The organism is Paenibacillus sp. S-12 (genome assembly GCF_030363895.1).
Classification (GTDB): Bacteria; Bacillota; Bacilli; order Paenibacillales; family Paenibacillaceae; genus Paenibacillus_B; species Paenibacillus_B alvei.
Genome location: NZ_JASIUF010000026.1, coordinates 1 through 57671, shown reverse-complemented (window position 1 = coordinate 57671; position 57671 = coordinate 1). Strand labels below are relative to the sequence as shown.

General features: G+C 44.1%; 49 protein-coding genes, 1 tRNA gene, 1 other RNA gene and 1 pseudogene. 13 read left to right on the top strand and 39 right to left on the bottom strand.

The window, feature by feature from the left end; all coding sequences use genetic code 11:
* The first annotated feature begins 157 nt into the window (after positions 1-157).
* A complete protein-coding gene (locus NO352_RS23020; RefSeq protein WP_289356855.1) occupies positions 158-1207 on the top strand; it encodes a hypothetical protein in 1050 nt (349 codons plus the stop codon).
* 172 nt (positions 1208-1379) lie between these two features.
* On the opposite strand, the gene NO352_RS23015 is transcribed toward NO352_RS23020, so the two are convergent.
* Complete coding sequence (locus NO352_RS23015; protein ID WP_005543718.1) at positions 1380-2099, bottom strand: YebC/PmpR family DNA-binding transcriptional regulator; 720 nt, start codon at positions 2097-2099, stop codon at positions 1380-1382.
* 265 nt (positions 2100-2364) lie between these two features.
* On the opposite strand from NO352_RS23015, the gene udk reads away from it, so the two are divergent.
* Positions 2365-2991 (top strand): uridine kinase, encoded by a 627-nt coding sequence (gene udk, locus NO352_RS23010; RefSeq protein ID WP_005543720.1) that lies wholly within the window; start codon positions 2365-2367, stop codon positions 2989-2991.
* A 60-nt stretch (positions 2992-3051) separates the two neighbouring features.
* Here udk and NO352_RS23005 read toward each other — a convergent pair whose 3' ends face one another.
* From NO352_RS23005 to NO352_RS22970, 8 genes are all read right to left on the bottom strand, one after another.
* Entirely contained in the window at positions 3052-5724 is a 2673-nt protein-coding gene (locus NO352_RS23005) for a DUF4855 domain-containing protein (RefSeq protein WP_289356853.1), read from the bottom strand.
* A 411-nt stretch (positions 5725-6135) separates the two neighbouring features.
* Positions 6136-6396 (bottom strand): GNAT family N-acetyltransferase, encoded by a 261-nt coding sequence (locus NO352_RS23000; RefSeq protein ID WP_289356852.1) that lies wholly within the window; start codon positions 6394-6396, stop codon positions 6136-6138.
* 492 nt (positions 6397-6888) lie between these two features.
* Positions 6889-7647 carry a class I SAM-dependent methyltransferase gene (locus NO352_RS22995; protein WP_005543725.1) on the bottom strand — a complete coding sequence of 253 codons (759 nt, stop codon included), beginning with the start codon at positions 7645-7647 and terminating at the stop codon, positions 6889-6891.
* Between the two features lie 29 nt (positions 7648-7676).
* Positions 7677-8516 (bottom strand): LicD family protein, encoded by an 840-nt coding sequence (locus tag NO352_RS22990; protein ID WP_268599383.1) that lies wholly within the window; start codon positions 8514-8516, stop codon positions 7677-7679.
* Positions 8513-9247, bottom strand: a complete 735-nt coding sequence (locus NO352_RS22985; protein ID WP_262866402.1) for a phosphocholine cytidylyltransferase family protein — start codon at positions 9245-9247, stop codon at positions 8513-8515. The genes NO352_RS22990 and NO352_RS22985 overlap by 4 nt, the downstream gene beginning before the upstream one ends.
* Positions 9248-9262: 15 nt before the next feature.
* Positions 9263-10318, bottom strand: a complete 1056-nt coding sequence (locus tag NO352_RS22980) for a pyridoxal phosphate-dependent aminotransferase (RefSeq protein ID WP_262866403.1) — start codon at positions 10316-10318, stop codon at positions 9263-9265.
* A 19-nt stretch (positions 10319-10337) separates the two neighbouring features.
* Positions 10338-11801, bottom strand: a complete 1464-nt coding sequence (locus NO352_RS22975) for a CDP-glycerol glycerophosphotransferase family protein (RefSeq protein ID WP_289356849.1) — start codon at positions 11799-11801, stop codon at positions 10338-10340.
* Between the two features lie 370 nt (positions 11802-12171).
* Positions 12172-12819 carry a 2OG-Fe(II) oxygenase gene (locus NO352_RS22970; protein ID WP_005543741.1) on the bottom strand — a complete coding sequence of 216 codons (648 nt, stop codon included), beginning with the start codon at positions 12817-12819 and terminating at the stop codon, positions 12172-12174.
* A 310-nt stretch (positions 12820-13129) separates the two neighbouring features.
* On the opposite strand from NO352_RS22970, the gene NO352_RS22965 reads away from it, so the two are divergent.
* The 3 genes and pseudogenes from NO352_RS22965 (at position 13130) to NO352_RS22960 (ending at position 14081) form a co-directional block, all read left to right on the top strand.
* On the top strand, positions 13130-13348 hold the full coding sequence (locus NO352_RS22965; protein ID WP_005543743.1) for a hypothetical protein: 219 nt from the start codon (positions 13130-13132) through the stop codon (positions 13346-13348).
* A 121-nt stretch (positions 13349-13469) separates the two neighbouring features.
* Positions 13470-13553: pseudogene (locus NO352_RS25350) on the top strand (GNAT family N-acetyltransferase); the annotation flags it as partial.
* Between the two features lie 222 nt (positions 13554-13775).
* Positions 13776-14081, top strand: a complete 306-nt coding sequence (locus tag NO352_RS22960; RefSeq protein ID WP_005543745.1) for a hypothetical protein — start codon at positions 13776-13778, stop codon at positions 14079-14081.
* A 717-nt stretch (positions 14082-14798) separates the two neighbouring features.
* On the opposite strand, the gene ribD is transcribed toward NO352_RS22960, so the two are convergent.
* From ribD to NO352_RS22940, 4 genes are read right to left on the bottom strand one after another with little or no spacing between them, the layout of a single operon-like run.
* A complete protein-coding gene (gene ribD / locus NO352_RS22955; protein WP_268599391.1) occupies positions 14799-15896 on the bottom strand; it encodes a bifunctional diaminohydroxyphosphoribosylaminopyrimidine deaminase/5-amino-6-(5-phosphoribosylamino)uracil reductase RibD in 1098 nt (365 codons plus the stop codon).
* Positions 15889-16653: a GTP cyclohydrolase II gene (locus NO352_RS22950; protein WP_289356847.1), complete on the bottom strand. Its 765-nt coding sequence runs from the start codon at positions 16651-16653 to the stop codon at positions 15889-15891. The genes ribD and NO352_RS22950 overlap by 8 nt, the downstream gene beginning before the upstream one ends.
* Before the next feature lie 56 nt (positions 16654-16709).
* The gene (locus tag NO352_RS22945; RefSeq protein ID WP_289356845.1) at positions 16710-17369 is read right to left on the bottom strand and encodes an alpha/beta hydrolase; all 660 of its coding nucleotides are present in this window, start codon (positions 17367-17369) and stop codon (positions 16710-16712) included.
* The gene (locus tag NO352_RS22940; RefSeq protein WP_005543751.1) at positions 17366-17788 is read right to left on the bottom strand and encodes a DoxX family protein; all 423 of its coding nucleotides are present in this window, start codon (positions 17786-17788) and stop codon (positions 17366-17368) included. Before NO352_RS22940 ends, NO352_RS22945 begins: the two co-directional genes overlap by 4 nt.
* 144 nt (positions 17789-17932) lie before the next feature.
* Between NO352_RS22940 and NO352_RS22935 the strand changes: the two genes are divergently transcribed.
* Complete coding sequence (locus NO352_RS22935) at positions 17933-18484, top strand: helix-turn-helix domain-containing protein (RefSeq protein ID WP_289356844.1); 552 nt, start codon at positions 17933-17935, stop codon at positions 18482-18484.
* Positions 18485-18652: 168 nt separating this feature from the next.
* On the opposite strand, the gene NO352_RS22930 is transcribed toward NO352_RS22935, so the two are convergent.
* Complete coding sequence (locus NO352_RS22930) at positions 18653-20422, bottom strand: oleate hydratase (RefSeq protein ID WP_289356843.1); 1770 nt, start codon at positions 20420-20422, stop codon at positions 18653-18655.
* A 221-nt stretch (positions 20423-20643) separates the two neighbouring features.
* Between NO352_RS22930 and NO352_RS22925 the strand changes: the two genes are divergently transcribed.
* Positions 20644-21153 carry a TetR/AcrR family transcriptional regulator gene (locus NO352_RS22925; RefSeq protein ID WP_206703589.1) on the top strand — a complete coding sequence of 170 codons (510 nt, stop codon included), beginning with the start codon at positions 20644-20646 and terminating at the stop codon, positions 21151-21153.
* 116 nt (positions 21154-21269) lie between these two features.
* Here NO352_RS22925 and NO352_RS22920 read toward each other — a convergent pair whose 3' ends face one another.
* Complete coding sequence (locus NO352_RS22920) at positions 21270-22628, bottom strand: PTS transporter subunit EIIC (RefSeq protein WP_289356842.1); 1359 nt, start codon at positions 22626-22628, stop codon at positions 21270-21272.
* 461 nt (positions 22629-23089) lie between these two features.
* Between NO352_RS22920 and NO352_RS22915 the strand changes: the two genes are divergently transcribed.
* Positions 23090-23887 carry a MurR/RpiR family transcriptional regulator gene (locus NO352_RS22915; RefSeq protein WP_171417833.1) on the top strand — a complete coding sequence of 266 codons (798 nt, stop codon included), beginning with the start codon at positions 23090-23092 and terminating at the stop codon, positions 23885-23887.
* Positions 23888-24027: 140 nt separating this feature from the next.
* Entirely contained in the window at positions 24028-25464 is a 1437-nt protein-coding gene (locus NO352_RS22910; protein ID WP_289356841.1) for a glycoside hydrolase family 1 protein, read from the top strand.
* A 421-nt stretch (positions 25465-25885) separates the two neighbouring features.
* On the opposite strand, the gene ssrA is transcribed toward NO352_RS22910, so the two are convergent.
* From ssrA to NO352_RS22835, 15 genes are all read right to left on the bottom strand, one after another.
* Positions 25886-26249, bottom strand: a transfer-messenger RNA (tmRNA) gene (gene ssrA, locus NO352_RS22905).
* A 410-nt stretch (positions 26250-26659) separates the two neighbouring features.
* The gene (smpB, locus tag NO352_RS22900; protein ID WP_005545824.1) at positions 26660-27133 is read right to left on the bottom strand and encodes an SsrA-binding protein SmpB; all 474 of its coding nucleotides are present in this window, start codon (positions 27131-27133) and stop codon (positions 26660-26662) included.
* A 262-nt stretch (positions 27134-27395) separates the two neighbouring features.
* Positions 27396-28349 carry an MgtC/SapB family protein gene (locus tag NO352_RS22895; protein WP_289356840.1) on the bottom strand — a complete coding sequence of 318 codons (954 nt, stop codon included), beginning with the start codon at positions 28347-28349 and terminating at the stop codon, positions 27396-27398.
* A 217-nt stretch (positions 28350-28566) separates the two neighbouring features.
* Positions 28567-31776 (bottom strand): ribonuclease R, encoded by a 3210-nt coding sequence (gene rnr / locus NO352_RS22890; RefSeq protein WP_289356839.1) that lies wholly within the window; start codon positions 31774-31776, stop codon positions 28567-28569.
* Positions 31777-31980: 204 nt separating this feature from the next.
* Positions 31981-32217, bottom strand: coding sequence for a preprotein translocase subunit SecG (gene secG / locus NO352_RS22885; RefSeq protein WP_005545818.1), 237 nt, complete (start codon positions 32215-32217; stop codon positions 31981-31983).
* A 179-nt stretch (positions 32218-32396) separates the two neighbouring features.
* On the bottom strand, positions 32397-33218 hold the full coding sequence (gene pdxK / locus NO352_RS22880; RefSeq protein WP_289356838.1) for a pyridoxine/pyridoxal/pyridoxamine kinase: 822 nt from the start codon (positions 33216-33218) through the stop codon (positions 32397-32399).
* A gap of 90 nt (positions 33219-33308) precedes the next feature.
* Entirely contained in the window at positions 33309-34175 is an 867-nt protein-coding gene (locus NO352_RS22875) for a DUF4097 family beta strand repeat-containing protein (protein ID WP_289356837.1), read from the bottom strand.
* A complete protein-coding gene (locus NO352_RS22870) occupies positions 34172-34900 on the bottom strand; it encodes a DUF1700 domain-containing protein (RefSeq protein WP_289356836.1) in 729 nt (242 codons plus the stop codon). Before NO352_RS22870 ends, NO352_RS22875 begins: the two co-directional genes overlap by 4 nt.
* A 13-nt stretch (positions 34901-34913) precedes the next feature.
* Complete coding sequence (locus NO352_RS22865; protein WP_005545807.1) at positions 34914-35255, bottom strand: PadR family transcriptional regulator; 342 nt, start codon at positions 35253-35255, stop codon at positions 34914-34916.
* A 338-nt stretch (positions 35256-35593) separates the two neighbouring features.
* Positions 35594-36880 (bottom strand): phosphopyruvate hydratase, encoded by a 1287-nt coding sequence (gene eno, locus NO352_RS22860; RefSeq protein WP_005545805.1) that lies wholly within the window; start codon positions 36878-36880, stop codon positions 35594-35596.
* A gap of 66 nt (positions 36881-36946) precedes the next feature.
* A complete protein-coding gene (gene gpmI, locus NO352_RS22855; protein WP_289356835.1) occupies positions 36947-38485 on the bottom strand; it encodes a 2,3-bisphosphoglycerate-independent phosphoglycerate mutase in 1539 nt (512 codons plus the stop codon).
* A gap of 1 nt (position 38486) precedes the next feature.
* Positions 38487-39239 carry a triose-phosphate isomerase gene (gene tpiA, locus NO352_RS22850; protein ID WP_005545801.1) on the bottom strand — a complete coding sequence of 251 codons (753 nt, stop codon included), beginning with the start codon at positions 39237-39239 and terminating at the stop codon, positions 38487-38489.
* Positions 39240-39299: 60 nt separating this feature from the next.
* A complete protein-coding gene (locus tag NO352_RS22845; protein ID WP_005545800.1) occupies positions 39300-40481 on the bottom strand; it encodes a phosphoglycerate kinase in 1182 nt (393 codons plus the stop codon).
* Between the two features lie 282 nt (positions 40482-40763).
* A complete protein-coding gene (gene gap / locus NO352_RS22840; protein WP_005545799.1) occupies positions 40764-41768 on the bottom strand; it encodes a type I glyceraldehyde-3-phosphate dehydrogenase in 1005 nt (334 codons plus the stop codon).
* A 43-nt stretch (positions 41769-41811) separates the two neighbouring features.
* Positions 41812-42861: a sugar-binding transcriptional regulator gene (locus NO352_RS22835; RefSeq protein ID WP_289356834.1), complete on the bottom strand. Its 1050-nt coding sequence runs from the start codon at positions 42859-42861 to the stop codon at positions 41812-41814.
* Positions 42862-43432: 571 nt separating this feature from the next.
* Here NO352_RS22835 and NO352_RS22830 point away from each other — a divergent pair.
* The 3 genes from NO352_RS22830 (at position 43433) to NO352_RS22820 (ending at position 47253) form a co-directional block, all read left to right on the top strand.
* Positions 43433-43507, top strand: a tRNA-Arg gene (locus NO352_RS22830).
* Between the two features lie 204 nt (positions 43508-43711).
* On the top strand, positions 43712-44293 hold the full coding sequence (gene clpP / locus NO352_RS22825) for an ATP-dependent Clp endopeptidase proteolytic subunit ClpP (protein WP_005545797.1): 582 nt from the start codon (positions 43712-43714) through the stop codon (positions 44291-44293).
* A 647-nt stretch (positions 44294-44940) separates the two neighbouring features.
* The gene (locus NO352_RS22820) at positions 44941-47253 is read left to right on the top strand and encodes a helix-turn-helix domain-containing protein (protein ID WP_289356833.1); all 2313 of its coding nucleotides are present in this window, start codon (positions 44941-44943) and stop codon (positions 47251-47253) included.
* Positions 47254-47358: 105 nt separating this feature from the next.
* On the opposite strand, the gene NO352_RS22815 is transcribed toward NO352_RS22820, so the two are convergent.
* The 3 genes from NO352_RS22815 to NO352_RS22805 all read right to left on the bottom strand — a co-directional run bounded on the left by NO352_RS22815 (position 47359) and on the right by NO352_RS22805 (position 51014).
* The gene (locus tag NO352_RS22815; RefSeq protein WP_005545795.1) at positions 47359-48957 is read right to left on the bottom strand and encodes an extracellular solute-binding protein; all 1599 of its coding nucleotides are present in this window, start codon (positions 48955-48957) and stop codon (positions 47359-47361) included.
* Positions 48958-49124: 167 nt separating this feature from the next.
* On the bottom strand, positions 49125-50039 hold the full coding sequence (locus NO352_RS22810) for a carbohydrate ABC transporter permease (protein WP_005545794.1): 915 nt from the start codon (positions 50037-50039) through the stop codon (positions 49125-49127).
* A gap of 18 nt (positions 50040-50057) precedes the next feature.
* Positions 50058-51014: an ABC transporter permease gene (locus NO352_RS22805; protein ID WP_005545793.1), complete on the bottom strand. Its 957-nt coding sequence runs from the start codon at positions 51012-51014 to the stop codon at positions 50058-50060.
* Between the two features lie 450 nt (positions 51015-51464).
* On the opposite strand from NO352_RS22805, the gene NO352_RS22800 reads away from it, so the two are divergent.
* Complete coding sequence (locus NO352_RS22800) at positions 51465-52145, top strand: alpha/beta fold hydrolase (protein WP_289356830.1); 681 nt, start codon at positions 51465-51467, stop codon at positions 52143-52145.
* A 65-nt stretch (positions 52146-52210) separates the two neighbouring features.
* Here NO352_RS22800 and NO352_RS22795 read toward each other — a convergent pair whose 3' ends face one another.
* From NO352_RS22795 to NO352_RS22770, 6 genes are all read right to left on the bottom strand, one after another.
* Positions 52211-53257 (bottom strand): ABC transporter substrate-binding protein, encoded by a 1047-nt coding sequence (locus NO352_RS22795; RefSeq protein WP_005545790.1) that lies wholly within the window; start codon positions 53255-53257, stop codon positions 52211-52213.
* Between the two features lie 90 nt (positions 53258-53347).
* Positions 53348-54166 (bottom strand): ABC transporter permease, encoded by an 819-nt coding sequence (locus tag NO352_RS22790; RefSeq protein ID WP_005545789.1) that lies wholly within the window; start codon positions 54164-54166, stop codon positions 53348-53350.
* Positions 54163-55014, bottom strand: coding sequence for an ABC transporter permease (locus NO352_RS22785; RefSeq protein ID WP_005545788.1), 852 nt, complete (start codon positions 55012-55014; stop codon positions 54163-54165). Before NO352_RS22785 ends, NO352_RS22790 begins: the two co-directional genes overlap by 4 nt.
* Positions 55011-55982, bottom strand: a complete 972-nt coding sequence (locus tag NO352_RS22780; protein ID WP_005545786.1) for an ABC transporter ATP-binding protein — start codon at positions 55980-55982, stop codon at positions 55011-55013. The genes NO352_RS22785 and NO352_RS22780 overlap by 4 nt, the downstream gene beginning before the upstream one ends.
* Positions 55983-55989: 7 nt before the next feature.
* Positions 55990-56130 carry a hypothetical protein gene (locus NO352_RS22775; protein ID WP_157266721.1) on the bottom strand — a complete coding sequence of 47 codons (141 nt, stop codon included), beginning with the start codon at positions 56128-56130 and terminating at the stop codon, positions 55990-55992.
* A 434-nt stretch (positions 56131-56564) separates the two neighbouring features.
* Positions 56565-57332, bottom strand: coding sequence for an SIMPL domain-containing protein (locus NO352_RS22770; RefSeq protein ID WP_005545784.1), 768 nt, complete (start codon positions 57330-57332; stop codon positions 56565-56567).
* Positions 57333-57671 lie beyond the last annotated feature (339 nt).

Here is a 57671-nt window from a genome sequence, read left to right as displayed (position 1 = left end):
ACTGTCTCATTCCGGTATAAGAGCGTGTAAGATACCGCCGTTTAGCATACACCACACCGTTACCCACTTCATATGAAAGGAGGGGTCGCTGCTTTCTGCATATACAGAATGTGTGATTACGAAACGAATATGTACCATCATTGGAGGAGGAATATTGATGAATTTTGGAATGCAGTATGGAAGTAGATTCTATTTGCATGTCAAATGGTTCGCAGGCGATCTTGAGTGGACTCCGCAACCAATAGGCAAGGTAATTACCCCCGCCTTCTTATTCTGGTTCAGCTTCACGCTTGTCGTATTGTTGCTTGTTTCCCGGTATAACGCAGCCTTGGATCATATTTCGGCGGTTCGGAAGGTACATTCTTTTCTCAATAAGTTAAAACGTTTTCATCTTTTGATCATGCGTGTCGGTCTCGTAATTGCACTGCTGCTTCAACTTATTACCGGGGCTTATTTGGCTCCTACCTTTCAAATTGAGACATGGTGGATCTATGCGCTGCTTATTATCGCGATACTTGGCCTGCTTCATCGCGCAACCCTCGCAGTAAGCGGCCTAGCGATTGGTATCCTATATGTGATAGCACTGACGGATTACGGAATGTTCCATGTGCTAGACTACATGTTCTATCTCGGTGTCATCTATTTTTTGCTTGTGGCGAACACGAGATGGAAGCGTACTGGTATACCCATTCTCTATGTATGGACCGGATTGTCCCTTGCTTGGCTCGCAATGGAGAAGCTAACACTTGCGAAGCTGGCCTGCTCGCTCATGCATGAGTACGGCATTCCGTCACTGGGCTTTACTGTGGAGGATTTCGTACTCATTAGTGCCTTTATCGAGCTTGGATTAGCCTGGGCCTTCATTGTCGGCATTATGAATCGCTTTACGGCGCTGCTGCTGACTGGATTATTTCTGCTTACTACAACGGTGTTCGGCTTCACTGAAATCGTCGGCCATATGGTCATGCATACGATTCTGCTAATCTTCCTCATCGTCGGACGAAACGACATATTTTCTATCCTGCATACTCGACGTCCTCCCAAGCTGCGCAGCTTCTTTGTGGTACTTCATTTCTCCATTATGATATTCAGCATGATGACCTTATACATATGGATGGGTCAGCCTCGCAGCGGTTTTTCCGTTCCTCTCCCAATGCCACAAGCAGTGCAAGCGAGTAAAATACCGGCATTCTGCCCAATCAAATGACATAGCAAAGAGCATTCCATAAACCTCGTATATAATGTCGACCTAAAGTAAAAGCGTTATAACTTATTGACCGCTGGTGCCTACACGTTAATAAATGTATTCTTGCTAAAGAAATAAAAAAGACACCATTCAGGTGTCTTTTTTCATGATGCTGCATCGTATTGTGTCTTGATTATCCTTCCAAATCCACGTTATGGTACACTTGCTGAACATCATCAAGGTCTTCAAGCGCGTCAATCAGTTTCTCGAATTGTACCTTTTGATCCTCTTCCAGCGTGACTTCAGTCTGAGGCAGCATTGTAATTTCAGCTACACTGAATTCGCTGATGCCTTCATTCTTCAGCGCCTGCTGTACAACATGGAATTGATCAGGCTCAGCATAGATAATTACGGCTTCGTCCTCTTCCAAAATATCGCGCGCATCCACATCTGCGTTCATCAGGATCTCCAGTACATCGTCCGCGCTCTTGCCTTCCAGACCGATTACGGCTGTAGGACTGAACATGTATGTTACGGAGCCGCTTACTCCAAGGCTGCCGCCATTTTTGTTAAATGCAGCACGAACCTCGGAAGCGGTACGATTCACGTTATTTGTCAATGCATCCACGATGATCATGGAGCCGCTTGGACCAAAGCCCTCATAGCGAAGCTCGTCATAGTTCTCATCGGAGCCGCCTTTTGCTTTCTCAATTGCGCGATCAATGATCGCCTTTGGTACATTGTATGTTTTGGCACGTTCCACAACAAATCGTAATGTTTGGTTCAGCTCAGGATCAGGCTCGCCTGACTTCGCTGCAACGTAGATCTCTCTGCCGAAACGCGCATATATACGACTCGTATTCGTGTCCTTAGATGCTTTTTTCTCCTTAATATTGTTCCATTTACGCCCCATACTGTATCTCGCTCTCTTTCCGCATAAAGTATGCATACTCCTAATAATTATATCTTTTCAGGGGAACTTGGGCAAATATGAAAACTTTTGATTTTCAATTCTTAGCTAGTTATACGGGCTTATTTTACGTCAAAATTCGAACATTTCGAGGACCTAGAGGCCCCTTTCACTATGCCCAATCGTACAAAGGTGTAAAAAACAGAAAGCTGTGATAAAATACTGTAATTGCACCCGCTATTTTGTTAGGGAGGTTTAGTGAATCACCATGCTCATTATCGGTATCACCGGAGGCACCGGATCCGGCAAAACAACGGTTGCCAAGTCCGTCATTGACCGTCTTGGTTCAGAAAAGGTTACATTCATTTCCCAAGACAACTACTACAAAGATCATTCTCACCTCAGCATGGCTGAACGCGAAGTGATCAACTTCGACCACCCCCTCGTGTTCGACAACGAGTTGCTGATTGAGCATGTAAATTTGCTCAAGGAAGGCAAGACTGCATATGCACCGGTATACGACTTTACGATTCATGCCCGTTCCAAGGATGAAACGGTAGAGCTGAAGCCGAACAATATCATCATCATCGAAGGGCTCCATGTGCTGTTCGATGAAAATTTGCGTCATTTGCTCGATATTAAGGTATTCGTAGATACTGATCCTGACGTGCGTATCCTGCGCCGTGTACTTCGCGATATTGAAGAGCGCGGTCGGACGATTCATTCGGTATACAATCAATATTTGACCTCGGTCAAGCCTATGCACGAAGCATTTATCGAACCTTCTAAAAAGTACGCTGACTTGATTATCCCTGAAGGCGGCCAGAACGAAGTAGGCATTCACATGCTGTCTGTGCTGACAGAAAAGTATTTGACGAGCGAGTGGAATTCATGAGAAAAAGCCGATCAAGTGACAGACCTGTGTCTGCCATTCGATCGGCTTATTTTCTGCGCTCTACTTCGTAGATTCAACATTTTCAAGCGTCTTCATGCCATCGGCTCCAAAAATGTTGTATATACCGAATTCATAGAAAGAATAGCCATAATCCGTATTTCTTTGGATGCCTTCAAATTTCACATATCTTGCTTCTGTTGGCGTGAAATGAATTGTATCTCTTCCATCCTGTGCCGTAATGACGCCGTCATTCTTCGACGTTACATTTACCCACTCTTTCTTATCTTGAGAGACAAGAATTTTATACGTTTTGGCACGAGCATACTCCCAATCGATGCGGATCGTATCGAATTCTTTTACATCGCCAAGATCAACCATGAACCAAGAAAGATCTACATAGTTGCTTGCCCATCTCGTCGCAGGGAGGCCATCTACTGCTTTTTGCGGCATGTAATTTGGATTATTTCCTTCTACGGAAGATGCCTCTACTGTTTTATTTTCCGCCATATTGCCAAGAAGGTAGTAGGCATGATCCTTCAGCGTGTTATAGGCGCCATCTGCAATTTGACCTTTGATCTTCTGGAACTCCAGCATCGCATTGAAGATCTTAATGTGCTTTTTGAACTCTTCTGCACTACCTTCCGCTTGTTTTGCATTGTACAAATGTGTCTGCAAAGCTCCAGCCGCCGCATCATTATTGAACTGATTCTCTTTCTCGAATTGGTCTACAAACGTTTTGATCAGATCCACATTTGTGCTAGCCTCTATCACATAAGTTGTCTTTTTCGACTTGCCCGAGGTCACCGTAACAGTCAGCTCATGCTTGCCAAGCTTGCCTGCCAGGTTAATCGGTGTACCCGATGTGTAGGGCTTGCCATCAAACGTAGCTGTAACCTTTGCAGCCCCGCTTCCATCGTCATCCTTCAACTTCCATGTAAATTGAACCGTTTCCGTTGCTGGTACCGTTGTATGGCTTTCAATCGGCTGCCCGTTCATTTGTACTTCAGCATCAGAAGGAATACCGCTATTCACGCTATATGTGCCCTTTACGAATTGGTACAGCCAATCATACAGAATTCGGTTGGATGGATCCTTGCTTACTGCTGAATGATATACAGCGTCACTGCCTTGATAGTAGGCATTGTAGCCATTTTGCATAAACCCATTCTCTGCGCCATTATTCAAGTACTCGATATACTTTTCACGGAAATGATTGTCTGTCAGCATCCGATCATCGAACTCCAGCTCATTGCCCATGCCGTGCCGCTTCGATAAATACGCTGCATCCTGCAAGCGCTCAGGGTCGATATCTTCCTCGAAGAAGTAGTTCGGCTGGTAAGCTACGTTGTCGATGCCAACATCCTTCCACATGAATGTCTTGTATCCTGAGAAGAACGGAATCCAGAACAACTTCATGCCCATGTCATGCACTTTCGCGCTTGTCTCACGAAGCATGTCTGGCCCTTTACGATGCGTGCTGATCTGCTCATCCAGCCAGTACATGCCGACAAGCTCCAAATTAGAGTAGTTGGCAGCGTCCCACATCTGCTTCACTTGATCCAGCCACCAGTGAACGGCTTTCACTCGGTTAGCGAAAGCTTGTTCCACGCCAATCGAGTCGCTGAAGCTTAAGTTGCCGTCGCCAATATCGCCGAAGTCTGTCGTACCTTCAACTGGAAACGGGATCATATACACAACTTTCGTTTTGTGGTTAGGATCATTCAGCTTCGCCCCAACTTCTTTGGTCGCTTCATTTAATTGATACATATCGCCTTGCGCTGCAAATGTCTTTTCCAAGTACCATTTCCAGTCATCCAGCTTACCATTCAGCCCCAAATTGCGACCTGATGGCGTATCCAGACCGAGATAAAGAATTCCATCGAACAACCAATCCTTCGGATTGCCCGTCTCATCTACATAACTAATATTCGGGATAATGCGTTCCTTCGTCCAATCTCCCTTGTTATTCGCATAATGTCCATTGTACAGCAGCCCAAGGTCGCTAATTCCGGCTGTTGCCTCTCCCGGAGTTTGGTAAGCTGGGGTCTGCGTAGGAACGGTGTCTGCTCCTTGCACCTTCCCGTCTTCGCCCATAATTTCGATTTCATCGACTAACGTCATGGCCCTAGGATGCATCATGAAGCTAACCTTCACATACCGTGCATAAGCGATGCCTCCGTAAGCCAATCCTTCTTTGTTCGGATCTTTGATTCCATCTTTGTTGCCCTTCCATTCGAACGTCTCTTCATGCTGTCCGTCTATCCATAACGTTTGGAGCGCATTATGGGATAATAGGCCCCAATTATCCTTGTCGTCGGATACGTAAATGGATACTGTCAACGGCAGAAGGACATTATTGTTCGGCCAATCCTGCATGAAATGAGCCTTAACGGATGAGATTGATTTATTCTCACCGAGATCAAATACCACTTCACGCGTTCTTTTCTTCAAATGACCGACCCAAGCTGGATCGGATTTGTCCATTTTTCCATATTTGCCATCTGTCAGCTTATAGCCGTCGTCAGCATAACCTGCCTCTGGTGCTTGTGACCATTCATAAGGAAGACCCAGTGCTAGATTGCGTACCCCTTGCTGAGGTTCAGCTGCCTGCTGGGGTGAGTTCTGCTCTCCCGCCTGCAACAATGATTTCGCCTCCTCCGCCTGTACGATTGGAACCATCATCGATAGAGCTAGTACTGTAGACATTACGATAGATAGCCACTTCTTCTTCATCATCCTAACTCCCTTTCTATCTATAAGAATATAATGATCATCAAATACCAACGAATTTGTGATTTGATTGAAGTTATTCCGTTGTTATTTCCTCCTCTCTTTTCCCATGAACCTTAGAATTAATTGTTGATAACGCTTACTTCTAACCTTAAGAGACATATCGCTAGAATCAAATAGATTAATCATTACTTTTGTATACTTTTGTTTACCTGTTCGTCAGAGCGAATGAAGTTTCCCTTATCAGTTATTATCTATTCCTCTATCAGTAAAAATATTGTTTTTTTAAGCAATGTACTTCTCTAAGATGTTTCACCCATTTACAGGCCAAAAAAATAGTATGGCCGCAACTATATAAAAAGGGGCTTCCTCCGTAAGGAGCAGCCCCTAATAACAATCTTACTCAATTTTTTATTACATATATTGAGATGAGCTAGTTGCATACAGCTTTACTTCCTCGTTGCCACCAGGAAGCTGGACTACCCCTTCTAGCTTCATTCCGATTTTCTTAAGCAGATGGCCGGATTGTTCGTTATCTAACGAGGTAATTGCTACAATACGTTCTAAACCGAGCTTTGTCAGGCCATATTCCAACGTGGCGGCAGCCGCTTCATAGGCGTACCCTTGACCGCGGAACTCAGGGAGAAAGGCGAAACCAATGTCTACATCCTGCAAGGAATCCCTCTTAATTAGGCCGCAAATGCCGATGGGAACCTTTTCTTCCTTTCAATACCGTCAAAAACAAGCCAAAACCACGCCGCTGATAACTTTCCATTGGACCATTCACAATATAATCACGCGCACCCTCAACAGTTCATATTCCTCTATCGCCGATATACCGGTGCCAAGCTTCATCATTCAAACCTTTAACATATTAGTAAAAATAGAGGATTCAGTCACTGATGAAACAAAAAGGTTGAGTTTAGGAGGTAATGTAATCCCTAGCTCAACCTTTATAAAGTAAAAACCATCCCATTTATGATAAAAAATGACATCATCACCAATTTGCCCAAGTTCCAAATAACATGGATTGTCTAATCCTTCGTTGATATTTGTTCTTTTTAATCTGAACGCATGGAACTCCCCAGTCCCGTAAATAATTAAAAAACTGCTTAAAAGTGCACACAGGATAGGGTACTGTGTTTCATAGATGAAATTAATAATCAACTACTTATTCCTATGTAAAATAAACATCCATTGTTTCGTTTCTTTCTGGGCTTTAATGTCATCGTAAAAAAACTCTTCACTAACTTTTGATGAAAAGCCTGCTCTATAGAATATATCAAAAATTTCCTGGTACTCTTCTTCGGTTCTATAGATTGCACTATATTCATTTGCTAAATCTTCAGAATAATAATTGTTTAATGTCAATCTTTCTTCCAATGCAATCGGCTCAGATATATAGATAATACATTCTTCATCGAATCTTTCGATAAGTTCGCCAAGAACCTCTTTTACTTCATCATCATTAATGTACATGAATACTCCGCCCGATATAATAAAACGGTTAAATTTCTTTTTAACCGGAAACTGGACAGTACCATTCGTTAACTCTTGAATCGACGAATGAATAAAATAGGTAGATTCCTTTTTCTTAATATCTTCACGTAGCTGTATAATATCGATAAATTCCTTTACATAGTCTACACCGACATAAGTATTGACCACAGAAGTAATGTATTTGGATATACGACCTGTGCCGCATCCAACTTCAAGCACAACACTATCGCTATCTATATTCAAAAGTGGAAATCTGTGCTCCAGTTCAAAGGCAGTCCAAGCCCCAATCTTGCTTTTGTCCCTGTCTCCACATAGGACTACTGGTGCATCTATATCAATGGATATTTTCTCTCTTGCTCTTTTCTGGTAAAAGTCTTTTAAACTTTCAGGATCAATATGAACTTGTTCATTGTATACTCTGCTCAATTAGTTTTCTCCTCCAGAGGACGAATTATTTACAATTTTAATTCTGATCCATCCAAAAATTTAATATATGAGGCATATATATGCCCTTTTTGCTTTTCTTTTGGTGGCAACTCCATATATTCCCCATACATGGAGGATAATATATCATCATAACCCTTAGGTATTTGAAATAAACGGCCTTCAAACTCAGCCATTATCGCCTCGTCATACCATTCACGTTTAAAAACATGGCCTGCCACATTATTACACACTAAAAATGGGGTATCTTTTTTGTTGTCTATTCCAGAAAAATAATTAAAAACAGAGATGGTTAGTGCACGAGGGATCCATGATAATACTTTAAATAATAACCTACTGTAAGCATTCCCTGCACATTTTTTCCCTACCTGCGCCCATAATATTTTTCTACACATCTTACATATGGAAACAGAAATCTTTTGCTTATACTGTCTGGACGACAAATTATCAATTGGACAGATATCAATAAATATACCATCCTTTTGTTTAATGTGTTCTTGCCCTGCACGGACAAATGATGTGTTTTTCAATCTCAACTTCCCATAAACCCAATTATAGTGTTTGTCTGAGCGCTGATTTTGTAAAAAGAATTTCTCACCATCTAATTCTTTTTTGCATACTTCGCAAAATCGTTCGTAGTCTTTTCTAAACATATGGATATCTATGTCGTCATCCCATGGAATAAATCCTTTATGTCTAATTGCTCCTAGTAACGTTCCTCCTGCGAGAAAATACGGTATGTTATTTTTTTGGCATATCTTATCCAATTCTATAAGGAGTTGCAACATCTCCTCATGTAACTTTTTCAAATCCTCATCATCTAGTTTTATATAATCTATTCCCTCTATCATTTTATATCACCGCTTAGTACGTTTTCTCTCTCATTGTCCTTACACGTATAAGCCAAAATTCTTTGATAATCATCAAAATAATCTATTTCAGACCAAAACATTCCTTTTATATCAATCGTATCAATGTTCTTTTCTTCTACTAACGAATACAAAATATTTTCCCACCACAATTGGTGCTGCTGATTCCCTATCAAATGATCAAGCTTTTCTAGAAACTCAGACAAGAACTTATCCTTTATTTTGCCAATGCCTACATATTCGCAAGTCCGATCAATTAAAGGCAAATCTTTCCCGTACTTTCTTATAAAGCCGTTCTCTAGCTTCAAAAAATAATCTCCCTCAGCCGTTCTTCCGGTATCAACCATTAAAGCACAGTCTTTCTTCGTTTCTATTATGAGATTCAAAATTCCATCATCAATATAAACGTCGCCATTCATAATAATAGAATCTTCGGTTAATTCCCCTCGAGCAAACCATAATGACGCAATACTATTTGTTACATTATAGAAAGGGTTATAGTAATAGGTGACATTCAGCCCGTCTAATGCTTCATAAATTTTTTCTTTACAGTAACCCACGCATACAATTGGCTGAATATTTTTTTCTAATAGCATCATGACGCTTCTTCTGATTAATGGTACTCCATCAACCGGCAGCACGCATTTTGGGATTTCTTTTATCATTCTTGATATTCTAGTTCCTCTACCTGCTGCCAATAATATAGCTTTCATATTTCACCTCTCCCCTCAACATTCATCGATTTTTTCAAAATGCTCCCAAAATAAACGCATTACTTGAATACTTCCCGTCGTTACTCGAATCCAGTTGGACAAGATAGGGGCAGAGTATGTTTTAATTAGTATATTTTTTTCTTTTAGCGCTGAAAATACTAGCTGAGGCTTCTTGTTGCTTTTAATCAGCACATAATTGCCATGATTAAAATGATATTCATAATTGTGTTTTTTGAGCTGATCCAATAGGTACTCTCTACCCAGCCGTTCTCTCTCTGTTAAATCATCTATGATTTGAGGGTTATCTAGTATCTTTTCAGCAAATTGAAGTGCAAAACAATTGATAGGATACGTCGAGCAAGCCTTTTTGATTTCCGTAATTATTTCATGATTCGCGATAATATAACCTATCCGGCATCCGGCAATAGAAAGCATTTTTGAAAAGGTCCGAAATATCATGACATTATCGTATTCGTTTATGAAATGCATGAATGTGGTAGGCGAAAAATAATAGTAGGCCTCATCGATAACGACCAGCGCATTATTTTCTCTCGCTTTTTCAATGATTGCTCTTACTTCATGTTCTAGCCAGGATGTACCGATAGGGCTATTCGGATTCAACAAGACTACAATTCCTGTATCGCTGTCAATTTGATTTAACGTATTTTCCACGCTTACGTTGAAATTTTCATCATAGGTTACCGGCGAATGGATCATCCCGTACATATTCATGTACACCGCGTACATTTCAAAGCTGGGACTTACCGAGACTACTTTCTTGCCTGGCTCCCCGAATACTTCAAACAATAATCGGATAGCGTCATCAGAACCGTTGGTCAAAGAAATGTTCTCCGGTTGACAATGCAGGTATTCCGCCAATTTTCCAACGACTGTGGTCATTTCCGGATACATTGCTACATAATCCGGCGTTATGCTTTTCATTACTTGTTCAAAAAAAGAGGCAGGCAACCCCTCCGGATTTTCATTCATATCTAAACGAACGTAATTTTTTCTGCTTTCGCTATATGACGTTCTATATAAATTCTTTATGTTAGGATTTACGTAATACATGTATTATCACCTTTCTGCATCAAATATTCAGGACTTGCTGCATAAGTTCGTTTTTGATGCTCTGATGAATCTTTTGCCCGCACGTGCCATCCGCATTACTTACGCTCTTTTTAAATCTAGAAACGCGTTCCTCTCTCTTGTAATCTTCCCCGCGTTCTACCATTTCAACAAACTGAGGCACAGTAACATCTTGATTTACAAAATAACATCCTGAATAGTCCGCATGATAATACCGATCCGTTGCTATCATTTCACTGTCCAATAACCCCAAAATAGGTTTTTCAGTTACAATGCATTGCAGCATAACGGAACTATAATCACTAATGATACCGTCAGAAGCAGCCACAGCCGGATAAATATCGCTGCTGTTATCAACAATAACGTTAGCAGCTTGTTTCAGCTTGTTTTCCAGTATTTCAAAAGATTCTAATAGCTGCGGGCGCATTGTTTTAATTGTAATCTCTGTAAGTGGATGCGGGCGCCAAATAACGGCAAACTGCTCATGATCCATAAAATAATTTAGGACTTGCTCAACTTGCTCAAACCAAGAATCAATGGATAACAGATCGGCTATTCCCGTGTTTAACAAAAAGGCCTTTTTATCGCCAATTATTTTTTTCCAATAAAACGGTATTTCTTTAGATTCCTTTATCGCCTCAAACATGGCATCGAGTTTTGGGGATCCTAAATCTAATAACTTGTGAGCATCAATTCCATTAGCTATAAAAGAATGAAGTGAGTTTTTAGATTGAACAATAATTTTTGCTGCATTCATATAAGATGGGAATACGCTAATTTCAGGAGTAGCCGTACTTCCGGCCAGGTAATAAGGGACATATACTAACATCTCCGTATATTGCGCAAGATTACCAGAAAAGAATCGACTGTTGACCATTGTAAGTATATTATAGTTATCGAAAGGGTTATGAATGTAAATAATATCCGGTCTTCTATTCTCAAAATCATACAGTTCGAACGGTATGGTAGTTACATCTTTCGGGAAGTCATTTCCCTCATAACAAAACTTTATGATTTCTCCCTGTGCATTTTTTTCATAATACGGAATTGGAACGACGTAACATGTGCAGTTCGGATCTTGATTGGCCTCTCTATATATACTTTCTAGTGCATCCCACATCGAAGCTTTGTACGGCATGAACGCGATTTCTATGTCTGTCTTTACGTTATTTATAATTAAGGTTTTCACATCAACCATTAAGTGCTTCAATTTATTAATATGTAACGAATATTTGTGTTCTTCTTTCATTCCTGCCATTAAGGATTGGACTGCTTGAATAGCTTGATGAAGAAGCCCGATAACTTCTTCCTCCCCATTCATTAACTTCAGCAAAAATTGTAATCCATCGTTGCTATCTTGCAATATAACGCTCGTTCTATCGTCATTAGTATGACTTGCGTAATCAATGCCTTCTTCGATCGTAGCAATAAAATCCATAATCTGGCGCTTTTGATTTAATCTCATGACTTCTCTCCAATGCTCAGTGCAGTTTGTATTTCGATTCCGTTCAAGTTTTTTTGTCTCAAAACCTTTTGGACACGATAGCCATTTCTCCATTGTAATTAATTAGTATATTTGTGAATTGGGATCACAATAAGATCAATGATTTTCAAGGATATCGACATTTTTGGACAATATATTCTGTATATATTCTATCGTCATAATAAAAGAAAAGATTAATAGTTAAAACACTTGAGCCGCTTACAGGAATCACCTTTAATTTCCACTTTCGCAAAAGCAAAAAACCGACCTCATGCAGTCGGTTTTTCATGCGTTTTTCTGAACTTGTGTTGGTATAAAAAAGCTCTGACTTCGTTACGTAAACAGTCAACAACTATGAGACGCGAAAGGTTTGTCTTCTCATCCACATCGTTGCAACCCACTTTTCTCCTTTTCTCACCGGTGCGCCTGCATGCAGGGTTCGTTCGTTTAATTCATGATTACTGTAAAAATATTCGAAGTAGACGGCCATGCCCTTGCTAGGGAACACGGATAAATTAAGCATGGGGAATGTCGTTTCTCCGCCTTCCTCCACATCATTCAAATACATAACGAGCGTACTAATTCGATTGTTCGCACTTGCTCGACTCGTGTCAGCGAAGAAATCAAAATGAGGCTTATACTCCTGGCCAGGGGCATACAACAGCACCTGCAAGCCATCACCGTGCTCGATCGGAATATTCATGATTTGAGAGATCCGTTTCTCGATCTTTGCAACCGTCTCATTTTCCTCACAGAATACCCCACTGCTCGTTCTAATTTGATTGACTGAACGCTCTTCTCCAATTTTAGAACGCTGCAATCGCTCCTTAGAGTGCTCAATCAGTTCGTCGCATTCCTCATTACTGAGGACATTTCCTAATATGACAATCAAAGGCTCCTCATACTTGGCAAGGATACGAATTTCTCGATCTTCTGTCTTAATCGTGCTTCCGACATGATCAAAAATGGTACGTTCTTTCTCCGTCGCGTTCCCAATCATCCTTATGTATCCTCCATGAAATGACATCCACCACAAAAATAAGATACCATAAAATGGTCATTTCCCTCTACTGATTTTTAGGCAGTATGTGAAGGAAAGGCACGAGCATTCAGTCAAACCGTTATCATTGTTATTGTTTCTTCTGGTGGTTTACGTTGTCTTTATGATAAAGAGTGGAACGGGTCATATCATTATAATCTATACAGCTCTTGGGGACTCCATTTCACTCCCCCGTTTTTTTACTTAAAGAATAAGTTTTAGTATAATAGCGAAGAATGTAATTAGTACAACTCTAAAGGAGGGATTGCACATGGATATCAAAGCAAAAATTGAAGAAGTCGTTGCTAAAGTCAAGAACGATCCAGACTTCTCATCTAAATTTATGAGTGATCCTGTTTCGGCGATTGAATCTGTTATTGGAATTGACCTCCCGAATGATCAGATCAATGCATTAATCGAGGGTGTAAAAGCGAAATTGACCGTAGATAAAGCCAGCGGCATTTTTGATTCGATCAAGAAGCTGTTCTAATTTGATACATAACAAGTTGAGCGGTTCTTCGTGCAAAGGGGATATACATGATTAGAAATGACATGTATATCCCCTTTTGGCATTCAAAAACGTTTTACAGCGATTTAGATTTAAAAAAGACAGAAGGAAGGGCTTAGCAGCAACTGTTACCCCTACACTGATTTTAGATTGCCTGGATAGAGGAAAATACCCGGGTTGGGATGCGCTAATGCTGAATCCGTCCTAAAAAGCTGGGATACACGTTCAAGGAATCTTATCCCCCTCCCTATAATCAAGCCTCTCACTTGCGCCTGCTATTTCTCTATGTTCATTTCATCATTTTTATACAATCTTCTTATGCTGGTGTAGTCATAGTTAAATGTCACTCCTATATAGGCTTCTGCATACGATGGAGAAAATGATTGAATCTAAAATGGAGGCCACGACCATGAGCTTGCAGCAACAGGGGCAACAAGAACAAACACTGTATCGAATGGATCCAACTACTATGCATAACTTAAGATCCATTCAAGATCACATAGGGAATATATGTAACAACCATATGAACAAACTTGTTCTAGTGGAGACAGTGGATGGCGATGTTTTTGAAGGGTTACTTATCCACTGTGAAAGGGGAATTTTATACTTAAGACTTCTAAACCATGGAACTAATCGCGGCTTTGTTCCTGGTTTCCACAATGATTTCGTTTTACCCCTAGTACTGTTCAATTTACTCGCCATTTCATTATTATAGGCCTGATCAAGCCTAATCCTCTAATTAAGGAGTGAAATCTTATGGCATTTACACCGCCTCAAGGGCCACAAGGAACACAGCAGGCACCCTCCTCCCCTCCTCCACAATTCACACCACCGCAACCCGCTGCTACGGCGTTTGCCATCGACCCTGGAGCTATTTCCGGTTGTTTATTCCGCAACACATTTGTGTGGCTAAGAAATGGGAACTCATTCTGGTTCTTCCCAACTTTTGTAGGACGCAAATCCGTTGCAGGTTTTAGATGGACCGGTCGAAGATGGGTGTATACTGGAGTCGATCTAAGAAGCATTGTAACATTTACATGTTTTTAGAGGGGAAAATAGCGGCCCAGTACCAGTACCTTATCGGTGCTGGTTTTTGCTGCCTGTGTAGCCACTTATATTGAGCGTAAACCACGGCACTACTTAGCTTTGAAAATGCCCGATCCGTTCCGAAGATTGCCTCTGGTATAATTGCAAACCAGTATCCTCAAGCCGCCTCTCGAATCGCTATCGTAGATCGCGGGAAGGAGTTGCTTGTTATGCAACCTTCTGGACAGTATCGGGCCAGCTACGTTCCAACAGTACTTTGATATCATGAAGCCAAATGGCCGTATCATGAAGTTTGGAGCTTACCCAGAATATCCCTCAACTTGTGCCATGATATAATCCGGAAAATGTGAAGCAGGTGTCATCAATATCGAAACCAAACTTCATATTATTCCCCCCTATATACCGGGTAACCTACAAATTTAAAATCTTTGCCTAATGGCTGCACACTGACATTGTGAAGCTCTACAGCGCCACTCATCTTTTCGACCCCTGCCCCACCGAGAAAGGACGATGCATTCCGACCACCTATCAGCTTCGGAGCCATGTAAATAATGAATTTGTCGATGAGTTTATTCTCAAAAAAGGCTGCATTGATTTCACCCCCGCCTTCTATCAAAACGGAAGAAATCATCTCCCTACCCAAAAGCTGAATAACTTCGATTGGATTGACCCTGCCCGTCTGTTCCGTAACAAAAACTTTAACGCCTGCCTTTTCTAATGCCGCCCTCTTCTCGATATCGTGAGAAGTTGTTGTGAACACCCAAGTGGGAGCTTCTCCATCTATAACCACCTTAGCATTCAAAGGTAACCGTAAAGAGGAATCCAAAACCACGCGTATCGGATTCCTACCGTTAGGCAACCTTGTTGTAAGCTCGGGGTCATCTGTAAGCACCGTATTAACACCAACTAGGATCGCGGCATTCTGATTGCGAAGAACGTGGACATCTTCCCGAGCCGCTTCTGAAGTAATCCATTTGCTATCGGAAGAGTAGCTATTGATTTTCCCATCCATCGTGATAGCTGTTTTTAAAGTTACAAACGGAATATGCTGGACAATGAATTTATTGAAAACCTCATTCATTTGGAACGATTCTTCTTCACATACTCCCGTGATGACTTCGATTCCTGCTTCCCGGAGTATATCCACCCCCCTGCCCGAAACGAGCGGGTTAGGGTCAAGTGCTGCGATCACCACTTTTTTAATGCCTGCTTCAACAATGGCAACTGCGCATGGCCCTGTTCTGCCATAATGGGAACAAGGCTCAAGCGTCACATAGATGGTCGCTCCCCGCGTAAGCTCTCCAGCCATGCGGATCGCATGGATTTCGGCATGGGGTTCGCCTGCCTTCATATGAACCCCGATGCCCACGATGCGGTTTTCGTTGACAATCACAGACCCTACAAGCGGGTTTGGATCAGTCTGCCCCTTCATGGCCTTTGCATTCTGAATGGCCAGCCGCATATAGAATTCATGGTTATTCATCATTGTTGCAGGAGCCATTCCCTTCGTTTATATGTCCCGACCGCTCGATTTTGGTTTTTAAGTATTTTTCATTATATTCCGATATATCTCCCCAAAGCTGTACGCGATCTTCTACTGCCATGCCTGCGTTTCGAAGCGCATCAATCTTTTTAGGGTTATTGGTTATCAGTGTAACCGGTTTGGTCCGAAGGACATTTAATACTTGTATCGCATCACTATAGTCACGGGCATCGTCAACAAATCCAAGTTTAAGATTGGCATCTACGGTATCGTAACCATTTTGCTGAAGGATATAAGCCAGTGCTTTACTGAAAAGCCCAATCCCTCTGCCTTCGTGGTTGGCAAGGTAAAACAGCGCGCCAGTTCCATGCTCGGCAATATGCACCAATGACTGTTCAAGCTGATATCCGCAATCACAGCGTTTGCTGCCGAAAATATCCCCGGTGTGGCAAATAGAATGGAACCGGATTAAGGCATGTTCTGCATTCTCGAAGTCTCCGTGCACCAGCACGCTCGATTGTTGAAATTCAGCTAAATTCACATTCGATAATTTGGCAATAATACGCTCAAAATCTTCTGTTACCTCGCCGCAATTCAACCAGCAATACCATTTAAACTGAACGGTCTTCCCCCGCAAATTAATCGGAAGATTTATTGGTCCGACAAGATAAATGGCGCCTTTTTCCGTGTTGATCATTTTAATTTTCTCTTGTAGAAGAGAAATGACTTTGGGATCAAACTCCTTAACAGGAGGCATTACAACAACTCCTCTTTTAACCAATGTTTATGTCTTATTGTGAACGAAACAACTTTTCATTCCCTGTTAATGGTTAAACCAGCATCCTGCCTAAGCCAATCCAGAACATCACGTTGATTTTCTTCCGAAACGCCATGGTCTGTCGGGTATATCTTTAATGTGACTCTTTGCGTGTGTTCCTTTAAATATGTTGCCGTTTCATGCACGATCCTGACCGGGAATACGGAATCATACTCACCGTGCGAGACAAATACCGATACATTACTCAGACTTTGGAGCGAATATTCCGTCTTTACAAAGTCAGGAATGTATCCATTCAACGCAACGATTCCCCTTAGCTGATCGCCCATTGTGAGTGCAAGCGTCATGGATAAAATGGCGCCTTGACTGAAGCCGAGCAAGTAACATTTGCTCGGATCGATCGGATACTTTTCCATCGCATATTGAATGAAAGCTTCGAGCTGTTTTACCGCCTCATCAAACATCTCTCGAATGGGATTACCCAGACTTTTCAGTTCGTAATACTGATATCCTGTACCAAGCGGAAGATTACCGCGAATCCCAATGACAATGAAATCATCACTTATAGGTTCAACCAAGCCAAACATATTTCTTTCATTAGAACCTTTACCGTGCAGCGTAAAAATAACCGGGTATTTCTTATTCGGTACTACATTGGCAGGCAGGTGAACGTCATATTGGTAAAACGGAATCATTTGAACCACCCTTTTTGAGACGCTTTTCCTGCCATAATCATGCGGTCAAGCGAGAATGGCGACCGGTCGGCCACTGCAAGGTACAAAGAAATCATCATAAATCCAAGATCCAACTCATAGCCAGCCATTTGAGCATTGCCAAGAAGTCCGGCGGAGAGTTTTGCAGTCAGTATTGCACCCATAAGCATTACTACGAACAACGCCGATACATAACGGGTAAACAATCCCGCTATCAGCATAATACCGCCCACAAGCTCAAGCAGCGCCACGATATAAGCCGCAAATCCAGGAATACCAATGGAACTGAACCACGCCTCAACATTAGTCATGCCCATTTGGAATTTCGCGATACCATGGAACATAAATATGATTCCCATCACTACACGCATAATAATTGTTACTGCAGCTGTCTTCGTCACACTAATCACCCTCAAAATAATATTAGTTATAGAGAAATAAATTTTATATTAGTAATACTAGTCAAAAGCAAGTAGCGTGTCAACAAAAAAATTGCTAATATATAATTATATTTGTTATCACTAATATTAATGAGGTGCAGTCCTATGGATATTGGCTCCACAATACGTGCTATCCGAAAACGAAAAAATATAACTATTGCTCAAATCTGCGAAGAAACCGGTCTGTCTCAAGGATTCTTGAGTCAAGTGGAAACAAATAAAACTTCTCCTTCCATATCAACTCTAGAAAACATCGCAATAGCACTAAAAGTACCTTTAGCTTACTTGCTATTAAAGAAAGAAGATCGGATGAATATTGTTCGTAAAGATGAGCGAAGCATTACGACAAGCGGTTCTGATAAGTTAACAGTGCAGCATTTAAGCTCTACGAAGAACGTAAGGATGATGGTCGTAGAGTTCCCTCCAGGGGCTTCGACGGGAACTGCTCCACATGCGCATGAAGGTGAGGAGGTTCATGTTGTCATTGAGGGAAGAATCTACGCGGAGCAGGGAGAAGACGCGGCCGAATTTGAAAAAGGCGATTCCTTCAGTTGGAACGCATGTACACCCCATTTGGTGAGAAACATCGGTGATGACACTGCCATCGTTCTAATATCCATCTATACGGAGAACGACAATAATCGGGAGCTCATCTAACTATAAGCTATGTTCGTAGGATATAAAAAACGAGGAGTCTTGTCAGTGGCAGAACTCCTCTTCAAGAACAAAGGCTAACTGTTAATCAAAAAATGAGGCTGAAGCACGGCGATTTGATTCTCTCACCATTGTGCAACAACCTCATAGCTATACATCTAATCATTTCGTTTAGATCAACTTATACTCTTTAAGCAGTTGCATGATTCTGGTGTGAGAGACTTTTTGCACACCCGTGACTGCTGCTAATTGGATTGCCGGAGGCAGTTCCATATCGGTTAGTTTCTTACCGTCCATCATTTTCGCTGTGGAATCCAACAACACACGGACATCATAAGCGGATCCAAATACTTCTGGCACGCCGCGGTCAATGTCAAGAAGCGTGTACACAGCTTCCATGGCGGTACGTACCGAATACTCTGTGGTAAATACCGTATCTCGCGGTGTCTCAGCAAAGTTACCGATAAAGGCAGCGTTGACACAACCATCAGGAACGACATTCGGACGATCTCCCGCAGCTCTTGGCATGAAGTAAGATGTAACATAAGGCATCATGCAAGGGACACAGTTTGCGGAGTTTACGGCAAGATCGTGAATCTCTGCTTCAGGTACGCCCATGTGGTAGAGCCATTCTTCTGTGATCTCGATACCTGTGCAGTCCTTCATCGGCTTCTTGATGTAGTCACCTGGCACGTCGCAATACAAGCTGTATACCCAAACGACGAGCTGATCTTTTGGCTGCGATTTGAAGTGAGGCTGACGGTTCAACGTAAAGCTCATCAACCATTTTGAATCTTTTACCGTCACGATACCGCCGGTAACGACCTTTCCGCTGAATGGATCGCGCTTACAAATTTTTTCGATATAAGGCGGAATCCGGCCATCTAGCGTTGTAATGGTAGCAGACTCCCAGTTGCTTTCTGCAATGTTGCCACAGAATTTGTCTGGACGGCCAAAGGCAGGATCTTGCTCCGCGATCTTCTTCCAAAGCTCCCAGCTTCCCCCGAGGGAGGTGTTCATGATGGCAGGAGTGTTGTTGTCACCTAAAGTGGAGCTTTCGGTATTGCTGCCATTGGTGATGAACACCAGATCATTTTTAGTCAGGTCAATGTGTTTTTCTTGTCCGTTTTGAACATAGACCAGCTTGTTAGCAACTTTCTTGTTCTCCGTAATATCAAATTCTACATTCGTTACGGTCGTTGCATATTGGAAGGTAACACCATGGCCTTTCAAATACTTCATAAGCGGCAGTGCAAGAGACTCGTATTGATTGTATTTTGTAAATTTCAACGCTGAGAAATCTGGCAATCCCCCGATATGATGAATGAATCTAGCGATATATCTGCGCATTTCCATGGCGCTGTGCCAAGGCTCAAACGCAAACATCGTCTGCCAGTAAAGCCAGAAATTCGAGTTGAAGAAATCTTCCGAGAAGACATCTGTAATTTTCATATCTTCAAGCGCTTCTTCTGGAGTAAAGAACAACTTGATAATTTCCATCGAAGCGGTTTGAGTAAGTGTGAATTTGCCATCGGTATGTGCATCCTCGCCACGATTGAGGATAGCACGCTGCAAGGAGAAGTTCGGATCCTCCTTATTGAGCCAGTAAAATTCATCTAATACCGATGCACCCTCCGTTTCAAGTGAAGGAATAGAGCGGAATAGATCCCAAAGGCATTCGAAGTGGTTCTCCATTTCCCGGCCACCGCGGATAATGAACCCCCGACCATCATCATAGATGCCGTCTAATCCACCTCCGGCAATATCGAGTTCTTCAAGAATATGAATGTTTTCCCCCTTCATCTGACCATCCCGTATGAGAAATGCGGCTGCGGACAGTGATGCAAGACCAGAGCCGATCAGATAGGCGGATTTTTGATCAACACCGAGTGGTTTCTTTGGACGGGCAAAAGCTTCATAGTTACCATTGCTATAATACATCCTTACAACCTCCTTTAGTGGTCCTGACACCTCCACTTTATAGGAGTATGAATGGAATAAAAATAGACAGGTAAAGCCCTGTGTCTAAAATTTAAACTTCAAGTGCTATATGTCTAAAAAATCTATAGATTATGGTAAAATAGTAAGAAACATTGCACCCTAAGGAGAGGTTTCCTATACATCCATACACCAAGCATGCATTGGCTGATGCATTGAAGGATATGTTGGGCACCAAGACTTTAGATAAAATAACGGTTAAAGACTTAGTGGAAGCCTGCAAGTTGAATCGCCAAACCTTTTACTATCATTTTCAGGATATTTACGACCTGCTGGGATGGATATATATAACGGAGGCACTTGGCGCTATTCAGAATAACAAATCCTATGCGACTTGGCAGCAGGGGCTATTAATCATTTTAGAATATGTGGAAAGCAACAAGGCGCTTTGTATGAACACATGTCGTTCTCTTGGAAAAGAGCATTTGGAGATGTTTTTAAATCAGGTTTTATTTGAACTTCTAAGCAATGTCATCAATGAAGTTTCGGATTCCCGTGCGATTTCGGAAAAGGACAAGACGTTCATCGTTCAATTTTACAGTCATGCCTTTGCAGGAACGCTTCTGGATTGGATTGAGGATGGGATGAAAACACCTTGTGAGGCGATCGTAAACCACATCATTCGATTGATGGATGGGCGTTTTATGGATGCAGTGGAGCGTTTTAAAAATTAGCAACCTATTTATCATGGAATGTCAGGTGTTTCGCTTGTTGTTCCCTTTAAACCGACGATAAAAAAACAAACCCCGACTTTCATGTCGGGGTTGTGGCTGAAATACCTTGATTGTGTTTATGAAGTCTTTACTTTTTTCTTTCCTTCATATCCAAATACGATTATGAAAAAGGCTGCAGTCACTAGTGTAATAATTGCAGAAACCAAGTACACTAACATTGGACTATATGCCGGTATTCCTAAGAAACTTGCAAATGCATAAGATACCATTTTGACTTGGAAAAACCCATTAATTCCACCACCTATTGCTCCTGCAATCATAATGTAAATGAAAGTTTTGCGATATGGAACAATTAAACCATAGATAATAGGTTCTGTTACACCGCTTAGTACGGCTGGTATCAAAGAAGAACCTGCTAGAGTTTGCAGCTTTTTATTTTTTGAACGTAGTAAGAAACCTAACGCAATTCCCATTTGGGCAAATGCACACATTCCTCCCATTGCATATAATGGATCACCGCCAGCGCCTAAGTTAGCTAATACAATCGGTACGAGTCCCCAGTGAAGCCCCATAACAATTAAGAAGGTATAAAAACCACCTAGGATAGCACCCGTCAACATTCCACTGACACCACTCAACATTACAACAAAATTAGCAATGGCTTCACCAACCAAAGTACCAAAAGGACCGAAAATCAGCATAGTTAACGGTACAATGACAACAAGAGATATCATTGGAACCATGAACATCTGTAACATTTTTGGTATAAATTTGATTAATAATTTCTCGAATTTTGCATAAAAAGCAATGGCTATGAAAACTGGAAATACACTAGAAGCGTAATCAATCGCTATTAACTTAATTCCTAAGAAGTCTACATTTCCATTTCCAATTAACCCCATAAATCCTGGCTCTAACAAAGATGCTCCAATTACTGCACCAATGTATACGTTTACACCTAAGCGTTTAGATAATGAGAAACCTAGTAGAATCGGTAAGAAGTAGAAAACAGCATTCGAAATGGAAGATAATACTATATACGTACTATTATTTGTGTTGATCAGATTGAATTCTAGTAATAAATTCAAAATTGCCTTTAGCATTCCAGAACCAGCTAACACCCCCAATAAGGGCAAAAAACTTCCTGAAATAATGTCAAATATCCCTTGAACACCTTTTTTAGTTCCCGTCTCATTTTGTACATTGTTCGCTATTTCTTCCGAGGTGTTTTTATCTTTTAGTTTCATAATTTCTTTGTATACATCAGCTACTTTACTGCCGATTATTACTTGATATTGCCCTCCTGCAACAACCGTTCCTAGAACTAAGTCAGTTCCTTTTATTTTCTCATCATTTACTTTATTTTGATCTACTAATTGAAACCGTAATCTAGTTGCACATTGGGATAAATTGCTAATATTCTCCATTCCTCCAACTTGATCAATCAAGTTTTTAGCAATTTTCTCGTAACTCATTTCTATATCAACTCCTTCTACTGCTTTGATAATTTGAGTCTAGCAGCAAATTAAACGCTATACAATTTGATTCATTTTCTAAAATCGGAAAATAGAATCCGCGTAACATCGCGTTTTTTCGCATTTAGGTCTTGCACGTTCCCTATTCCACATTATAATTATCCCCAATCCACATCATAATTATAACTTGGATTGGGATGCTGCTTATATATTAGAAATACAAACAAAATGCCACTATATATGGGTTCCATTCGTTAAAAAGCCCAAGAATAGTATGGTATGTTTATGGTGTTTCCTGTTTATAATAAAATCAAAAGATTTTCACTTTTTTCGTTTGATCCGTTTCCATAAATGGAATTCTGGTGCTTCTATTCGGTGAGCAGTCGAACTTGCCTTTTACTATCATAAGCTACCGGATTCTGTACTTTTGAAATTCATTTTTTATAAAGGAGTTCATTCAATTGCAAGATCACTCAATTCCTTCTAGTCCAGTGTATATAAGATTAACTGAGTTCTTTTTTAAGTGCACTAAACCCAGTGTGTATTATACAATTGTTAAAGTATTAATTAAAAAAATTCATGAATTTCCAGATATTTATATTGAAGAAATTGCCTATGTAGCAAATACAACACCTGCAAGCGTAACTAAATTTTGCAAAAAAATAGGTTATTCTTCTTTTAAGGAAATGAGGACTGATTTAGCTCCCTACTCTTACAAAAATCCGTTTAGTACGATCGATTGGAGTAACTCCCCACAAAATATGATAGAAGCGATGAAAATAGAAGAACAAAATCTAAACGAGAAAATTTATGAATTAATAGACCTAGAACAGTGCAAGAGAATTGCTCAAAAGTTGGCTTCTACAACTGAAATTGCTGTTTTATGTAATACATTTAACTTTGCTTCTGCTAATATTTTACGAGAATTACTTAGTCTTAAGGGTATTACAGTTTTTGAAATTAATCGCAAGGCGGATATTTCTGTTATAAAACAAATGCTGCGCGAAGTAGATCGTTGTTTCATCTTTTCTCTTACCGGTAAATGGTTGACAGAAAATCCCGATGTTCTTATGGAAATAAAACAATCCGAAACGCCCACTTTTCTCCTGACATCTCAACCTGAACCATTCCATGCTCACATTTTTGAAGAGATTATTTCTTTGGAAGCATTTAATTTTCTTTTTTATTCTAATTATTACTCCCAAAAAGTTATTCATACTATTTTGAAAGTTATTGCCAATTACCTAACGTTGGTTTAGGTTTTCTATTTTTAGAAAACGATAAAGATAGTCAATCACTTGGTTTCCATTTATGATAAAGCTAAAGCTTAAGCTAAATCATGGTGGTAAAAATTATATTTTGCTACAGATTAATTTATCATTTGAAAGGAAGTAAGCAGATGAAAAAGAATCCAAAGACATTTCCTAAAAATTTCTTTTGGGGAGGAGCTGTAGCAGCTAACCAGTTAGAAGGGGCATATTTAGAAGGTGGAAAGGGACTGAGTGTCGCTGATCTCAATCGTTTTCGTGATGATATTAACATTAAGAAAAAAGGAAATAAAGAAGTCAGTACAACAGATATTGAAGAAGCACTAAATGATAAAGTTGGTATTTATCCAAAACGGACAGGAATTGATTTTTATCATACGTTTGAACAAGATCTAGCTTTATTAGCTGAAACAGGAATGAACTCTTTCCGAACCTCTATTAGTTGGGCGCGTATTTTCCCAAAAGGGGATGAAATAGAGCCAAATGAAGAAGGATTAGCATTTTATGATCGATTAATCGACGCAATTATTAAAAATGGTATGGAACCTCTTATTACTATTTCTCACTATGAAATGCCAATTCATCTAGCAATGGAGTATAATGGTTGGTACAATCGCAAAATGATTGATTTCTTTACTACATTTGCTGAGACATTGTTTAAACGATATCGTAATAAGGTAAAGTATTGGATATTAGTTAATCAAATGAATTTGATTACTCATGAGTCTTTTAATCACTTAGGTATTCCTTCAGATCGAGTAGATAATCTTACGGAGGCGAAGTATCAAGGGGTACACAATGAATTAGTGGCATGTGCAAGGGCGATTAAAATCGCTAAGGAAATTAATCCAGAATTTCAGCTTGGTATGATGTCTTATTATGGAAATGTCTATCCTGCAACATGTGATCCAAAAGATGTCTTAGCCAGTTTAAAATATAACCAAATGGAGTTTTTCTATTCAGATATTTTGGTTCGTGGCAAGTATCCAAATTACGCTTACCGCTTTTTTGAAGAGAAAGGTCTTCATATTGAGTTTGGTGAACAAGATGAAGAAGATTTCAAAAATACAGTTGATTTTGTTTCTTTTTCTTATTACTACACTCAAATTACAGATTCTCAACGTATTCATACGGACAGCCCAACAGCACTGAATCCTTATTTGAAACAAAATGATTGGGGCTGGTCAATTGATCCTATAGGGTTACGTACTGCATTAAACGAATGGTATGACCGCTATCAATTACCAATTATGATTACAGAAAACGGTATGGGCTTTTATGAAGAATTGAATGAAGAAGGAACAATTTACGATGACTATCGAATAAATTTCTTCAAAGAACACATCACACAGGTAAAAGAAGCAATCAGAGATGGAGTTGAAGTGATAGGCTTCTACCCTTGGGGACCCATTGATTTAGTAAGTTGCTCTTCTTCTGAAATGAGTAAACGTTATGGTTTTATTTACGTGGATTTGGATGATTATGGAAGAGGTAGCGGTAAGCGATATAAAAAATCTAGTTTTGATTGGTATAAAAAAGTAATTGAATCAAACGGTGAAAATTTATAATGTTGTAGTTAATCAAACCCGAATAAGATTTGTGTAATAGTACATTGCACAAATCTTATTCTTTTTTAATGGTCGGGGGAGCCTTTCCTTCGAAGCCATTCCTTCGCTACCTGCGCGCGGAGCGAACCCCAGGGGTTCTCATCCCTCTGATTCGCCTACTCCACCATCATTAAACCGACCTCACGAGGTCGGTTTAATGATGGTGGAGGCGAGGGGGTAATCAATTTCTTTATTGAACTTGCTTCGATGCTTATCCTTCGATGACTACCTTAATGGTTGAAATCGATGCCGTGCTCGTTCGCTGTTGTCTTTCTTCGAAGCTGCTTCTTCGCTTCCTGTGCGCGGAGCGAACCCCAGGGGTTCTCATCCCGAAACTTTGCCTCCAATGCAAAAAGCCGACCTCACGCGGTCGGCTTAATGATGGTGGAGGCGAGGGGATTCGAACCCCTGTCCGAAGATAACGCAACACAGGTTTCTACGGGTGTAGTCACAGTTTTGATGTCACCCGAGCATCGCCCCGTAACCGGCTATGCTTTGGGTCAGCCTGATTGTCTTCTTCAGCACACCCCAGGCGGAGATGTGACAGCGTATCCCACTAAAGTTGAGCCCCTATCCCGGCACATGGGCGATGCAGAGTAGGAGCACGCTCACAGGTTATTAAGCTGCGAAAGCGTAGTTTGTTTGTTGTTTGCCGTTTAATTGGCTTTAGCGTTGATAAAGCGGACGCGTCCCCACTACCCGCTACCCGAGCCCGAACTATCCCCGTCGAATCCAAGAACGCCCCCATGAATGATAAGCAACATCTTGCCCATCAGGGGAATAGAGTCTTGAATTAAATGAGAATCTAGTTAAGACACAGATAGTGTATCCTTCCACACTATTCAGTTGTCAATGAGTTGATTATTCAGTCAGCGGCTATATTATGCTGTGAAGCACTGTTCGTTACTGACATGTTTATTATAACACACCTAAGCGAAAGTTGTTAGTCAACTTGTTGCCAGCGCTTCATGCCATTTCCTTGGTACAAACGATCCAACGATGAACTAGCCATAACTAGGATCACAGGATATGCAGTTGCAGCAATTACGGATTATCCCAGTCAAAGCGTTGACTACCGCGTTGACTAATTTAACTACATCCTACAACCAAACCTTCGCCAAAAGAAGCATCGCTTTATTTCTAAAATGATCTAACCTCAATATTTCTGCTTCTCACGCAGAGCGCGTTGAATTTGACGATCCGCATCCCTTTTGGCAGCTGTTTCACGCTTATCATAGTTCTTTTTGCCTCGACCCAGCCCAATAAGAAGCTTCGCATAACCATTGCGCACATACACCTTCAGCGGAACAAGTGTATACCCTTCCTGCTTCGTATGCCCGATTAGCTTGTTAATCTGCTCCTTATGCAGCAGCAGCTTGCGCGCACGTGTCGGATCGGAAGGATTGTGACGGTTGCCCTGCTCAAACGGACTGATATGCATATTGTGAATGAACGCCTCGCCGCCGCGAATCGTTGCAAATGAATCGCTAATGTTCGCCTTGCCCAAACGGAGCGATTTAATTTCCGTCCCTGTGAGAACCATGCCCGCTTCATAAGTGTCCTCGATAAAATAATCATGGGACGCCTTTTTATTTTGGGCTAAAACTTTATTATCATTCTTTTTACCCATGATTGCCCTCCAACATTACGACAATGACATAGCAAGTGAATGAGGTCATTTTGCACAAAACCATTTCACTATAGCTTATTTCTTAGAAGTATATTGTACCAAAAAGAATGCCCCCGACTCAAGCTAGAAACCTGTTCATCTATACCTTCTATTCCACTATTAAATGAAAATTGAATTCTGTAGCCTCATAATAGAATAAAAAACCGTCATTTTTAAATTGGAACTTGTATATACGATACGCAGAATCCTTACTTTGCTCAAATTAAGAAATCATATGAACGTCCATAACACCTTCGAGCCGCAGCACTACTTCACAGCAGTCTGTTACCGATTTGACCTCTTCCGCCAGCACTTTCAGCTCAATGTGCAAGTACCTTGTACTTGTCGAGATCTGTCCATTGTCGTCCATGGTTGTATCAGACTGAACCTCATTCTCTATATGTAAAAACAGACCTTCCCCAATTCGATTTACAGCCTTATCAGTCACCGTACTGTTTGCTGGCGCTTCCTTATGTCCAGTGCCCTCAAGAGATTGCTTCTCAGTGCTGTAAACCTCTATATCTCGCTCAGGTAAATGCTCGCTTCTTTTGTTCTGTTCAAAAACTTGCCCATGCCCAGCTCCTAGAAATTTCGCCCACGTTTTCCCCGCACGTTCCGGCCGCATACGAATACTTCGAACTGTAAGCCCCTGCTCCTCTGCTACCTTCGTTAGCGCTGTCAGCCATCCTTCACGCTCCTCCACAACGACCTCCAGCTCGTGAATCCGATGAGCGACACGATTTTTAATATCGTACTTATTCAGCACCCACAAGGCAACAAGAGACAGGCCACAGCCGAATAGTGCCGCAGAAATAAAACCCGAGCCACAAGCAAGCCCAATCGCTGCCGACACCCATAAGGAAGCTGCCGTTGTAAGTCCCTTCACACTGGTTCCGTTGCGAATAATGGTTCCAGCTCCTAGGAAGCCAACACCACTGACTACCTGTGCTGCGATACGCGCAACATCAACCACAGCCTTATTATCCCCACTTAAATCCGGAAAACCATATACGGATATCAACATGACAAGCGCCGAGCCGAGACTCACAAGCATATGCGTCCGCAATCCCGCAGCTTGGCTTCGCTTCTCTCGCTCAAGCCCAATACATCCGCCCAGCACTAACGCAAGCACCATACGCAACATGACATGATACATCGATATATCTGAAGGACTCATCTGACTCACCTCCCTACCAAAGTAAAAAGCAGCATCTCCTAAAATATGTACATTATATCATATGTATTCCGGTAGATGATCAGCTTCCCCAGCTTGACCTAAAAATACAAACTTCATTTCCCAAGCGTGTCATTTCTTTTTTAAGAAAATAAAAAACGGCTCCAGCTCCGCCTAGGCGGAACTAAAAGCCGTTATACCCTTATACATACCATGCTGTTTAACGCTTTTTACGAACAAATTTCGCAGTCTTGTTGTTCGTTTTTCCCTTTTTCTTCGCCGCTCTTTGAGCGGATTCTCCTTGACTCCGGGCATTAGCTGCCTCTTCGCCGATGAAGATGCCGCTCTCAGAAGTCGAACGACGACCCTTCTTCCCTCCACCGGTCGAGCTATGGTTTCTACGGAAGCCTCCGTCACGTCCTTGCTTGCTGCCGCCTTGGTCGCTTCCATTTGCACGTCCATAGCCTCCACGGCCAGAGCCAAAATCGAAGAACCTCGGACGATCGACTTCTTCTTCCGCATCCGCGATCAGTCGATCTACCCAGTTGGAATCATCATACTCCTTCTTCGCTGGAGTTGAACGCTCCGCGTTTCCTGGGCCCGCTCCAAAGTTAATGCCGCCCTTGCCTCGCGGCTGAGAAGAACCGGATGACTTGTCGTATGGGTTAAACCCACGTCCCTGCTCTTCGCGGCGTCCTTTTCGACCATGACGTCCTCTCTGCTGTTCACGGAACTCGCCTTGATTATACCAATCGCCAGCGAACGCATCGGCCTCATGCTCCACAGCATCACCATGTGTCTGACGCTCATAACGATCATCCCGCTCTAAGCGTTCCTCATGCTGGTGCTGATCTCTTCCATAGCCACCTCGCACATGCTGACCGGAAGAAGCACCAAACTGTTCATAAGCTTGCTGTTCCGCAGGATCAACGCCAGTGACGTTGCGTCTATCAGCACGACCATCTCCATGCACAACTTGACCAGCGTGCCGATCTACACGACCGTCTGCACGTGAACCTTGACCGGCATGCCGATCAGCGCGATGTCCACGATCTGCCGGTCGATTCTCTTTACCGCCGAATCGATCCGAACGACCGCCCCTTGCTCCTCTATCCGCGCCGCGGACATTTTGCGATTGACCGCCACGATCGCGTTCTCCTGGTCGGCCGCCTTTCCCATCCTTACGACCCTTCCAGTCACCACGTCCTGCCCCACCGCGTCCTTCGGCACTATATCCGCCGCGACCACGTTTCTTCCGAATTTCGAAGCCGAAGTCACGACCATTGTGACGCGATTTGCTCTCAATCAACTCAAAATCGATCGTATGCTCATCCATATTGACACGAGCTACTCGAATGCGCACCTCATCGCCAATGCGGAATACATTTGCCGTCCGCTCCCCGATCAGCACCATATGCTGCTCATGGAAGTGGTAATAATCATCATTCAATTCACTTAGTCGAATAAGCCCTTCAACCGTATTGTCCAGTTCAACAAACATGCCGAAGCTTGTCACACTGCTAATAATGCCGTCAAATTCCTCGCCGACCTTATCGAGCATGAATTCGGCCTTCTTCAGCGCTGTTGTGTCCCGCTCTGCATCAACGGCTACCCGCTCACGCTCTGATGATTGCTGGGCAATGTCCGGCATGCGGGCATGGAGCTGCTCTAAGCGCTTCTCAGGCAGGGATCCTCCATTATCCATCACTTCACGCATGACTCGGTGAATGACCAAATCCGGATAACGGCGGATAGGCGATGTAAAGTGCGAATAGAATTCAGCAGCTAGACCGAAGTGGCCGGTCATCTCCGCATCATACTTCGCCTGCTTCATCGAGCGAAGCATCATCGTGCTGATCACAGTCTGCTCACGCGTTCCCTCAATTTCCTCAAGAAGCATTTGCAAAGAACGAGGATGTACCGAGTTGCCCTTGCCTCGAACAACATATCCAAAGTTCGCCGCGAAGGACATGAAGTTGAATAACTTCTCACTATCCGGCTCCTCATGAATCCGGTATAGGAACGGAACTCGGAGCCAATGGAAATGCTCCGCAACCGTCTCGTTAGCTGCCAGCATGAACTCTTCAATAATCTGCTCCGCAATCGTACGTTCCCGCTTGATGATATCAGTCGGTACGCCCTTCTCATCCACCAACACTTTCGATTCCACAAAATCAAAATCGATTGCTCCCCGGTTCATCCGCTTCCGGCGAAGCTTCAGCGCCAATTCCTTCATCAGCTTGAAGCTGTCAACCAAGTAAGCATAGCGTGCCGATACTTCCGGATCCTCGTCTTCAACAATTTTCCGTACGTTCGTGTACGTCATACGCTCAACAGTACGAATGACACTCGGGAATACATCATGCTTCACTAGCTTAGCCTTCTCGTCGAACTCCATTTCACAGGACAGCGTCAAACGATCCACACGCGGATGGAGGGAGCATATCCCGTTAGACAACCGATGCGGCAGCATCGGGATGACTCGATCGACTAAATACACACTGCAGCCGCGAGCGTAGGCTTCACGATCGAGCGCAGAACCTTCCTTCACATAATAACCAACGTCCGCTATATGAACGCCAAGCTTGTAGTGACCATTCGGAAGCTGCTCCACGTATACCGCATCATCCAAGTCCTTCGCATCTTCTCCGTCGATTGTGACGATATTCATGCCGCGTAAATCGCGGCGGCGTTGGCTAATGATTTCTTCCTCCGTAATGGAATCCGGCACAGCTTCTGCTTCTGCCATGACTTCATCCGGGAACGCTTCTGGGAGCTGATGCTTACGGATGACGGACAAAATATCAACACCCGGATCATCCTTATGACCAAGGATTTCGGCCACCATGCCTTGTGCAGCTGCCCTTCCTTCCGGATAGCTCACAATATGGACAACGACCTTCTGTCCGGTAACCGCGCCATGCATATCTTCCTTCGGAATGAAGATATCACGGTTGATCCGTTTATCATCCGGAATGACAAACCCATATGATTCGTAATTTTGAAAAAGACCGACGACGCGCTCCACTGCACGCTTCACTATGCGCACAACTTCGCCTTCCATTCGCGCACCATCAAAGCCTTTATTCGTCACGCGTACAAGCACGGTATCTCCATGCATCGCTGTTTTTAAATCATTCGCGTGAATGTATACATCGGGATGACCCGTTTCTTCTGGAATCAAGAACGCAAAGCCCTTGGCATGAGCCTGCAGACGCCCACGCAGCAAGTTCATACGCTCCGGCACGCCGTAGCGGTCGGTACGAGTGCGCAGTATCTTTCCCTCTTCTTCCATTTGATTCAGCATTTTCAGAAATGCTTTGAATTCTGAAGCGCCTTCAATATCGAAATGCTGCTCCAGCTCTTGATAGGTCATCGGCTTATAAGCGGTTTCACGCATAAAGTCCAACAACTGTTGTTCCGTTACCATTCCTTCACCTCACCTTGCCATGACCTGCATGATACAGTATACCAATATATAACCTAGTATACACGAAATAAAATCGTTACATCCCGGCGCTTTCCCTACATTTTTGCCGTTCGATCCACATCATAACAAGTTTTTTGTTTTTTCCGGAAAAAAGGGTACAAAAAAAGCGAGGAGCATGTCCTCGCTTTGCTTTACAAATGGAAATTAACTTTTAAGGAAATAAGCTACGATGAGTGACAAGATGAAGAATCCTCCTGCCAATACAACCGTTGCACGTTGCAGGAACAAGTCCAGACCGCGTGCCTTCTGCTTTCCGAATAGATGTTCCGCACCGCCGGAGATGGCACCTGACAAGCCGGCACTTTTCCCTTTCTGCAGAAGCACAATGCTAATCAAACCGATAGAAAAAATGACAAGCAAAATTTTCAAGAAAATTTCCACAGTTACACCTCCTAATGCGTGATACACGTTCGAAAAGCTAAAAACAGTACTTTCATTGTATCACACGTAACGGCAGTAGGCAAGGCCTATCCCTCTTCTTTCCTTTTCCACTTCAAGGATTTCCTATAGGTTCTGAAAAGCTGCACAATCATCGTATAACGTTTCGAAGCCCTTAAGGCTTATTCTTCTCCATGCTGCAGCAAACGCAGCGCATTGTGACGCACTGGGCCCACATACTGATTCAGTGGGAAGGAATGGCGGATCGCTTCCGTAATGAAGCTCTTCGCCCTATGAACGCTCTCCCTGACATCATTCCCCTTCGCCAGTTCCGCAGCAACTGCCGCGGAGTATGTGCAGCCAGCGCCATGCGTATATGTTGTATCGATGAGATCTGCCTCCAACATTTCGAAGGATTTGCCGTCGTACAATACATCGACGGAAGTAGGCAACCCAATCTTGGAACCACCCTTCACCAATACATACTTAGCACCCTTCTCTTGAATGCGGGCTGCTGCTTCCTTCATATCTTCGAGGGTACGAATTGGTGCTGTCCCCGCCAATTGAGAAGCCTCGAACAAGTTCGGTGTTACCACGACAGCCTTCGGTACGAGAATATCGCGCAGGGCTTCATTTGTCTCAGGATGCAGGGCTTCGTCAGCACCCTTGCATACCATCACTGGGTCAACGACAACATTCGGAATGTTATGCTTCTCTATCGTACGAGCAGCAAGCTCAATAATATCAATGGAGCCAAGCATACCCGTCTTCATACCTGAAATGCCAACACTCATGATCGTCTTTAATTGTTCTTCTATTGTAGAAAGCGCGATTGGGAACACACGATGCGCCCATCCTTCTTCAGGATCCATGGTCACGATCGTTGTTAATGCGGTCATTCCATACACACCGCGCTCTTGAAATGTTTTCAAGTCAGCTTGAATACCAGCTCCGCCGCTCGTATCCGAGCCAGCCAATGTCAGCACTTTATGAATCGGTTTCATGTATCCTTACCCCTTTACTGTATCAAGTACCTTTAATTTTAGATAAGTACATTATAACCGATTCGGGGAATACTTCCGATAAGACCCGTATTATTTTTCGACAATCTTTATGCTGCCTGCTTCTGTCCGTGCCTTAATGAGCATATCGCTTCGATTTTTCGACTCCGGCGCCTCTGTGCTTCCAAACTCCGTACGCAAATCATAACGACCATCAAACTCAGGAGATATTCTAACATCGATACTGCCGAATTCGCTTTTCGCATCAATGGCGTGAGGCTCCAGTTGATCGATTTCGATGCTGCCCGATTCTGCATGGACTTGAAGCGGCTTCCTTGTGTTCAGCAGCTCGATCGATCCGAACGAAGAGTGTGCCTGGATTTCTGCATCCACGCTGTTTGCTTTCACTTCACCTGCGTCCGAAGTCAATTTCGCAAAATCGCCCTTCAGTTTGCTCACGCTTACGCCTCCGAAGCTACTTGCTGCTTCTAATCGTTTTACTTGTCCGCCAGACATGTGGAATGCTCCTGCGGACTGCTTCGATGCAAGTCGATCTAGCACCATGTCCTCTGTCGCATGTATGATAACTTCGTGATTGCGGCTTTGGGATTGAAATCCGAAATTGATTTGAAACCAACCTTTATCTTGCGGGTTCACATAATTTAAGACAAGCTTTCCGTTTCTAACCTCGAATTCGCCGATTTTTTTTATGACTTCGTCCGGCGCGCGGCCCTTTAATTCAATCATTTGCTTATTATCGATTACCCAGTTGATTTCGACGTCCCCGAAATCTTCCTTAATCTCCAGTTCTCTCAGATCTTTCCCCATATCGATACTGTATTCATATTTGGATAACTCAGAGCCTAAAATCTGATTGGATCCGAACAAAATCAGTCCTACGATACCTGCTGCTATACAAGCGATCGCAACAAAATTAATCGCTACCCGCTTTACGTTCATCTTATCCCCCCCTTTCCTTCATATACGATCCAACGAAAATAGCTTGCATTCCATTTTGCATATTTACCGCCCAAAAAGAGAACGGCTTGAATCAATAGAATGCCTAGACCAAAGGCAATCGCTACGAGTGACAATTCCGATCCATATATGGACGACCCAAGCACTAGCTTTACGACATATAGAATAGGAGATAGGAGAAGGGCAACAGCCGCTGCTCCAAGCCCAATGCAGACTCCCCACCCTCCAATTAAGAGTGGTACTATGAATAAGCTGATAAATAAAGTTCCTATGAGACCTGGAATAGAACGTGAACGTCTTTCCTCATATGGCGCAATCGGAGGATGCACATTCCTATTCATCATATCCCGCAAATGCGCATCATGTTGTTCATAGTGATGAAAGTGTAATGGCTGCTCTTGTTGATGCAGATACGTAGGATCCTCCCAGATCGGCGGCACCTGTTGTCCTTGGTTTGGGAGTCTATCGAACAGGTCTCCCGCATCTCCTTCAATACTCTGAGCCTTGTCTCCGCGCCCGCCTAACAGCAGCTCCGCTGCCAGCTCTTCCGGATCGCCCAGCTCTCTTGCAATTTCCTCTTCTGTTCGTCCCTGCTGCTTGCTAAATTCGAAGTGCGCATCGTACTCTGCTAATATCTCATTGCGCTCCGCTTCTGGAAGCGACAACAGCCCCATTTTCAATTGCAGCATAAATAACTGCTTATGCACGCTGATTCACCTCTCACATCTCCTTGGTTTCTTCTTCTTCCGCTTCGATGAGCAAATTTGCTACCCCCGACACAAATTTATCCCACTCGGTCACGAGCTCATTCATATATGCCTTGCCGACTGGGGTAAGCTTGTAATACTTCCGTGGCGGACCCTCAGTGGATTCCTGCAAATATGTGGTGCAGTGGCCGTCAGCGACCATTCGCCGTAGAACCGGATACAAGGCGCCTTCGGCTACCTCCACATGCTTGGATATTTGCTGTGCCAACTCGAAGCCGTAGCGATCCCGCTGATTAATGAGAACCATGACACACAGACCGAGCACACCTTTTTTAAATTGAACGATTTCCTTCAACCCGGTCACCTCCTACCTCATGCGTGAATGATTTATTGTTTATGGTTCAGTATTGTATATTAATTAGTAGTACACGATGATTATATCTTCTGGAATAGTGTTCCACAATAGGCTTTTTCCAAAACTAGCCTCTGGTCTAGGTTAAACCCATCTATGGTCTGAATGAACCGACGGAGCATCATCACCAAGAAGAACAAGGTAAACAGGGGGTGACAAGAAAGAACAAAAGGAGAGCGCAGTATGCCTACTTTACATATGGAATCATAAAAAAGAAGCCAGACCCCTTCAAGGGAGTCTGGCTTCTATCGAATCAGCGAGCCGCTTGTGCGGCAAGCCAATTATTTTTTCAAGTTGTAGAAGGATTTCAAGCCATCGTAACGAGCTGTGCTTCCCAAGTTGTCTTCGATGCGAAGCAATTGGTTGTACTTCGCAACGCGGTCCGTACGGGAAGGAGCACCTGTCTTGATTTGGCCAGCGTTTGTTGCAACCGCGATGTCAGCGATTGTGCTGTCTTCGGACTCACCGGAACGGTGGGAGATAACAGCTGTGTAGCCAGCGCGTTTTGCCATTTCGATCGCTTCGAAAGTTTCTGTAAGCGTACCGATTTGGTTAACTTTAACCAAGATGGAGTTACCGATTCCTTTTTCGATACCTTGAGCAAGACGCTCAGTGTTTGTAACGAACAAGTCGTCACCAACGAGTTGAACTTTGCCGCCCAATTTTTCAGTGAGCAACTTCCAGCCATCCCAGTCGTCTTCGGACATACCGTCTTCGATTGTGATGATTGGGTACTTTTCAACCCAAGAAGCAAGAAGGTCGACATACTCAGCAGATGTGTAGGACTTGCCTTCGCCTGCCAATGTGTATTTACCGTCTTTGTAGAACTCAGTGGACGCAACGTCCATACCCAAGAATACTTCTTCGCCTGGCTTGTAGCCAGCTTTTTCGATTGCTTCAATAATCACTTGAAGCGCTTCTTCGTTGGAACCAAGGTTAGGAGCGAATCCGCCTTCGTCACCTACAGCTGTATTCAAGCCTTTGCTCTTCAATACGGACTTCAGGTTGTGGAAGATTTCAGCACCCATACGAAGTGCTTCTTTGAAGCTTGGTGCGCCAACTGGCAATACCATGAACTCTTGAACGTCGATGTTGTTGTCAGCATGCTCACCACCGTTGATGATGTTCATCATTGGTACTGGCAATTGCTTCGCGTTGAATCCGCCAAGGTACGTGTACAAAGGCATATCCAATGCATGTGCAGCAGCGCGAGCTACAGCCATGGATACAGCCAAGATTGCGTTCGCACCCAATTTGCCTTTGTTAGGCGTGCCATCAAGCTCGATCATCGCTTTGTCGATTGCAACTTGATCAAGTGCGTCGTAGCCGATGATTTCTGGAGCGATAATTTCGTTTACGTTTTTAACAGCGTTCTCTACGCCTTTACCAACGTAACGGCCTTTGTCGCCATCGCGAAGCTCAACTGCTTCGTGAGCACCAGTGGATGCACCGGAAGGTACGATTGCACGGCCGAAGCCGCCGGATTCCAATTTAACTTCTACTTCTACCGTAGGGTTACCACGGGAGTCAAGCACTTCGCGTGCGTATACGTCCATAATCATTGTCATGGTGTGTACAACTCCTTTTTGATTGTTTATAAATAAATTACTATATATCCAGGTAAGTTGTAAAACTTACTTCTTAATCATGCTTTGTCCCGTCATCTCGGCTGGCTGAGGCACGTTCATCAAGTCCAGAATCGTTGGAGCGATGTCTGCCAAGATGCCGCCTTCGCGCAACTCCACATCGTTCGAAGTGACGATGAATGGAACCGGGTTCGTCGTATGTGCTGTGAATGGACGGCCTGCTTCGTCGAATACCATATCCGCGTTGCCGTGATCCGCCGTAATAAGGCAGACGCCGCCTTTCGCCAATACCGCTTCAACGACCTTGCCCATGCACTCATCCGTAGCTTCTACAGCCCTGATCGTTGGCTCCAGCATACCGGAGTGGCCAACCATATCAGGGTTCGCGAAGTTCAGGATAATCGTATCGAACTGGTCAGAGTTGATTTCGTTCACGGCTGCTTCTGCAACTTCGTATGCGCTCATTTCAGGCTGAAGGTCGTAAGTTGCTACCTTAGGCGAGTTGATAAGCACACGCTTCTCACCAGGAAGCTCAACGTCACGGCCGCCGCTGAAGAAGAACGTTACATGCGGATACTTTTCTGTTTCCGCAATGCGAAGCTGCTTCTTGCCATGCTGCACGAGCACTTCACCAAGTGTGTTGTCCAACTCTTTTGGAGAGTAAGCAACGTATCCGCCAACAGTCTCTGCGAACAACGTGAGCGCGACGAAGTGCAAGTTCTTAGGGAACTTGTCGCCACGATCGAAGCCGCGGAAGTCATCGTTGGTGAACACTTGGCCAAGCTGGATCGCACGGTCTGGGCGGAAGTTCATAAATACGACAGAGTCGCCATCTTGAACCAAGCCGACCGGCTGATCGTTCTCATCCACAATGACCGTTGGCATAACGAATTCGTCATACACGGATTGTGCATAAGATTCTTCAACTGCCGCAAGTGGATCGCGGTATTTCGGGCCTTCGCCGTATACCATAGCGCGGTACGATTTCTCAACGCGTTCCCAACGCTTATCGCGGTCCATCGCATAGTAGCGGCCTTGAACCGTAGCGATACGGCCAATTCCAACTTCAGCGATTTTGGCTTGCAGCTTTTCAATATATCCACGGGAGCTGTCAGGCGCAACGTCACGGCCATCCAAGAATGCGTGAACGTAAACATCCTTCAAGCCTTCGCGTGCACAGAGATCGAGCATCGCAAGGGCGTGGTCGATATGGCTGTGTACACCGCCATCGGACAACAATCCGTAAATATGAAGCGCCTTGTTGTTCTCCTTCGCACTCTTCACTGCTGCAAGCAATGTTTCGTTCGAGAAGAAGTCGCCTTCACGGATCGATTTCGTAATGCGAGTCAGGTCTTGATATACGATGCGGCCTGCACCAATATTCAAATGACCTACCTCGGAGTTCCCCATTTGACCTTCTGGCAAGCCTACCGCTTCACCGCAAGCTGTCAGCGTCGTATGAGGATATTGACTCATGTAACGGTCGTAGTTCGGCTTGTTCGCTTGCGCGACTGCGTTGCCGACTACCGTATCGCGAAGTCCGAAGCCGTCCATGATGATAAGTGCTACCGGTCTAGGTGCGGACATCTTACTTCGCTCCTTCCACCAAGGAGATGTAGGAAGCTGGTTGCAAGCTTGCGCCGCCTACCAATGCGCCGTCAATATCACTTTCTGCCATGTATTCACGTACATTTTCAGGTTTAACGCTTCCGCCGTATTGAATGCGAACAGCTGCCGCAACTTCGTCATTGTACAAGCCCTTCACAACGCTGCGGATGTAGCTGATAACTTCATTCGCATCTTTCGCTGTGGAGGATTTCCCAGTACCGATCGCCCAGATTGGCTCATAAGCGATAACAGCTGCCTTAGCTTGTTCAGCAGACAATCCTTGGAATGCTGCTTCCGTTTGCACTTTGCACACGTCGTTCGTTTTGCCGGATTCACGCTCTTCAAGCGATTCACCTACACATACGATTGGCGTCAAGCCATGACGGAATGCTGCATGCATCTTTTTATTTACCGTTTCATCAGTTTCCGCGAAGTATGCACGACGCTCGGAATGTCCGATAATGACGTAGTGTACGCCAAGATCTTTCAACATTGCGCCGGAAATTTCGCCTGTGAATGCACCGGAATCTTCGAAGTGGAGGTTTTGCGCACCAATCTTGATGCTTGTCCCTTTCACTGCTTCAACCAATGCTGGCAAGTTTGTAAATGGTGCGCAGAGTACGCTCTCTACGCCTTCCACCTCTGCTTTGCCTTTCACTTCGGATACGAAAGCGACCGCTTCCGATACCGTTTTGAACATTTTCCAGTTCCCTGCGATAATCGGTTGTCTCACACGATTCACTCCTTTACGCATAAGGGAGCGGCCGAAGCCGCAATCCCCTTACTTGCTCTCTTACTTATCGTTCAATGCAACCACGCCTGGCAATGCTTTGCCTTCCATGAATTCAAGGGAAGCGCCGCCGCCTGTGGAGATGTGATCCATTTTATCTTTCAGCTTGAACTTCTCAACCGCTGCTGCAGAGTCGCCGCCGCCAATGATTGTGTAACCAGCAGTTTCCGCACATGCTTCTGCTACAGCACGCGTACCATGAGAGAACGGCTCGATTTCGAATACGCCCATAGGCCCGTTCCATACAACAAGCTTGGAATTCTTGATAACGTCAGCATAGATTTCACGAGTTTCTGGACCGATGTCAATGCCTTCCCACTCTGCAGGAATGCTGTCGATCGATACCACTTGCGTGTTTGCATCAGCGCTGAAGTCGTCTGTAACTACGATATCTACTGGCAAATAGAGGTTTTTACCAAGTTCTTTTGCTTTTTCGATGAAGCCAAGTGCAACATCAAGCTTCTCGTTGTCGACAAGCGACTTCCCGATTTCGTTGCCTTGTGCTTTGAAGAATGTGTACGTCAAGCCGCCGCCAATGACGATATTGTCAGCGATTTCCAACATTTTGTTGATAACGTCGATTTTATCTTTAACCTTGGATCCACCAACGATTGCTGTAAATGGACGCTCAGGGTTCGTCAGCGCTTTGCTCAGTACATTCAATTCTTTCTCCATCAACAAGCCGGACACGGCTGGCAAGTGATGTGCGATGCCTTCAGTGGATGCATGTGCACGGTGAGCCGCGCCGAACGCGTCGTTCACATACAAGTCCGCAAGCTCAGCGAAGGCTTTAGCCAATTCTGGATCGTTCTTCTCTTCGCCTTTGTGGAAACGAACGTTTTCAAGCACGATAACGTCGCCGTTTTCCATTTTTGCAATTTCAGCTTTTACGTTTTCACCAATCGACTCGTCCAACTTCTTAACGGGCTTGCCAAGCAGTTCGCCAAGACGTACTGCTGCAGGTGTCAGACGCATGGAATCCACAACTTCGCCCTTCGGACGACCCATGTGGCTTGCCAAAATAACTTTCGCACCTTGTTCCACCAAGTAGTTAATTGTTGGCAGCGTTTCTCGTACACGTGTATCATCCGTAATCACACCATTTTCCAATGGCACGTTGAAATCGACACGTACGAATACGCGCTTACCTTTAACTTCTACATCACGCACACTTTTCTTGTTCATCCCCGTGTTCCTCCTATCGTCGCTTACACCGGCACACGCCTCTCTCTGGTGTGTTGTTCGGTATGTTCTGTGTTCATGTTCTGTATGGGTTCCATCTAAATCTTTCTCTCTATTATATCGTATATCGTTCGTTAATATGTTCTGGTTTCTCTCTGTACTCTCTATCTCTGTATATCTATACAAATCTGTGTCCGCACTGGTTCTCGATATGCTCTAGGCACTATAAGGATCAAAAGAGGAGGCCTAAACGGTCACTCCTCTTTGATTGTAAGTGCTATGCGATTACAGACCTTTTTTTGCGATGAAAGCTGCCAAGTCTACAACGCGGTTGGAGTAGCCCCACTCGTTGTCGTACCAGGATACAACTTTCACCAAGTTGCCGCCGATTACCATCGTTGTCAAAGCATCGATAGTGGAGGAAGCTGGGTCGCCGTTGTAGTCGCTGGATACCAATGGCTCTTCGGAGTAGTTCAAGATGCCTTTCAATGGGCCCTCAGCTGCTTCTTTCAAAGCTGCATTCACTTCTTCAACTGTAACGTCCTTCTCAAGTTCTACTACCAAGTCCGTAACGGATACGTTAGGAGTAGGAACGCGCATGGACATACCGTTCAATTTGCCTTTCAATTCAGGCAATACGAGGGATACCGCTTTAGCAGCTCCAGTTGTTGTAGGAATGATGTTTTGAGCTGCTGCACGAGCACGACGCAAGTCTTTGTGCGGCAAGTCAAGAACGTTTTGGTCGTTAGTGTAGGAGTGAATTGTGTTCATCATACCTTTAACGATACCGAATTTCTCATGCAATACTTTTGCGAATGGAGCCAAGCAGTTCGTTGTGCAAGAAGCATTGGAGATGATTGTGTGGTTAGCAGCGTCATACTTATCTTCGTTAACGCCCATAACGATTGTAATATCTTCGTTAGTAGCAGGTGCGGAGATGATAACTTTCTTCGCGCCGCCTTTCAAGTGCATTTCAGCTTTATCTTTCGCTGTGAAGATACCAGTGGACTCAACAACGATTTCAACGCCGTTAGCGCCCCAAGGCAAGTTCTCAGGGTTGCGCTCAGCGAATACTTTCACTTCGCGGCCGTTAACAATCAAAGCGCCCTCTTTAGCTTCTACGGAAGCTTCGAATTTGCCGTGAGTTGTGTCATATTTCAACAGGTGAGCCAGAGTCTTTACGTCTGTCAAATCGTTGATTGCAACGATTTCTACTTCTGGATTGTTCAATGCTGCGCGGAATACGTTACGTCCGATACGACCAAAGCCGTTAATACCAACTTTAACCATTGATGATTCCTCCCATTTCCTTCGCAATTTTTTTTTATATATCTCAAGACGGCCTGTAAGGCACATCGAGACCACAATGTTTCAATACTTCCATAGCTGCTGCCTCATCAATGACGAGAATGTCTTCATGTCCTGCACGAAGCACAGCGGTAATGGATTCACCCTTACTTTGACCTCCAGCAACGGCGATGACAACCTCCGTACGAGAAATATCCTCTAGGCGAAGGCCTAGTGTCAGCATCGTATGTACGACATGTCCGTCTCGGTCGAAATAATACCCGAATGCTTCTGCAAGTGCTCCTTCCTGGAGCAACTGCTGGATCGTCTCCTCATCCGCCCGGCGACGCTTCGCCATGACGAGGGCCTCTCCAATGCCATGCACGACGATGCGTGCATGGCGTATGACTCGCAAAATATCTTGGATGTTCGGTTCCTGCTTCAGCGACTGGTATGCTTCCTCACTCAGCAAGTCTGGCACATGCAAGAGCCGATACTGAGCGCCTACGCGCTTCGCCATCGTGGATGCGATTGTGTTCGCTTGATGTTCCAAGCTCTCCCCAAGTCCACCACGAGCGGGTACGAACCAGTTGCCTTTCAACGGTGTTGGACTCGTCAATTGATCTGCCATTGCAGCCAATGTGGAGCCGCCTGTCACCGCCACGACATCTTCCTTGTCCATTACGCTGCTGAGCGCTTTACAAGCCGCTTGCCCAAGTTCCTGTTTAACGACAGGCGATACATCCGAATTGCCGGGTACGACAATGACCTGCTTCAAACCAAATGCTTGGCGGATACTCTCCTCCAGCTGGCGCATTCCGAGCAGTTCACCCATCACGGATTCCAGCTTCCGGACAAGTTGCCGGCCTTCATCAGTGATTCGCATCCCCGTGTTATCCGAATCAATCAGGCCTTGTGCCTTCAATAAGTCGGTTTCTGCACGGAGCACACGCTCGGTCATCTGCAATGACGTTGCCAGCGTTCTTCTCCCGATGGAGTCGGACAACATGATTTGATGCAGGATGGTGTAACGCTTCTTCAACAGTTCAATGAGTTCAGGTAGAAGTCGCTTCTGTATTTCCAACCACTCACGCATTCTCTCCACTCCTGCTTCCCATAAGCAACCATTGGACTAAAAACGTCCCATCTCTACATTTTTTGTCCCACCACTATTCTACCGAATAATGAGGCAACTTGCAAGTAGCCAGAACCCCAGTACATACACCCAAAAATCAAAATTTTCATGCTAAGGAACAACTCTATAATGAGCAAGCAATATCAAAGTTATTCATAATTAGACAGCCTGTCCAAAGACATTCGAGCGCCTATGAAGTAATTAACCCAAAATGCGACATGTTCATACATTTTTTCTAAATCAATCTCGACATTTTTCAGTATAGACAGGAATGATGGACATCATGCTTGACCTTACAACGTTTACAAAAAATTTGAGCCTCCAGAGGAATAAAAAATGAAAACTGTACGGTCAGCGTTGTGAAGCGAGACCTAGCTTTTCATTAGAGTCCAAATATTATGCTGGCAAGTACTTTATCTTATAAGTAGAAGCGACTTGTTACCCCATCCATAGGAAAAGGAAATAATTCAGGGGCGCTCACTTGACTTTGTTATACGCTTTCTTATATAATAAGTTTTGCTCTTGTATGAATGCGCCCGTGGTCCAATGGATATGACGTAGGCCTCCGGAGCCTGAGATCAAGGTTCGATTCCTTGCGGGCGCGCCAATTACACTCCTGTCCTTATTTGGTACAGGATAAGAAGCTACGTTACGCATATATTTAGGTACATAAGCACGGAAGCAACATCTTGAATTTTGCAGAAGCGAAAGGATAGATGTTTTTTTCTCGACATAGTTTGACCATCTTTGACTTTTTGTTTTATGTCCTTTATATTGGATGTGTAACGACATTTAGTGAGGAGGGGTTATCTTGAGTTATGTACCCGTAGTTGTTGAACAAACGAATCGTGGTGAAAGATCCTATGATATTTATTCCCGGTTGTTGAAGGATCGCATCATTTTCCTCGGAACAGAAGTGAACGATCTGGTGGCGAATTCGATTATCGCCCAGTTGTTGTTCCTGGCTGCAGATGACCCGGAAAAGGATATCCATTTATACATCAATAGCCCGGGCGGTTCTATCTCGGCCGGCATGGCCATATACGATACAATGCAGCACATTAAGCCAGACGTATCTACGATTTGCGTCGGCATGGCTGCCTCCATGGGCGCTTTTCTGCTGAACGCAGGCGCTAAGGGCAAGCGCTTCGCGCTGCCGAATAGCGAAATTATGATTCACCAGCCGCTTGGCGGAGCTCAAGGTCAAGCTACCGATATCGAAATCCGCGCACGTCGCATCTTGAAGATGCGCGACAACTTGAACAAGATCTTGGCAGAGCGCACGGGACAACCGCTTGAGCGCGTGGAGCGCGACACAGATCGCGATTACTTCATGTCTGCCCAAGAGGCGTTTGATTATGGTCTTGTCGATAAGGTTCTTGGCAAAGAATAATTTCCAACATTCCTTTTCTACTACTTGAAGGCAAAGGTCGAGTCTGTGTTCTTGAACGCTGGCTCGATCTTTTTTGTCTGTATTTCCACACCCAACAATAAATCGTAGTCCAAGAAACGGCTGTAGGCATACTCTTGTCCATAAAAAAAGGACCGCATCGCGTAAACGCTGATGCGGTCTATATATGTTCTAGGGGTAAACTGTAAACCATGAGAAAGATGAAACGGATCACCTGGTGCAACGGAAGACTTCCGGTTGACCAAGGCCAGTAATCGCTGCCGGCAACCCTCCTTCGCAAGAACTCATCTGTCATTCGGTCCATTGTTAGAATACTAGAGTTACATTAAAGAAAACTGAACTGAACCTTAAAATAAGATAAAATGCGCTTCCTCACCTTAAAATCCCCTTCGATTGTCCTCTCCACAAAAATAGTTGTACGCGCCATGAAATCATTCCATTTCCCATTGGAATCGTTTACAATAAGAATATTGCTGATTTTTTCTGATTTCTCGCTTTACAGACGAGTCGAAACGTATACAATGATTACAAATCATCAACATCTCTTCTCGAATAGATTGTCTTCTTAATTTTTGCAAGATTCACTTCATAGCAAGATTACATCAGGGACTACTAGGAGGTTTGTCAGGATGAGTTGGAACTATTTTCGGTCGAAGCTGCTATTACAGTACATATGGTCGTATATTTTGATTTTTCTCATCCCATTAGTGGTTCTTACTATCTTCATCTATCAAAATGCCGTCAACAATCTGCGCTCCGAAATTGAACAATCGAACGTGAATCAGCTTAATCAGGTGAAACTGAATATTGATTCTCGCATGACGGAACTCCGGGATATTGCTTCACGCATTGCCTATGACGAACAATTGACTCCATATATGATTCGGCATCCTTATTACAGCCGTGACGCGATATCCGCACTCGGCAAATACAAAGCGAATAGCTCCATCTTGGAAGAACTATTCCTCTATTACCGCAATACTCAAGCTATCTACTCTCCGAAAGGAATGACCAATGTTAATGTGCTCTTTGAGCAATATTATTTGTTCGAAGACTGGAATAAAAAGGATATTATTCATGGACTAGAAACAGAACTGTATCCCATAGTTCGGCCTGCTGAATCGGTCAACTTAAATATGAATATTACAAAGTCCATGCTTGCGTATATGATTCCGATTACACCAAACAGCTCTTCTCCGCATGGAACGGTGCTCTTCCTAATGGAGGAATCCAAGCTTACTGGACTGATGGATACCATCTTGAACGGGTTCAAGGGCAACACGTACATTTTTGATGAAAAGGGACGTGTACTTACACAGAACAACCATGGTGAGCCTATTCCAAAAAATGAAATTCATTTGCTTTCAGCGCTCGGATCCGGCATCCACAGCTTAAAGCTGGATAACAGACAACAATCCGTTGTGTCCGTCAAATCCTCCATGAATGGATGGACCTATGTAACGGCTATGCCGAGCGAGCAATTTTTTGGACGCGTATTCCATATTCAGACGTTTTTCCTGCTCGCCTTTGCCGTCGTCGTGTTAGGTGGCATTTTGGCTGCTGTATTCCTTGCCCGCAAGCAATATCACCCGATCCACGATTTGATGGAATTTGCCATGCTCAAGGCGGAAGCAACAGAGGCGACATCCACACAGCATGTACAGAAGTCACGCAATGAGTTGGAATGGATCCGCAAAGCCTTACACGACTATAGCGCCCGCGTCGATATTCAGGAGCCATTTGCCCGTAACCAATTTCTGCTTATGCTGCTTAAGCACGGGAAGCTGGATAACCCTGAATCGGAACATATCATGGACGTACTCGGAATTGAGCTGACAGGCAAGCATTATTTCGTAATCGCCATCTCATGGGATGAATACCCTGGCGTAACTGATGCACTGCATCATCGCCAACACATTGCCGAGTTGCTTGAGGAAATCGAAATCCCTGATTACGGTACCCATGCGTATGGCATCGAACTGCCGCATTTTGATCAATTTGCACTCATTGTAACCATGAACGAAGATACGCAAATCACGGTCGGGCATCGAATGGAGCAAATTGTCGATGCACTGCGCATTATCGTAATGGAGAGCACCCATCTTATCCCCTCTATCGGCGTCGGTACAGCTTACGAAAATGCGGTGCTGCTGAATCAGTCTTATATTGAGGCGGCTTCTGCACTCGAATATCGAATGGCGAATGGGAAAGGCAGCATTACGTACTTCGACAAGCTCTCTCATACTCCGAGCGATACGTTCTGGATTGCGAAGGATTCCCTTCTGAAGCTCACGCAGAGCTTGAAGCAGGGCAACGACACCATCGCTATGCAAATGATTGAAGCCATATTCATCAAGCTGAAAGCAGAGCGCCTATCCATCTCTCTGCTGCGCTGCATTTGTTTTGATATTATGAATACGCTGTTGAAAACAGCATCCGAGCTCGGCCTAAATGAATTGATTCGCGATATTCCCGGCTTTACTTCATTCGAATCGCTAGAGGAGCTCGAAAAAAAGCTACAGCTATTGGCCGCACACATTTGCGAACAGGTCGAGCGCAATACAGAGTCCGAGCAGATTTCGTTAATGGATAATGCCATTGCCTTTATCGATCAACAGTATACCGATTACAGTTTAAGCCTTGAAGGAGTTGCACAGAAGTTCTCGATTTCGTCCTCCTATTTAAGCCGTGCCTTCAAGGAGAAGACCGGAAGCAACTTCTCCCAATATATATGGCAGCGGCGCATGGATGAGGTCATCCGTCAGCTGCTCACAACAAGCGATCCGCTGAAGGATATCATTGTTAGGGTTGGATATTTGGATACTCCGAACTTCATTCGCAAGTTCAAGAAGGAAACCGGCTATACACCTGGCCAATACCGGAAGCTTCACGCCTCAAGCGAGCAAGCGAAAGCTGCCGCTGATGCGGATGATGAATCCTAATAGATATCGCTAAGAAATAGAGCACCTGGGCAGATACACAAGCCCAAGGTGCTCTATTTTCATCCGATTAGCTATCTTGCATTTTCATACTGTATTTCAATACGCTTACTTCGCTGTATTCCATTGATCATAGGCTTTTTGATAAATCTCAACGATCTTATCAGCACCCATTTTCTTCAGGGTCTCTACGTATTTATCCCAGTTCGCCAGAGATTCTTGGCCTGTCACGAACTTCGCTTCCATTTGCTCTACATACTTATCGAGATCGGAGCGCATGCTGCTCACTTGCTGCTGATCTGCTTCAGACAAGTATACGCTTGGGAATGGAACCTTTGCGATTGGGATAATCTTCTCATCGGTTTCTTTCTTCAGCCACTTCTCGAAGTCGCCTTGGAAACCGCGACCCACTTCTTCACTAGCCAGCTTCGGAACAATCGTACCATAGTCCGGTGTCAGCTTTGCACGGTATTCCTCACGATCGCCGCCCCCTGGTACTGGCAGCCATTTTTTCGTATGATCGTCCTTGTTCACATATTCCCACAGTATGCCCTCTGGGCCAAAGCTAAGCAATTCTGATCCTTCTACCGAGTACAAGTAATCAATCCAACGGATTGTTGCTTCTGGATTCTTGTTCTTATTCGTAATGGCAAATGCGCCTGTAATCAAGCCAGGGTGCTTCGCAGCTACCGGCTCGGACATTTCGCTCTTTACTGGTGCATACATTGGATCTGTCATGCTAGGCTCTCCGCCCAATGTAAAGTAGGCATGGTAGTCAGAGAACAATCCGATTTGATTGTTTTTCCCTTTCGCCTTCTTCTGCTCATCCGTTTGCGAGAATGTTTCCTTATCCAGCAAGTCTTCGTTCCACAGCTTGTTCAAGAATGTCAGGTAGCCTTTGTAGCCTTCTTCCATTGGCGTGTAGTGTACTTTGTTCGCTTTGTCAGCATAGATAACCTCATTATAGATGCCCCAAGAGCCAAGCAGCCACATACGAATGTCGTTCAATTTTACCGAGGCCAATGGCACTTCATCCTGCTTGCCGTTGCCATTCGGATCTTCTTCCTTAACACGCTTCAAGTACGTGTACAGCTCATCAATTGTCGATGGTACCTTCTCAATGCCAAGCTTCTTCAGGAACTTGCCGTTATACCAGAGCGGACCACGATACCAGCCTGCATCCAAATCAATGTTCGGCAAGGAGTAGATATGTCCATCCGGTGTTGTAATCGACTTACGAATATCAGGGTGATCATTCAAAATCTTGGTCAAGTTAGGTGCATACTGTTCTAGGAGTCCTTCCAGCGGAATCAAGGCACCTTGTGCGCCATAGTTTACTTCATCCGCAGTCTTTAGCTGACCAGAGAAAAATACATCCGGGTATTCTCCACTTGCGAATACCAGGTTGCGTTTCGTATCGAAGCTGTCGAGCGGCGCATTCTGAAATTCGAATTTAACCCCTGTCTTCTCCTCCATCTTCTTGAAGAAGTCCATGTCCTTCCAGTTTTGAATGCCGACATCCTGGCCCATCATCGTCAAGGTAATTGACTCTTTAACAATTGGATAGCCTTCCTTGTTCAAGTTCTCTACATTGCCTTGGCCCGCCTCTGCCGCAGGCTTATCCGAAGATGAACCGCATCCTGCGAGCATTGTGAAGATCAAGCTCATAGACAACAGCAGCGCACATGTTTTTTTCCATTTCTGCATGGCGATGATCCTCCCTTTGATGATTCGTATAATGTCCTTCTTTATAATAAACAAAGGCGTTGGCACCTTCGATTATTACCGTTGAAGCATTCAACCCTGTAACAAGCCACATCCGACGTACTTACATGAATCTTATATAGAGGCATACAATCAATACTCAATAATAATCAGCCTTTGACAGAACCGATCATAACACCTTGCACGAAATACCGTTGCAAGAACGGATACACAACGATGACAGGCAAGGTCGATACGATAATGACAGAGTATTTCACCAGAGCTGCAATTTCTGCCTTGTTGTTCAGCGCAGCAGCTACTGAGCTGCTTACCGCTGCTCCTGTAGTCTCTGCCGACATCTCTTGGAGAACCAAAATTTGACGCAGGATCATTTGCAACGGATATTTCACTTCGTCATTCAAGTAAATCAAGGCCCCAAAGTAACTGTTCCAGTGTCCTACTCCATAAAAGAGCGCCATAACCGCAATAATTGGAGCCGACAACGGCAATATAATGCGCAGGAACAACCGCAAATTCGTGCAGCCATCGATGCTTGCCGCTTCTTGGAGCTCCTTAGGTATCGTAGATTGGAAGAACGTGCGTGCAACGATTATGTTCCATACAGACGCTGCACCCGGCAGGATTAAGGCCCACATGCTGTTGATAAGCCCCAGTTCCTTAATGAGGAGATAGCCAGGAACCAGACCACCGCCGAAAAACATCGTGAATAAGAACATCCCCATAAAGAAGCCGCGACCGATAAAGTCAGAACGACTCAATGCATATGCCGCCGGTAGCGTTACAAAAAGATTCACACAAGTCCCGACAACCGTATAAAGAATCGTATTTGCATAACCGTTCCAAATCTTTGAGTTCTCGAACACTCTGGCATACCCTTCGAATGTGATACCTTTAGGGAATAGCCACATTTCGCCTGATGCTACATACTTCGGATCACTGATCGACGCACTCAAGATATACAAAACTGGATAAAGCACCAGGATTAGCGCAATCGTCAAATAGATATAGTTACATACGATGAATATTTTATCCGCTCTCGTTTCTTTCACTGCAGCAGCTGCCATGTGCTGTTCTCCTCCTTCCTACCACAAGCTGTTTTCACTCGTGCGACGTGCGATTTGGTTAACTACAATGAGCAAAATAGCGTTCACGATTGAGTTGAACAAGCCAATCGCTGTAGAGAAGCTATATTGCGCATCGACTAGACCAGATCGATACACGAAGGTGGAAATAACGTCGGACGCTTCTTTGTTGAGCGGGTTTTGCAAAAGCAAGATCTTTTCAAATCCGACACCAAGAATGCTGCCCATGTTCAAAATGAGCAAAATCGTAATTGTCGGCACAATTGCCGGAATGTTAATATGCAAAATACGCTGGAATCGACTTGCACCGTCCACGATGGCTGCTTCATGCAGCTGCGGATCAACGCCCGATAAGGCTGCCAAATAAATGATCGTACCCCAACCTGTGCCCTGCCAAACACCAGACAAGACATACATCGTCTTAAACCAGGCTGGATCGGTTAAGAATGCAGCCGGCTCAAACCCAAAGAATTTAATAATATGAATGATAATACCAGTTGAAGGAGACAGGAACGTAATAATAATACCTGCCATTACGACAACGGAAATGAAATGCGGCGCATAGGTTACGGTTTGAACCGTCCGCTTGAATACCCCATCCTTAATCTCATTGAAGGCAAGCGCCAATATAATCGGCAGCGGGAAGCCTACCGCCAGCTCATACAAGCTGATGCTCAGCGTATTCCAAAGCAAATCCCAGAAGTAATAAGAATTGAAGAAACGTTCGAAATGGTCAAATCCAACCCATGGGCTCCCCATAATCCCTTTCGCTGGGATAAAGTTTTTGAAAGCGATTTGAATTCCGTACATCGGGCCGTAATGGAAAATGAGGAAGTACAAAAATGCAGGAGCAATAAATAAATACAACTCCCAATTCTGAAGCATCTTCTTCCACGTCGGTTTCTTCTTATTTGGAACCACGTTCATTGAAAGGGCACTCTGTCCATTTCCTTGCATCGTGTCCACTCCCTCCTTTCAAATGATGGCATGATTGGCATCGCCGATGCTGCACATGATATTGACATGTCGCGCATTAACGATGGACGAAGCCGTGCTAGCGCTTTCATGAGATAATTGTAGGCATCCTTTACCAATAACGTAAATATGTCGTTTCCGCATTGTCGTTACATATCCTTTACAACCGCGCCATTGTGCGGTTTTTTGAACTCATCGCCTAGCCCGCAGTCACTCCAGTTGCCGCAAAATTGGTTAAATTTGATGTTGCCGATCACACACCAAATCTTACACATTGTCAGGAAAAACATGCCGTAAAACACCTCTTACAACTCTGGTAGATGAAAATAATGACTGGTTGACCGAACCAACTATTGCTTAAAGTGAGGTGTTATTGTATGATAGTTCTATAATTATCGAACTTATATTTGTGATGAAAGGAGCAAGATTCAATTGTCTACCTATCTTCTTGTTCACGGAGCTTGGGATGGCGGTTTTGTATGGAAGGAGGTAGCTGCTTTCCTCCGGCAAGCTGGCCATGACGTATACACTCCCTCACTCACCGGGCTTGGGGAACGGACGCACTTGGCACATCCCGAAATTGACTTAGATACATTCATTCAGGATATTGTAGGGGTCATTACCTATGAGCAGCTGGAAGATGTCATTCTTGTTGGTCATAGCTTCTCTGGCATGGTCATCACAGGGGCGGCCGAACAGGTTCCTGATCGAATCAAGCACCTTGTGTATGTAGATGCTATGGTGCCACGTCATGGTGAATCGGTATCAACGTTATCTGCCCCATTTCTGGACACCCCCTATAACGACACGCCAGATGACAATACACCGGAATTTATTGCACCGCGTGACCCATCAGATCCGCTAAAATCGCCAATGCCGACTCGTGCTTATATGCAGAAGATCTCTATTTCTAATGGGCATGCTGCACAAATCCCCCGTACTTACATAGAACCGCTGGACAATCCAGATAGCTGGCCAATGACCGCTTTCTTCCGTGCAATGGCATTACGGGCGCGAGAAGCTGGATGGCGTCATTTGAGCATCGAACAAGGAGGACATTGGCTCATGAAGACACAGCCTAAGCAATTGTCCAAGCTGCTAATAGACATATAAATGCAAAAAAGCCCCTGATCTACAACAGATCAGGGGCTTTCTCTTATCATTTTAGATATGCTTGATTATCTTCCGCTCTTCAATTCCGTCCACATGCGGTCATACAACTGCAGATGTTTACCGACATCGCCAAGCCACTCCGTACGAGTCAGCTCGTCGTCAGACAAATTGATCATTTTGTTATCCAAATACTCTTTGCTATGGAACTCTTTCGCCTTCGTCACAGGGTTGCTGTAGCCGATGGACTCATAGTTCTTTGCGCTGTTCTCTGGATCAAGCATGAAGTTGATGAATTTCTGTGCCAATTCCTTATTTTTAGAGCCCTTTGGAATTGCGTAGTTGTCCGAGAAGATCGTGCTTCCTGTCTTCGGAATCATGAATGCAACATCCGGATTTTCTCCATGAATGACAGAAGCGTCGCCAGACCATACTGTGCCAATCCAGCCTTCTTCCGCAATCATCTTCTGCTTGATGTTGTCTGTATCAAACGCAAGCACGTTCGGCACTAGCTTACGCAGATCATCAACAGCTGCGTTAATATCAGCTTCATTTTCAGAGCTGTTCGACTTGCCCGCCTTCTTCAGCGCCATTCCGATGATTTCACGGTTGTCATCCAGAAGGAGTACCTTTCCTTTGTACTCATCCTTCCACAAATCCGCCCAATCGGTTGGAGCTTGCTTCACATATTTTGTGTTATAGGCAATGCCTGTAACACCCCATGTATATACGATGGAATACTTGTTGCCGGGATCAAATTCAGGGTTTTTGAAACGATCCGTGACGTATTGGAAATTCGGAATTTGATTTAAATCAAGTGGCTCCAGCAAATCTTGCTTAATCATGCTAGCCACCATGTAGTCGGACGGTTGAATTAAATCATAATTCGCGCCGCCGGCTTTCAACTTCGCCAGCAGTTCCTCGTTGTTGGCAAAAATCGCATAGTTAACTTTTACGTTATTCTCCGATTCGAATTTCTTGATCATATCCATATCGAAGTTATCTGCCCAGCTATACAAATTCAATGTTTGCTCCGGCTTAGAAGAGCAACCTGCCAGCGCAGTAAGTGCCAACATCCCGGCCAATACGACCGCGAACCATTTCTTTTTGTTCAATTCTTGTAACCCCTCTCTGATCCTGCAAAAGATCCTTAGAATGTATTAATATGATTCAAATTCACATGCTTACATCTGATAAGCGGTGAATTAGAACGGCAGCATAGAGCTTTTCTTTTCTCCGTTGCCACGGTTCAGCAACCATTGTGCAAGTACGATTAGCACGACGCTAAATATAATCATCAACGTACATAAGGCGTTGATTTCTGGAGAAATTCCCCGTTTTACCAAGCCGTAAATGTAGATCGGCAAGGTCGTTGAGTTCGGCCCGGCAACAAAGAAACTGATCATAAAGTCGTCTATCGACAGTGTGAACGCCATGATTGCTCCGGCAAGCACGCCTGGCCATATCGAAGGTAGCGTAACATGGCGGAATGTCTGCCATGGTGTAGCACCAAGATCAGATGCTGCTTCTTCAAGTTGCTTGCCCATGTTGGCAAGTCTGGAAGCAACAATGACATATACGTACGAAATACTGAACGTTATATGTGCAATGATAACCGTCATTTTGCCCAGCTCAATTTTAAACTGGCTGAATAATACCAATAGGGACAAGCCCATAATGATATCCGGCACAATGATTGGCAAGTATAATAGGCCTATTACCCCTTGCTTACGTCGGGAAGCCATACGGCGAAGTGCTATCGCCGCCAACGTGCCAAGTACGGTTGATATGACGGTAGATATCAATGCGATCGACAAGCTGTTGCTCAGCGCCTCCATTACTTGCCGATTATCGAACAAAGAGCTGTACCATTTGAACGTGAATCCGCTCCAATTCGAATTAATGCGCGAATTGTTGAACGAGTACGCAATAATCAAAAATACTGGGACATAAATAAACAGAATTAACAGTATCGAATGGAGTGCAAGCAGCGGATGCTGCTTCTTTTTGCTTGCCACCTTCATGCCCCCGCCTCCTTCGATGCTTCATATTTGGAGCGGAGTGCCCGGTTGAACAGACCGATGATGATCAATGAACTGATAACGAACACGACTGACAGCGCGGAACCGAATGGCCAGTCACGCGCACCTAGGAACTGATTCTGTATAATATTACTGAGCATTTGCGCCTTAGCGCCGCCCAGAATGTCTGTTACCACGAACATACCCGCCGTTGTTACGAAGACAAGCACGCTGCCTGTCATCATGCCAGACTTCGTCTGAGGCAACGTAATATGCAAGAACGATTTCCACTTTGTGGCACCCAAGTCGCTGGATGCTTCAAGCAATCGTTTATCCATTTGCTCCAATGATACATAAATCGGAAGCACCATATACGGAATGAACGTATAAACCATTCCAAGGAGCACTGCACCCTTGGTATAAAGCATTTGCAGAGGCTCCGCTATCCAGCCCAAATCAAGAAGCGTTTGGTTGACGATCCCTTGCGTACGAAGCAATAGTACCCACGCATACGTCCGAATAAGGAAGTTAATCCAGAACGGAACTGTAATGAGAATGAGTAGCAGCTTCTGCTTTGCCGGGCTCGTCGTCGAAATATAGTACGCAAGCGGATAGCTGAACAACAAGCAGATTATTGTTGTTAATACCGATAGCCACAGTGTATCCCAATAAATTCCCAAGTATAAGGGATCGAAAAATCGTTCATAATTGTTCAGCGTAAACGAAAAGACGATATTGCCGAGCTCGTCCCGCTGCATAAAGGACACAGCAATAACTGCAATCATCGGCACGACAAGAAATATCGTCAGCCACAATACGACCGGCGCAATGATGCCAAATGAGCGTTTCATGAGCCGATCATCACCTCATCCTGCTTATTCCAACTTACTCCGATGTGTTGGCCAATTTCCCACGTTCGCTCGTCCTTGAAGTCAAGCACAACCGATACGTTCGTTTGGTCATTATCCAAGTGAACGATCAGCTTGTGGATATTCCCCAAATAAACGATATCCTGAATAATTCCGGTACGCGGTGCACCTTCCACTTCTGCTGTCACATGAATCTTTTCTGGACGAACGGTAAAGAGGTTCTCTTCATGGAACACGTTGTTCTCTCCAACAAACGTAGCTGCAAACAACGTCTCCGGGCGTTCGTAAATATTTTTAGGAGAGTCGATCTGTTCGACACGTCCATTATTCATAATCACGATCCGATCCGACATCATCATCGCTTCTTCTTGGTCATGGGTTACATATACGAATGTAATTCCCAAGCTCCGCTGCAACTGTTTCAGTTCAGCCTGCAAGTTTTTGCGAAGCTGCAAATCAAGCGCGCCAAGCGGCTCGTCCAATAGAAGCACCTTCGGCTTGTTAGCAATAGCACGAGCAATCGCAACACGCTGCTGCTGTCCACCGGACAATTGATGCGGATAACGCTTCGCAAGCGCTGTAAGCTGCGTCAATCGAATTGCTTCTGCAATGCGCTCACGCTGCTCTGCCTGCGGAATTTTCTTCATTTTCAGGCCGAATTGAATGTTCTGCTCGACCGTCATATGAGGGAACAAGGCATAATGTTGAAATACAAGATTCAAATTCCGCTTGTTCGGAGGTAAGTTCGTAACATCTTCTCCATCTAGGCGAATATGGCCAGATGAAGGCTGTTCAAAGCCAGCTATCATGCGTAAAATGGTTGTCTTCCCACAACCACTCGGACCGAGCAGCGTCAAAAATTCCCCTTCGCCAATCGTAAGCGACAGAGGATGCACAACGGGTTGCCCGGCAAAATGTTTCTCCACATTTACCAGTTCAATCATTAGCATCAACCCCTTACATCGTCAGTCTGCCAATTGAGGTGGCTGTTCCTGCATGCAGCATGCCCGTCGTAATGGCAGCTGGCACGCTCTGCAGCACCACCCCAAAAGGGATGAACAAGAATGCGCGCAGTGTATAGGATACGTTCTTATTCATTAAGCAAAAAAAGCCATATCCATTGGTATGGCTTCTACGTCCCGTTCACGTTGGCGTTTTTGCATATCCAATATACATCGTTTTGTCTGACGATACAACTTATTTTAACGTAATTTCGACAAAAACATACATTTCGTTTCAACGGTTCGCCTTACTTCCACCACGGATCAGGCCATTAGGCACTTATTTGAAATATATTAATAGAAGAATACATCAGTATTCATTTCCCCTGTTACATTCTAGGGCTTTGTTCCTTAAAATACAACCCCTAATCCAACATCATCGTCACACAAAAAGGCACTATGCCATTTCTGACACAAGTGCCCCTTGGTACAACGCCATTTATTCTGATTTACTCGCCTTCTCTTTGGAAAATATGCATGGATTTAACAATAGGAGACTACACTCATAAAAGGAACATTTATACTAGATGCTTATTTCAATTGATACTGAATTTGTACCTGAGCATTCAGCTTAATAAGTCCACCCTGCAAATCTGTTGTTGCTGTATCCTTCTTCATTTCAGCTGCATTGGAAGTATCGTACATGACACGTACAGGGGACCAGTCTGCACCGGACTCCGCAATCGTAAGTGCTGCCCCTACTTCACGACCGGCAGCCTTCGCCAATGCAGACGCCTTCTTTGCTGCATGCTGTACTGCCTTCTCCAATACTTGTGCCTCATAGTCGGCACGCTTTTCGGTGTCGAATTGGATACGAGCAACTCGATTCACACCTGCATCAGTCGCTGCATCAACTAAGCTTCCTAATCGACTCAAGTCCCGGTATGTGACACGAACAGCATGCTGCGCTTGATAGCCAACAATTTGAGGCTCCTTGTTTTCTTCGTATTTATACTCTGGATTGACCGAAAAGTTTACCGTCTTCAAATCCTTCTCCTGAATGCCGTATTTTTTGGTGAGCACCTGCTTCACCTTATCATATAATGCCGCATTTTGTTTTTGTGCTTCTGCCGCTGTTTTTCCCCGTGTATCTACCGCGAGTTCTGCATAAGCCACATCAGGAGTAACTTCCAACTCGCCAACACCTGACACGCTCACTGTATCCTTAATACTGAATTCGGCTGCCGCTGCCTTCACCGGTACAGGAGCTGCAACACCTGTACCTACAAGCAGCGCTCCTGTCAGCATTACTGCCATTGCCATTCTCCGCCATGCCGTTCTTCCTGCCAATTGCGTCATAACCATTCCTCCATCGCGTTATAGAATGTAAGATTGACTTGCTTCTTGCCTTCTAAACGTTGCCGAGGTAAATATTGTTGCAAATCAGCATGGAACTTTGGAATGATATTTTTCAATATATATGATAACCGCTCAATCTTTCACAATCAAAACCACCCGTCCAACGGGTGGTTTGCACTTGGGGTATAACCCCCTGTTGCCAAACTGCGCCTAAAGACGCTAGCCTGACAAATAAATTGTTCAGGCTCAGTGTAACTTGTCACTTTCACTTACCAGTTAAACTGGTTTACTTCTGCTTGCTACTGTTTCTGTTGAATGGATCTTCATACTCTTTCACAC

What these genes read in the sequence shown, in the direction of transcription:
- NO352_RS23020 (WP_289356855.1), top strand. Translation starts at nt 158, where the DNA reads ATGAATTTTGGAATGCAGTATGGAAGTAGATTCTATTTGCATGTCAAA.
- NO352_RS23015 (WP_005543718.1), bottom strand. Translation starts at nt 2,099, where the DNA reads ATGGGGCGTAAATGGAACAATATTAAGGAGAAAAAAGCATCTAAGGAC.
- udk (WP_005543720.1), top strand. Translation starts at nt 2,365, where the DNA reads ATGCTCATTATCGGTATCACCGGAGGCACCGGATCCGGCAAAACAACG.
- NO352_RS23005 (WP_289356853.1), bottom strand. Translation starts at nt 5,724, where the DNA reads ATGAAGAAGAAGTGGCTATCTATCGTAATGTCTACAGTACTAGCTCTA.
- NO352_RS22990 (WP_268599383.1), bottom strand. Translation starts at nt 8,516, where the DNA reads ATGATAGAGGGAATAGATTATATAAAACTAGATGATGAGGATTTGAAA.
- NO352_RS22985 (WP_262866402.1), bottom strand. Translation starts at nt 9,247, where the DNA reads ATGAAAGCTATATTATTGGCAGCAGGTAGAGGAACTAGAATATCAAGA.
- NO352_RS22980 (WP_262866403.1), bottom strand. Translation starts at nt 10,318, where the DNA reads ATGTATTACGTAAATCCTAACATAAAGAATTTATATAGAACGTCATAT.
- NO352_RS22975 (WP_289356849.1), bottom strand. Translation starts at nt 11,801, where the DNA reads ATGAGATTAAATCAAAAGCGCCAGATTATGGATTTTATTGCTACGATC.
- NO352_RS22970 (WP_005543741.1), bottom strand. Translation starts at nt 12,819, where the DNA reads ATGATTGGGAACGCGACGGAGAAAGAACGTACCATTTTTGATCATGTC.
- NO352_RS22965 (WP_005543743.1), top strand. Translation starts at nt 13,130, where the DNA reads ATGGATATCAAAGCAAAAATTGAAGAAGTCGTTGCTAAAGTCAAGAAC.
- NO352_RS22960 (WP_005543745.1), top strand. Translation starts at nt 13,776, where the DNA reads ATGAGCTTGCAGCAACAGGGGCAACAAGAACAAACACTGTATCGAATG.
- ribD (WP_268599391.1), bottom strand. Translation starts at nt 15,896, where the DNA reads ATGAATAACCATGAATTCTATATGCGGCTGGCCATTCAGAATGCAAAG.
- NO352_RS22950 (WP_289356847.1), bottom strand. Translation starts at nt 16,653, where the DNA reads ATGCCTCCTGTTAAGGAGTTTGATCCCAAAGTCATTTCTCTTCTACAA.
- NO352_RS22945 (WP_289356845.1), bottom strand. Translation starts at nt 17,369, where the DNA reads ATGATTCCGTTTTACCAATATGACGTTCACCTGCCTGCCAATGTAGTA.
- NO352_RS22935 (WP_289356844.1), top strand. Translation starts at nt 17,933, where the DNA reads ATGGATATTGGCTCCACAATACGTGCTATCCGAAAACGAAAAAATATA.
- NO352_RS22930 (WP_289356843.1), bottom strand. Translation starts at nt 20,422, where the DNA reads ATGTATTATAGCAATGGTAACTATGAAGCTTTTGCCCGTCCAAAGAAA.
- NO352_RS22925 (WP_206703589.1), top strand. Translation starts at nt 20,644, where the DNA reads ATGTTGGGCACCAAGACTTTAGATAAAATAACGGTTAAAGACTTAGTG.
- NO352_RS22920 (WP_289356842.1), bottom strand. Translation starts at nt 22,628, where the DNA reads ATGAGTTACGAGAAAATTGCTAAAAACTTGATTGATCAAGTTGGAGGA.
- NO352_RS22910 (WP_289356841.1), top strand. Translation starts at nt 24,028, where the DNA reads ATGAAAAAGAATCCAAAGACATTTCCTAAAAATTTCTTTTGGGGAGGA.
- smpB (WP_005545824.1), bottom strand. Translation starts at nt 27,133, where the DNA reads ATGGGTAAAAAGAATGATAATAAAGTTTTAGCCCAAAATAAAAAGGCG.
- NO352_RS22895 (WP_289356840.1), bottom strand. Translation starts at nt 28,349, where the DNA reads ATGAGTCCTTCAGATATATCGATGTATCATGTCATGTTGCGTATGGTG.
- rnr (WP_289356839.1), bottom strand. Translation starts at nt 31,776, where the DNA reads ATGGTAACGGAACAACAGTTGTTGGACTTTATGCGTGAAACCGCTTAT.
- pdxK (WP_289356838.1), bottom strand. Translation starts at nt 33,218, where the DNA reads ATGAAACCGATTCATAAAGTGCTGACATTGGCTGGCTCGGATACGAGC.
- NO352_RS22875 (WP_289356837.1), bottom strand. Translation starts at nt 34,175, where the DNA reads ATGAACGTAAAGCGGGTAGCGATTAATTTTGTTGCGATCGCTTGTATA.
- eno (WP_005545805.1), bottom strand. Translation starts at nt 36,880, where the DNA reads ATGACAATGATTATGGACGTATACGCACGCGAAGTGCTTGACTCCCGT.
- gpmI (WP_289356835.1), bottom strand. Translation starts at nt 38,485, where the DNA reads ATGTCCGCACCTAGACCGGTAGCACTTATCATCATGGACGGCTTCGGA.
- NO352_RS22845 (WP_005545800.1), bottom strand. Translation starts at nt 40,481, where the DNA reads ATGAACAAGAAAAGTGTGCGTGATGTAGAAGTTAAAGGTAAGCGCGTA.
- gap (WP_005545799.1), bottom strand. Translation starts at nt 41,768, where the DNA reads ATGGTTAAAGTTGGTATTAACGGCTTTGGTCGTATCGGACGTAACGTA.
- NO352_RS22835 (WP_289356834.1), bottom strand. Translation starts at nt 42,861, where the DNA reads ATGCGTGAGTGGTTGGAAATACAGAAGCGACTTCTACCTGAACTCATT.
- NO352_RS22820 (WP_289356833.1), top strand. Translation starts at nt 44,941, where the DNA reads ATGAGTTGGAACTATTTTCGGTCGAAGCTGCTATTACAGTACATATGG.
- NO352_RS22815 (WP_005545795.1), bottom strand. Translation starts at nt 48,957, where the DNA reads ATGCAGAAATGGAAAAAAACATGTGCGCTGCTGTTGTCTATGAGCTTG.
- NO352_RS22810 (WP_005545794.1), bottom strand. Translation starts at nt 50,039, where the DNA reads ATGGCAGCTGCTGCAGTGAAAGAAACGAGAGCGGATAAAATATTCATC.
- NO352_RS22805 (WP_005545793.1), bottom strand. Translation starts at nt 51,014, where the DNA reads ATGCAAGGAAATGGACAGAGTGCCCTTTCAATGAACGTGGTTCCAAAT.
- NO352_RS22790 (WP_005545789.1), bottom strand. Translation starts at nt 54,166, where the DNA reads ATGAAGGTGGCAAGCAAAAAGAAGCAGCATCCGCTGCTTGCACTCCAT.
- NO352_RS22785 (WP_005545788.1), bottom strand. Translation starts at nt 55,014, where the DNA reads ATGAAACGCTCATTTGGCATCATTGCGCCGGTCGTATTGTGGCTGACG.
- NO352_RS22780 (WP_005545786.1), bottom strand. Translation starts at nt 55,982, where the DNA reads ATGCTAATGATTGAACTGGTAAATGTGGAGAAACATTTTGCCGGGCAA.
- NO352_RS22775 (WP_157266721.1), bottom strand. Translation starts at nt 56,130, where the DNA reads ATGAATAAGAACGTATCCTATACACTGCGCGCATTCTTGTTCATCCCT.
- NO352_RS22770 (WP_005545784.1), bottom strand. Translation starts at nt 57,332, where the DNA reads ATGACGCAATTGGCAGGAAGAACGGCATGGCGGAGAATGGCAATGGCA.